Source organism: Alteromonas sp. CH_MED4-4, assembly GCF_037029575.1.
GTDB classification, from domain to species: domain Bacteria; phylum Pseudomonadota; class Gammaproteobacteria; order Enterobacterales; family Alteromonadaceae; genus Alteromonas; species Alteromonas macleodii.
This window is the reverse complement of sequence record NZ_JAYMEU010000031.1, coordinates 1-57,671: the sequence shown is the minus strand read 5'-3', so window position 1 is coordinate 57,671 and position 57,671 is coordinate 1. Positions and strand designations below refer to the sequence as shown.

Genomic DNA, 57,671 nt, shown 5'->3' with positions numbered 1-57,671 from the left:
AGATTTACTTAGGCTGTTAAGCATGTTGAGTCGCCGACCAAAGGGCTCACCCGTCATAGGCATGTCAAAGGCCATAAATCTAACTTTGGCCCAGCGTTTTGCAGATAGAGAATTGGCTGCGGCAATAGTGTCTGCTGAAGACACTTTGCTAGATGAAGCGTTAGCGACAGAATGCGGCTCGATGTTTGTCAGCGTTGAAAGCACAATAGAAGCTGTACGTTCAAACTCCCCTCTTCCTATCCAAAGTTCGCCGTCAATAGTGGTTTCTGGCCAGTTAGCGGTGAACCATGTTGGCGCGAATATCTTGTTCCCATTGCGGGTAAGTAATTCAGTACCGTTCCATCTTGCGCGAATACCGTCTAGCTTCTCACTAACCCAATAGTCAGCTACGTTGATATCAGTGCGACTTTGATCGTATTGCTTAGCAAGCTGCAGCCCTTCGACAGTATCGAGCATGTGATTAGCATTAACGTTAGCTATGGCGGTGATTGAAAGTACATATACAGCAGTCAAAAAATTTCGCATCGGCTCTTCCTATAACGTGTTAACCTTTGCTTGCTTTTATGCTTTTAATAGAGAAGCAAAAACAAAGAAGGCAGAGTAAATTACTCTGCCTTCTTTGCTTTTATAACTGTACGTAGGAAGGTTTTTTCGCTTAATCGAAGCTGATCTAGTCGGTAATAATATCAATAACTGAGATCAGCACGTCTTCAGCAAACGCTTCACCTGCCGTTCTTTCTTTATCACGTCGCAGTTTGTAAGTTTCCAAGCAAGCATTTAGCTGCTCGTCGGCGGTGTAAACCCCATGAACATCTGCGTTATTAGCTTGCTCAATACAGCGATCGGTTTGGCCTGTCGTGACGGTACTGCACCCGCTCGTTCCCAAGGTGATTCCAACCATAAAAACCGCAGTGGCGATCCAAGTTACGTGTTTAAATGTGCTTTTATGGTTCAAGATAACTTAATCCTTCAATAAAGACTGCAAGCGTTTTTGTCTATTAACATAAACCTGATGGCCATCGTGCTCAGACGTGGAAAGTGCTAAAGCTTGGTTCACGCTTTCCAGCGCTTTTTTGTACTCGCCCATCTACTCATAGCCATAAGCTAAGCCATTATATGCGTCTGGCGTTTGAGGATACTCAGCAATATCGTATTTAAACAAGGCGATAGCTTTGTCGTAGTTTTGCTTACCCACATAGTGATAACCTAACTCGCGAATAACCCATTCCGGCGCGTCGAGTTTCTCGCCTCGCTGCTTTGAAACACGGGCGTAATAGTCTTTAATACTTTTAATATCTCCACTGAACTGCTGCGGCCTTAAATAAGCTGATAAGAACAAATGATGGTAAGCGCTGAAAGTTGACGCAGCTGAGACCAGATTGTGCGTAACCCCCTCATAGGCTTCGTTCTCCCATCTTAATCCGGCAGGATGGTTTGCCCGCATTCCAGAAATCATATCGTTATAATACGGGCGCATGGGCGCGCCTTCATTGCCGATAGACGTGTAAATGAAGTGGTCTAAATGATTGGCAGATTTTAAGAATGCAACCGTACTTTTTGCAGATGCGCCATAGTTCCACCACACCGCAGCACTGTAAGTCAGCGCGGCGTTAAAAAGCTCAGGCTTCTGGGTAAGTGCGTACAACGCGAATACACCTCCGGCTGATGCACCCTCTATCACTCGAAAGTCATGCACGCGATATTTCTTCTCTACCAACGGCATAAGCTCAGTGGTTATAAAGGAAAGAAAGTTCGCACCGCCACCGCCATAGCCTACAGGCCCATTTGGATCTTCATTTGCTGTGGGATATAGATCGCGAAGTCGGTCGGTATTTTCAATGGCGACTATAATGACTTCCGGTGCAGCATTCTGAGATTGCAGCGATTCTAGCACTGCATTCATCATAGTAAGATTTCCCGCACCATCTAGACGATAAATAACGGGGTATTTCTTGTCGGGGTTTTCGGCGTAGCCTTTTGGAAGCTGAACAACCACTTCTCGTTGCTCGTTTAGCACTTTAGATTGGAGTTTCTCTACCTTCAATTCGTAACGCTGGCTGTCGCTGCCTGTTTCGCTGTTAGCCGGAAGGCTCGTGAAAGCAAGAAATAGCAGGGTAATTATAATATGTATTTGTGACTTCAAACTTAAATCCTTTTATAAGACGCTTTGCTTTTCGCAGTAATACTATTTACTTGATTGGGCCAAGCGAACTTTTATTATTATCTATTGTATAACAGGGGTTTACTCGGATTAATGACAATTTCATAGCCACATTACTCTGTATATTCACCTTTAGCAATACAGGAACTTTCTGTAGACATTTCTCCGCCCAAATATTTAGTTAGCACAGCGTGTAGTTCCGTTTTATTGACTGGTTTTGTGAGATATCCATTCATCCCGGATGCTAACGCGTTATCTATTTCTTCGGCAACCACCGCAGCAGTGAACGCGATAATAGGAATAGTAATGTTAGCTTTTCGCAACGCTAAAACGGCTTCAGAGCCGTTCATTTCAGGCATGTGTAAATCCATCAATATAAGGTCGAAATGCTGCTTTAGTGTAATCTCTACTGCTTCTTTACCGTCATTAGCAAGCGCAACTTTTAATCCTGTGTCTTCTAACAAGGATTTTGCTACGACCTGGTTAATGTCGTTATCTTCTGCCACCAAAACAGTAAGGTTTGAGAACGACGGTGTGCTTTCCTGTTCTTTAGCGCCAATTACACTATCTGCAATTTCAAACGGTAGCTCGAAATAAAACTCACTCCCCTGACCTACCGCGCTTTTCAGATAAACCGTGCCGCCCATAGCTTCAACCAAGCTTTTTACTATCTGTAAACCAAGTCCCGTTCCCCCGTGCATTCGATTAATGCTGCTGTTGGCTTGGGTAAATGCATCGAATACGCGCTCTTGTTCAGAAGCATCAATCCCGTCCCCCGTATCCTTAACTGAAAATCTAACAAATTGATGGGTCTTTGACGCTTCACCTTTCGATAGCCCTAAAGTGACACTGCCCTGATGCGTAAACTTTATCGCGTTGCTCACTAGGTTGTTTAACACTTGAGAAAGGCGCGTTGCGTCCCCTACAACACAAGTATTTAATGTTTTATCTACTTCTATTCTCAGTGAAATACCTTTGTTCTGCGCCAATTGTGCATAAAACGCCACACAATCTTTGGCAGTACTTTTTAGGTCAAAGGGAATAATCTCCAGCGCAAGTTTTCCCGCATTCAGTTTGGAGAGATCTAATATGTCGTTCAAAATGCGGTTTAGCGAGAGTCCTGAACGCTGAATCTTCTCTAGGTTAGGCCGTGCACTTTCCGAAATATCATGAGAAAGCACTACATCGGTCAATCCCAAAATACCGTTTAATGGCGTGCGAATCTCGTGTGACATAGTGGCGAGGAATCGTGATTGTGCAGCCGACGCTTGCTTTTCGCTTGCAAGTGCCCTGTTTAGCTCAAGAGTTTTGTTTTTACTCTCTACAAGGGCTTTCTCTAATTGGCTCGCTAGAGCATAGATAAGAAGGGACACAACAAGGTTGGTCACACAAAGCCTTAGCCAAAGGCCCTTGTCATAATCCCCTTCGTAAAGCGGCACAAGAAAAGTACAGCATGCGAGTACTACCATTGCACTTATTCGCCAACCATTAGAAAGCAATAAAATGGGAAAAATAGTAGCAATTGGAACTAAGGTCGCGGGCATGAGCCCATTACTTATTACAAGGTAAGGCGCGACGGGAATGGTGAGTATTGCCCACAATTTCGCCAAAGGATCTTTATAGTTAGAAAAGGTAATTCCCGCTACCGAAATTGCACACCAAGACAGGCCGAAAAATACTGCCACATACACATTTTGGGGTTGGGCTATGACAATTACCGCTAAGATGAGTAAAGAAAAAACCAGCAGAATTTTGAAACCAGCTTTTTGCAAGGCCGATGTGACTTCGCCAAATGATTCAGGCTTTGTAGAGTACTGCTTTGGCATTAGAGTTCTAAGTATTATTAAATGACTAATAACTCAGTATAAGTACCAAACAACAACTCTGCATAAAAATAATGGGGTCAGAGTACTTTTCTAGCTGTTTACCGCTAGCTCTATAACCGTACTAATGTACTCTGACCCCATTATTTCGGGTACAAAAAAACCCCAACCGAGGTTGGGGCTTTTAAATGCGTTTGAAAGCGTTAAGTGCTTATACGCGCTTAACGGCTACATCTGCTTCGAACTTAGGCTTAACTGCCAAGTCTTCAGAAGGTGGAGCAAACTTAGTTAGGTCAATGCCTGCAACTGCTTGCTTGTACTCTTCTGTCGTTGGGAAACGACCAAGAACCGTTGAAAGTACTACTAGCGGCGTAGAGCCTAGTAGTGATTCACCTTTCTTCTCAGCAGAATCAGCTACAACACGACCTTGGAAAAGACGTGTAGATGTCGCGATAACTGTGTCGCCTGGCTCAGCCTTTTCTTGGTTACCCATACATAGGTTACATCCAGGACGCTCTAGGTAAAGAATGTTGTCGTACTTAGTACGCGCCGCTTCTTTAGGTTTAGCATCATCGAACTGGAAGCCTGCATATTTCGCTAGAACGTCCCAATCGCCTTCCGCTTTTAGCTCGTCAACGATGTTATATGTAGGTGGAGCTACAACTAGTGGTGCTTTGAATTCAACAGAACCGTTAAGCTTTTCTAGGTTACGCAGCATTTGTGCGATGATTTGCATGTCGCCTTTGTGCACCATACAAGAACCAACGAAACCTAGGTCTACTGGCTTACCATCGTAGTAAGAAACTGGACGGATAACGTCGTGGGTATAACGCTTAGATACGTCTTCGTTGTTTACGTCTGGGTCAGCAATCATTGGCTCGTCGATTTGATCAAGATCGATAACCACTTCTGCGTAGTACTTAGCGTTGTCATCTGGCGCAAGCGCTGGCTCTTCACCAGACTTGATTTCAGCAATACGCTTATCAGCTAGGTCAATTAGGCCTTGAAGCATGTTCGCTTCGTTGTCCATGCCCTTGTCGATCATGATTTGGATACGGCTCTTAGCAAGTTCAAGCGACGCAATCATTGTCTCGTCATTTGAGATACAGATTGATGCTTTCGCCTTCATTTCTGCAGACCAGTCAGTGAATGTGAATGCTTGGTCAGCCAATAGAGTACCGATTTGAACTTCAATTACACGACCTTGGAACACGTTCTCGCCAGAGAATTGCTTAAGCATTTGCGCTTGAGTCGCGTGAACCACGTCACGGAAGTCCATGTGCTCTTTCATGCTACCTTTAAAAGTAACTTTCACAGACTCAGGGATTGGCATTGCCGCTTCACCCGTTGCAAGTGCTAGTGCTACCGTACCTGAGTCGGCACCGAATGCTACACCTTTAGACATACGCGTGTGCGAGTCACCACCGATGATAATGGCACGATCGTCTACTGTAATGTCGTTAAGCACTTTGTGAATAACGTCAGTCATTGCATGGTAAACGCCTTTAGGATCACGTGCAGTGATTACACCAAAGTTGTTCATGAACGACATAAGCTTAGGAATGTTAGCTTGTGCTTTTTTGTCCCATACTGATGCCGTGTGACAACCAGACTGGTAAGCACCATCTACAACAGGAGAAATCGTTGAAGCGGCCATTGACTCAAGCTCTTGGCACGTCATTGGGCCAGTCGTATCCTGAGAACCTACAATGTTTACTTTAACGCGTACGTCAGAACCAGCGTGAAGCGGAGCATCTGAATTTACGCCAACTGCATTACGGTTAAAGATTTTTTCAACCGCTGTTAGGCCTTGGCCTTCGTGAGACACTTCTTTCGACGCTGCATATACGGCTGGCGCTTTTGTACCTAGAGTACGTGCTGCGAAAGACTGTAGCTGCTTACCGAATACAACTGCGTAAGAACCACCGGCTTTCATGAACTCCATTTTTTGAGGAGTAAATGATGCAGATACGTCAGCAAGTTCTTCTGAACCGTTGTAAAGCTTCTTCGCCTTAGTATCGATAGTTAGTACAGTACCTGTTGCTACTGAGTACGCTTCTTCAAGTACTGGGTCACCGTTTGCATCGCGAACAATTTCACCGTTTTCATCAGTTTTCTTAACCCAGTTCTTAAGGTCAAGACCAATACCACCGGTTACGTCAACGGTAGTAAGGAAGATTGGCGCAATACCGTTAGTACCAGCAACAATTGGCGCTTTGTTTACAAATGGAATGTAAGGACTTGTTGGCTCACCTGCCCATAGTGCAACGTTGTTAACGCCAGACATACGAGATGAACCTACACCCATTGTGCCTTTTTCAGCGATAAGCATCACTTTAGCATTCGGGTGCTTCTTACCAAGTTCAACAATTTCTTGCTGCGCTTCAGGAGAGATCATGCACTGGCCGTGAAGTTCACGGTCGGCACGTGAGTGCGCTTGGTTACCTGGAGAAAGAAGGTCAGTTGAAATATCACCTTCAGCGGCGATGTAAGTCACAACTTCAATTTTCTCTGGAACCTCAGGAAGCTTGGTAAAGAATTCAGCTTTTGCGTAGCTTTCTAGTACGTCTTTAGCAATAGCATTGCCAGCTTTGAATGCATTTTCAAGACGCTCAGTGTCAGCTTCGTATAGATAAACTTGAGTCTTCAATACTTCTGCCGCAGGCTTAGCAACCGCTTCGTCATCAGAAAGTGCTAGGTCTAGTAGTACTTCTACAGACGGACCACCTTTCATGTGTGAAAGTAGTTCAAGCGCAAACTCAGGGGTAATTTCTTCTACTTTTTCTTCGCCAAGTACAATTTCTTTTAGGAATTGTGCTTTAACACCCGCCGCAGGTGTAGTACCTGGAAGCGTGTTATAGATAAAGAATTTTAGAGAGTCTTCGCGATGCTCGTTTGTTGTATCTTTAATTTGAGCAATAATTTCAGACAGCAGATCTGCACTGTCGATTGGCTTAGGGTTAAGACCTAGTTCCGTTTTACGGGTTTCGATCTCTGCCAGATATTCTGAATACAAACTCATATAGTTCTCTCGGTCTTAGTTTTACTTGGGCGTAGTGTTAAGTCGGTCTTAGCTATACGCATATAAAAATGAGGGATATTTTAACCGATTTTTAGCGGTTACGTAATGACTGAAAGTAAACAGTTAGGTATTCACCCGCCTAAACTGTCGTTGTGTTAAAGCACTTACATTTTTACTAGAAAAACGAATTTTAATTAAAAGCAAAATTAAGCCAATAATTTCATGTGGTTAGAAGCAAACCATTTGAAATCAATGACGATATTTAGCTTGAATGGTTTGACCAATAAAGATAAATAATAGTGTTGCACTTATGACAGACATTCATTTTATTTATGGTGCTACCAGTACAAATTACCATCAATTTTGAAACAAAATTTCATTTATTAATGTTTTCTGTGCCTAATTTCCTCTTGGCGATACCTCGATCACTCTTCCATTTTCACCATCGGTCAAAAGAAGCAGGTTACCTTGATGATCAAGCGCAATATCCCGCAGCCGTTCCCCAGGTCCCTCAAAAATTTTTGTAGAGATATATTCGTTCGATACGGCTCTAACTGCATACAAAGCTTTGGCTTTCAAACTGGTAACAAGTAACGTATTAGCTAGCATCGGGAAACGCCCATGGGAATAGTAGATCATGGAGGATGGCGCTATAGAAGGTGTCCAGTCTACAATGGGGCCAGTCATACCCGGATAGGTCGAAAAAGGCGAAATTCTAGCGCCGGAATAGTCTTTGCCTAGTGTAACAACTGGCCAACCATAATTTGCGCCTTGTTGTAAAAGGTTTACTTCATCACCGCCATCTGGGCCGTGCTCATGCAAAAATAGGTTGCCGTCACTCCCCTCTACAAGTCCTTGGGGATTGCGGTGTCCAATACTAAAAATAAAGGGGTTATCAGGAAAAGGAGGGTTGGCCAACGGCTTGCCGTCTATTGTGAACCCTAGCACTTTTCCTAGTTGTGAACTGATAACTTGCGCTTGCTCGCGATAATCAAAGCCATCTCCTGTCGTAACCAAAAAGCCCTGTTTTGTGTGTAAAGCACTGCCCTCTAGTTGAAGCAGTTTCCCACCGTAGTGCACAGGCGTGTCTTTGGCTTGTGCCAGTGCTAACACTGGCTGAATGTTAGTAATGCCAGAAGTAAGGGAAAGCTGTCCTTTTACTATAGCAAGACGGTTTGCACTATCGCTCCCCTTGGAATAACTCAGCAACACGGTTCTGTCTTCAGGGAATTGCGAGGGTATAAGAAGATCGAGTACGCCTCCTTGCCCTTTGGTGTACAAGTCATCGAGCATTAAAGAAAACCGCGCACTTTCCCCCTTATTGTCAATAATTACCAGCTCACCATCTCGCGTTACTATTAATATATGGGTGCTTGCCTGAGCCTTATCGATAACCGTCGTTAAGGCCTTGGGAAACGCCAGTGAGGTAGCGATATCTTCTGTCATGACATGCTGGTCGAAATTTTCATAGGCCGTTAGATTTGAGCTACCTGCTTCACGTTGCTCAGTATTAGATGCGTGCTTTTGAGTGAGTTCAGAGGCAGTAGTTACGGCAAAAGCAGGAGCCAAAGCAGCTCCCAATAAAGAAAAAGCCAGTAAACTGATCATCGTACGCCATGACTTCATTGTGATTGTCCTCTTTTACTTAACATACTATGGTATACCCTATTGCCACGCTCAAACCATTGGAGGCCTGTTGAGTTTTGTTCTAATGCACTGTGCGACAAATCTTGGACTACAAAAATGAACAACCTAATACGACGCAATATTTTCCATTTTTTACCATCTTGGGCCGTCGGCTTTCTACTAGCAAGTACGTTTCACTCGTGTGCCGTTTTAATCGGACTCATTCAAATTGATGTCGATATGAATCCAAGCGATTGGTTTTTCATGATATGGCAAGATGCACTAGGCCTTTTGCCTACTTACGGCGTGATTATCGCCGTTACCTTATTGTTGGCGTTCTTGGCGACACATTTCATTGTTAGACGTCTGAATCAAAATGCCAGTGGCTCTTCCAACCGTACCCGATTTATTCTTTTCACAATAGCGGGAGGCCTGTCGTTCTTATTAATGCTCATTGCCATGCAGCCCATATTGAATGTGACCCTAATTGCAGGCGCTCGCACTACCTTAGGACTTACCGCACAATGCATGGCAGGCATCTGTGCTGGTGGGCTATATAGTTACTTAAGTAATAGTTCTACAAACAATTGATAACTAAAAATTATAATACTAAATAACCCAACCCTGATGTAAATGAAAAGTTAAGTTTGCTACTGTAAGGCATAAACACCCTACTTACTTTGCCCTACTAGGAACAAGCAACATGATAACTTATCCTGATAACGTGACCTGCTTAGCCGATTATATTGAAAGCGTTTTGCAAAAATTTGCCGACAGGCCAGCGTATACGGCGCTTGGACAAACACTTACATTTGCCGAGATAGACCGTAAGTCATCAGCATTAGCCCGCTACTTTGTTCACGAAGCTAAATTGTCTCCTGGTACCAAAGTCGCCATACAACTTCCTAATTTAATTCAAAACCCTATTGTTGTTTATGCTGCCTTACGCGCAGGCCTTGTTGTAGTAAATACAAACCCGCTTTATACCGAACGCGAGATGAAGCACCAGTTCACTGATAGTGGCGCGAAAGCTCTGGTTATTCTGGGTGATTTGCTCCCCAAATTTACTAGCATAAAAGATGATACTAGTATCGAAACCGTTATCACCACATCGGCAACAGAGCTTTTAGACCCTAACACTGCACCAAATCTCGATGGTACGGTTTCATTCACACAAGCAGTGGAGCTAGGCAATACACTGCCTGCATTTGAACGTCCTTCTATTGCTCTAGATGAACTTGCCATGTTGCAATACACCGGTGGTACTACTGGGGTATCGAAGGGCGCAGCCTTAAGTAATAAAAACGTTTTAGCTAACTGCATCCAAATGCTCGACCGTATTGGTGAGGGCTTCAAAGATGGTGAAGAAGTATTGGTATGCCCATTACCGCTTTATCATATTTATGCATTTACGGTTGGAATGATGGCGCTCTTTGCCAAAGGTACTCAGATAATTCTTATACCCAATCCACGGGATATCGACGGTTTCATTCAAACACTCAAGCCCCATAAAATTTCAGCATTCATGGGGATCAACACCTTGTTTGTTGGTCTTGGGAGACACCCTGAATTTGCAAAGTTAGACTTTTCTAAATTACACCTCACAATGTCTGGCGGCACCGCACTTACTCAAGCCGCAGTATCTATTTGGCGAGACGTAACCGGGAACACCATCACCGAGGGCTATGGGCTATCAGAAACTGCGCCAGTTGTATCTTTTAACATTCCAGGTAAAGAAGAGATTGGCACGGTGGGGCATGAACTAGAAGGCACTGAAGTTGCGTTACTGGATAGCCATGATAAGCCGGTGGCCGATGGTGAGTCGGGGCAAATTGCAGTTCGCGGACCTCAGGTTATGCTGGGTTATTGGAACCGAGACGACGAAACTGCCAAAGTCATGACCCAAGATGGCTTCTTTAAAACCGGGGACATTGGCATTCGCACCGAATCTGGGGCAATTAAAATTGTAGATCGTTTAAAAGATATGATTATTGTCTCTGGCTTTAATGTCTACCCAAACGAGATTGAAGATGTACTTACAACTCACCCTAGCGTGATGGAAGCCGCTGTTGTGGGTAAACCCGATGAAAAGACCGGTGAACGAGTATGTGCATTTATTACTGTTTCAAGCGATGTATCGACACAAGACGTCATTGATTTTTGTAAACAGCACCTCACAAATTACAAGATCCCTAAGTCGATCACGATACTTGACGAGCTACCAAAATCTACCGTCGGAAAAATTCTACGTAGAGAGCTTCGTTCGGCTTAATGACTCCCCCACTTGCGCCGCACATTCAGCGCGGCGCTTAATACCTAGTTTTACGCGTTTTCCATTGAAAAATCAGGTTATTGCTACCAAAGGATAATCTGATTTCATTGGAAATAAGCGCGGTACAGACTATAACTTATCTATACCCCATTCACTTTTGTTGCACATATGCAATTTATGACATTGTCTGTCAAAACTAGCCGTCGTTCTGTCCTGCAATTCAACATTGTTGTAGGAGAGTTCACATGAGCGCGCAGCTTTTACAGCGGCAGGCCATGGATAAACACGGCATTGTTGCGACAATGGACGTAAACGGTAAAATTCTAAGCGCTAATGACAAGTGCAGCCAACTATCTGGTTTTTCAATTGACGAGATAATTGGGGAAAATATCTCCGCATTCGATATTACCAATATGTCCGAGCAGGAAAAATCAGATATTTTTGTTTCGCTATCTCAAGGCCAAACCTGGCAAGGCGAAGTACATAGTCTGACTAAGTTGGGCGAACCTTGGTACGTATTTGCCACTCTGGTTCCCGTCATTAAGTCACCGCCGCGGGTAGACCACCTAATTGCTATTGCCACCGATATATCAGAACAAAAGCGATTAGAGACGAGACTTTCCGAAGGGCGCGCGTTCTATCGAAGTATCACTGATAGCATCGGCGAGGGTGTGTATGCCGTAAACGGTGAAGGTACAACACAGTTTCTCAATCCCGCTGCCTCGCGATTATTAGGGTGGTCGCTTGACGAATTACAAGGCCGACGTTTCCACGACACGGTCCATTATCAAAAAGGGGATGGAACTCTCCTTCCTAGAGAGCAATGTCCAGTTAACCTCACTATCCGAAGCGGTCAGTCTTACACGTCTTATGAAGACTTCTTCACCGATAAACGGGGCCGCCTTTTTCCCATATCTATTGTTGCGGTTCCTCTGCTCGATAAAGAAGGAAAGCCCGATGGACACGTGGGCGTATTTAACGACATAAGCGGTCAAAAAGCCATTGAACAAAAACTCCAAAAGGCTTATGACGAAGCCCAAAGTGCTAACAAGGCAAAAAGCGACTTCCTTGCCACAATGAGCCATGAAATAAGAACACCGATGAACGCCATTATCGGCCTCACTCACCTTGCCCTAGAATCCACCGACAATGAGCAACGTCAGCAATATTTAGAAAAAGTGCAGCGTAGCTCTACAGCATTGTTAGACCTGATGAATAGCATTCTCGATTTTTCTAAAGTGGAAGCAGATAAAATAGAGATAGTTGATGAGCCCTTCACCTTAACAAAAACCATCGATAAACTCGCTCAAGTCTTTCAAGTAAAGGCGCAACAAAAACAGCTTCAGTTGCTTTTTGATATTCGGTGCCATACTAATTTGCAATGCCGTGGCGACAGCGAAAAGATATACCAAGTACTGCTCAACCTTTTAAGTAATGCTATAAAATTTACCGCCAGCGGCCACGTAATACTGACGGTTGAAAAGCGCGAAAATCAATTAGCATTCAGTGTTTCCGATACCGGTATGGGTATCAGTGAGCAAGTAAAATCAAAACTTTTCAAAGCCTTTGTTCAGGCTGATGCGTCTATTTCCAGAGAGTATGGGGGAACCGGCCTTGGCCTTGCGATATGTAAACGTCTGGTTGAACTGATGGGTGGTGACTTAACCTTGGAAAGCGAGGTAGACAAGGGAAGCTGTTTCTCCTTTGCATTGCCTGTCTGTTCTGATGAAGGCCCTGATACAGGCCCTCAACTTCCCGTATCGGTTCCAGACAATGTACTGTGTATTCAAACGCACCAAAGTGTGAGCCAAGGATGCGAAATACTTGCTGCAACATTGAACAGACATAACATTCGCTGCCAAATAATCGACCAAGTTGAAGGGCTATTGCCGAGTAAAGCCTCTCAAACTATCGCTTTTTTACCGGATGACGAGCAAAGCTGGAATAGCTTCATTAAACACATGCAGTTTGGTGAATATCAGTCGTTAAACCTTACTACATTAATCAGTCCCCTCAACAAGCAAGACGTGCAAAAACGAATGGGAAGTGCCCTTGTTCAAAATATAAATATCATTGAGCTTCCGTTTACCGACACAGAACTTATTTCAACACTATCTCCAGCTCAACTATCACTTAGTAAGCGGACACTAGAAGGCCTTGAAAGTCGAAAATGGCGAACCAGACGCCTTTTAAACAAACATGTGCTTGTGGTAGATGACGACGCAATTAGTGTAGAGATTAGTCAGCAAATACTTTCTGATCTAGGTATTAATGTTGCTGTTGCTTCATCAGGTGAGCAGGCACTTGCGTTGTGCGAAATGAGCAAATTTGACGCTATACTCTTGGATTGCTACTTACCCGGCATATCGGGCTATGAAGTTGCAGAACAACTTACCCAGAAAACAGACTGGTATACGCCAATTATTGCGCTTAGTGCCGATGAGTCTCGGGAGGCTTCTGAAAGCGCGCTTACCGCCGGTATGTGTCAACACTTAGTCAAACCCGCAACCGCGGATGAAATCGTTCATACCATCGATATTCACATACATTCAGGTTACATTGAAATAAACCCTCCGGACGAAATGAGCCAGTTTATCTCGTCGCTGCTAACGTTTTATAAAACCTACAGTCAGCGTGGTGTTATGTCTGACTTGCTCGATATTTTTCATACACAGACGAACACGTCGAATCTGTTAACCTCTCTGCTTGAAGATGCTCAGCTTATTGGCGCAACAACGCTTGAGCAAACCCTACTTCCTCTTATAGAAGCACAAGAGAGAAATGAAGCTGTTAATGCAAGACACGTAACAAACTTATCGTTTCAGCTAGATGCAACGCTACGCCTAATTGCTCACACTATCGATAAAAACGACACCGACAATATCCATCAAAGCGGTACTAACCTAGATAAATCCTCCATGCTATCGACCCTACGCAACGTTGAGCAGGCGCTTCAATCTTATGACGCGAAAGCGGTTGAATACATCAATGTATTGGCTGCCAATTACAGCGAGTCGGTCTATGCACATAAAATTAACCGGTTGAAACAGCTTGCTACCATTTACGATTTCGAAAGTGCTCAAGCGGTTATTACGCAACTGATAGGCGATATTACCGATGAATAATCAACGTAATGAAGCACATAGATTTAGCATATTAGTGGTTGATGATGAGCCCGCAAATATCGATATTCTATTAGGCATTTTAGGCCCTTACTACGATGTAAAGGTTGCGCCTTCGGGAACAATAGCACTTAAGATTACCCAGCAGTTTACTCCCGACCTTATATTGTTAGATATAATGATGCCCGGTATGGACGGTTTTGAGGTATGTAAAAAGCTCAAAGCTAACGAGGCGCTTAGCCATATACCCGTTATTTTTGTTACAGCCTTAACTCAAGGAGAGGACGAAGAAAAAGGTTTCAAACTAGGTGCAGTAGACTACATAACCAAACCCGTATCACCGAGTATCACCCTCGCTCGCGTTAAAACCCACATTAGTTTAGCCCATCAAATGCGGACGGCTGAAAACCTTGTAGCGGCGCGTACTAAGGAACTAAGTAAAAGCCAACAAAGCGCAATCAGCATGCTAGCTGCCGCTGGTCATTACAATGATACCGATACCGGTCATCATATTTGGCGGATGGCAGCTTACAGCCAATGTCTTGCTCTGGCTCACGGTTGGCCTTTCGAAAAAGCGTGCCTGCTCGCGCAAGCTGCTCCAATGCATGACACAGGCAAAATAGGTATTGCAGACGCAATATTAAAAGCACCTCGGCGATTGTCATTGAGCGAAATGGAGGTTATGCGCTCTCATGCTGAAATAGGGCACAGAATACTGTCTCAATGTGATACCCCGCTCTTTAACCTCGCAGCCGAGATTGCTTTATGTCATCACGAAAAGTGGGATGGCACAGGCTATCCAAGAGGATTAAGGGAAGAGGCGATACCTGAAAGTGCACGTATCGTAGCTATCGCCGATGTTTTCGACGCCCTTACAATGAAAAGGCCTTATAAAAAAGCGTGGGCTGACGATGATGCTTTTGATCATCTTAAACGAGGTTCAGGCCAGCACTTTGATCCCGTATTGGTCGACTGCTTTCTTTCAATAAAGGAAGAGGTTTTAGAAACCAAACGCTATTGGAACCAGTTAGAGGTAGAAGGAAAGATGGCCTCGGTGTCTGACTTATTGCCTCAAGTACTTTTCCCTAGCGCATAAAAAAGGGTCGAATATTATTCGACCCTTTTAAATGATGTATTAACGAAAGTACGATACTTAACTTGTACCTAGCTCAGCTGCAATAGCGTCTGCCTGACGCTTTTCGCCCTGCACAAACTGCTTCCATTGCTGTGCCATGGCACGACTTTTCTGATGCTTTTCTGCTTCAGCTAGCTGATTAAGCGCAAGGGCATATTGCTTCTTGTTGTAAAGTGCCATGCCTTTAATCAGGTAAACCAAACCAGGGTTTCTCAAATCGCCCTTTTCAACCGCTCGGTCTGCCGCAGCAATTGCATCGTCGAAACGCTCTTCATTAAGAAGAATTTGCGCTAACTGTGCATCTAACTCACCGTCTTCAGACAGTTCAGCCGCTTGCATCATAACGGGAATGGCTTTGTCTTGCTCTTTAGCAAGTGACCAGCTTTGGCCTAAGAACTTAAGGTTGCGCAAGTTTTTCTCTAGCACGCCGTCGTTCATCGCCTGCTCCATCAACTTAGCACCTTTGTAAGGTACGCGATGATAGTAATAAAGCTGCGCCATGTTAAACACATCAGCGGATGTATTAACGAACCCGCGCTGATAAGCGGTTTCCATAATAGCCAACTGCTTGCGCTCTTCGCCTAGCTCACCGTACATACCAGCTAGCTGGATCCAATACTTAGACTCGTCAAATAGCTTCACCATTTTAACCAGAACGTCTTTAACCTTTTGAGGCTGCTTGAGTTCATAGAAAATAGCACGCTGAAGAATTAACCACCCTTCATCGGGGATCATGCCTTCTGCTTCGTGGTCGGCAACGGCTTCAGAAATCCACGTTGCGGCTTGCTCGTACTGCTTATTCTGATAGTACGCTTGGGCCTTGATGACTTTGTTTTTCACCGGCACAGGGCCCGCATTAAGACTTTCCCAACGCTCTAAGTAAGTGATGGTATCGTCGTAATTACCTTGCATAAGGTTAAGCTGAGCCAAACTGAAAAGCGTGGTCATTTCGAACTTTTCAGGAATAGGCTGCTGCTCTACGACTTTCGCGAACGATTCTAACGCCTTTGTATAGTCTTCGTTGTTGTAATAAATGAAGCCGAAAAAGTTGTACATCATCGCTTTTTCGTAGGCGTTCATAGAATGAGACTTATCTTCCACTTCTTTCAAAATGGAAATAGCTTCTTCTACATTGCCCGCTTCATCAGCTGCCGTTTGTGCACGCGCTAGCTGCTCGTAGACTTTACCGCGAAGCGTAGGCACGCGACGGGTTTGCTTATCGCTAGCTTTTATCTCTTGTCCATCTTGCTGCTCAGCCTCTTGCGCAACAGCGTCATTCGCAACCAACATACCAGGTACAGATACAGTGGCCGATGCAAATGCAAACGCCAGTGCACTAAGCAATGTATTCGTCTGTTTTCTCATCATGTTCTGTTACCCGTCAATTTGGAACGTAATACGGTTTTGTACACCAGACACTTCCGTTGCTTCGCCATTTACTACCCGAGGCTTATATTTGAACTTCATGGCTGCATCTATAGCCGCTTGTTCAAAAATACCTGAAGGGTTAGCTTCAACAACAATTGGGTCGCGTACTGCGCCTTGCTTAGTTACTGTAAATTCAACAATAACAAAACCTTCAATACCTCGCTGAAGTGCACGTCGTGGATAAACTGGCGCAACCTTAACGATAGGAAGATATTCACCGTCACCGGATTCGAGGGCCAACCCGCCTTCTAGGGAGATGTCGTCTCCAACTTCAGCACCAAAATCCATCGACGTACCTTCAGCATCTGGAGAAGGTGAGTCCATTTGAGGCTGCTCCATTTGCGGTGGCGGCTCTTCAGGCTTAGGTGGCTTCTTCGGCTTACGATCTTTTTTCTCAACCTGTTCATCCTGCTTAACCCTTACGAAGTCAAGCACGCTTCCCTTAGGCGGCTCAGTTAGTGCGCTGCCACCCATCTTGATAAGCGATTGCATCAAGAAGAACAGGCCTAACGTGATCGCAAGGGAAATAACAAATGCGATTAAATATCGTGGCATGATTTATTGCTCTTGGGCTGCAATCGAAACATCGTAAACGCCAGCGGCTCGCGACGCGTCCATAACCTTAATCAGTGTTTCTGTTGTGGCCTTTTTATCGGCCTGAATTACAACAGAACCCTGTGGGTTTTCTGCGCGAAGACGCTCAATGTTCGCTTGCACTGCGCGAACGTCGATACGGCGCTTGTTAATCCAAATTTCGCCTTTATCTGAAATAGCGATAAGAATATTAGCGCGATCCTTTTTCACAGCAGTTGCTGCTTCTGGACGGTTAACATCGATACCCGCTTCTTTCACAAATGACGCAGTCACAATGAAGAAGATCAACATGATAAATACAACGTCCAGCATGGGCGTCATGTCGATGGCTGCTTCTTCTTCATCGACTAAGTTTTGAAAGTGCTGCTTCATAATAAATACCTTACCTTAACGCTTAGCTAGCATTAACGTTGAATAATCAATGCATCCTCAAGATGCGTGCGTTCTGATTTCACCATACGAGTTAACCAGGTAGCGGCGAATACGCCTGAAAGTGCGCCAACCATGCCCGCCATTGTGGGGATAGTGGCTTTCGATACACCTGACGCCATTGAACGAGCGTTACCTGAGCCCGCAATCGCCATTACATCGAACACTTCAATCATACCGGTAACCGTTCCCATCAAGCCTAGCAGCGGACAAAGCGCAACCAGTGACTGGATAATTGGGATGCTGCCGTTTAGGCGCATGGTTAACTGTGAAATTGTTTTCTGACGAACCTGCTCTGCGAACCAAGAAGAGCGATCGGCACGTGCTGTCCACATTGCTATCGCTTCTTTCTTGGCTTGCTTGTGCCAAACCATCAGATACATCGCACGCTCGAGGATCAAAAGCCACATAACGAATATCAGCAGACCGATGACCAGGAGAACCTGGCCACCTGTTTCTGTGAAATCGCGAATTGCTTCTAGAAACTCGATCATGATTAGCCTCGCTCAGCGCGCTCTGCAATTACGCCAGACGCCTGTTCTTGTAGGATGTACACAATGTTCTTAGAACGTGTGTTAAGCATTGCATAAAGCAGTGTCATTGGAATCGCTACAACTAGACCTAGTACTGTTGTTACAAGTGCTGTTGAAATACCACCTGCCATCAGTTTCGGGTCACCCGTACCAAACAAGGTGATAGCCTGGAAGGTGTTGATCATACCGGTTACCGTACCTAGTAGACCCATAAGCGGTGCTACAACAGAGATAATCTTAATGATAGTTAGGTTGCGACCTAACTTAGGCACTTCGCCCAAAATCGCTTCTGTAAGGTGAAGTTCAAGCGCTTCAACGTCGGCGTCTGGGTGCTCGTCACGTACTTTAAGTACACGGCCAAGCGGGTTGTTTGTGTTTACTTCTTTGCTCTTAAGCTGTTTGTTCACTTTCATGCGAATAAGCGTCAGCGTTACAAGACGCTCAAGGGCAAGTAGAAGACCGAACGCACCAACGATAAGAATGATGTAACCTACTACGCCGCCCTGCTCTACACGCTCTTGAAGGTTAGGCGCTTGAACAAGAAGACCTAGGATTGAACCACCCGTTGGGTCGATACCGAACTGCACTAATTCACCGCTTGATGCTTGTAGTTCAGCAGCAGAATCCATGTAACGGTCAGCAGGCTGACGTACAAGTTCAGATACTGTACCTGTTACACCGTTGTACTCTAGGTATTTACCATCAGCAACAAGTGCAAAAGGACCTACGCGAACAACAGACTTATTCACTTTTTCACCGCCTGCTTCAACAACATCGGTTGTGAAGGTGGTGACTTTGCCGGCTTCCGTCATTTCACGCTGCATTTCAAACCAAACGCGCTCAATTTCTTCAATTGATGCAAGTTTAGAGCTTGAACCCATGTCTTGTGCCATTTTATCAAGGAAGTCAGCACGGCCAGGGATTTGTGCAGAAACCACTGAGTTATAGAATTTATTTTTGGTGTCGCCAGCGATTTGCTGAAGCACACCGAATAGCTCTTTAAGTGAACCAAGACGTGTGTCTAGTGCACCGTTTAAGTCAGCCAGTTTGAATTCGTTTTCTTCGAACTGAGTTTCAAGCTGCTCTGATTGTGCAAGCATTTGGTCGCGCTTTTCACGAGTTTCGCGAAGAATGCGATCTTGCTCTGCACGTTGCGCTTGGAAATCACGCTCGCGCTGTTTGTTTTGCTGAGACTGTGCGAACTGACCTTCTTCTAGTTGCTTAAGAAGTGCGTCTAAGTCCATGGCACGGTCGCTTTGTGCGAAAGCACCAACGCTGATGCTAAGGGCTGCTAGACCAACAGCGATACGTTTTACTGTGTTAAACATTCTCATCAACCTCTTAGTCTGTAATTGCCACTGGCAGCATTAGCAAGTCTGGTGCAAGTTGCTTCTTCGCCATGCGCAGACCTTTTGTAATTTGTGTACGGTAGCTGCTATCAAGCTCTTCCCACTGACGAGTTTGCTTGTTCCAAACACCCTGCATGCTTGCATCACGTGTTTGATAAATTAGCGCTGTGCGACCAAGGCGTAGGAATTCAACGTCACGCTCTTGACCGTTAATTGAATGAATACCGCTGTACGCTTCCATAGTGCGGCCGTAGTCCATTTCTACTTGATACGCTTCCATTACGCGGCGGAATTTCTCAGACGCAGCAACGTCGGCACGGTCCATCATAGCGCGAAGGTCAGCAACGCGATTTGCGCGCTCTTCTGGAAGGAATGGTACGTCTAGCGCAACAAACTGCTCTAGGCCGTCAATCATGCGCATCATTAGTGGCGTGATTTGACGCTCAACAACAGACACTTCATCGATAGCAGCATTTAGATCTGCCATTTCTTGTTCTTGGTTATTGATTTGCTTACGAAGCTGAGTGTTATAAACCTCAAGGCCTTCGATTTCTTTCATCAAAGTTTTGAACTGTTGAAGTTTGCTGTCGATTTGATCGGTAATACCGTTAATCTTTTCTTGCGATTTCGCCGCTGACTCGTTTATTTTCGCTGCCTCATCGACAACGGGTTTTAAGACTTCATCGTCTTGTGCAAGCACGGGTGTCGCTGCTAGCGCACCTGCCACAAGCAAGGCATTGATAAGCTTCATACATTCAAACCTTTAAAGTTAAAAGAAATCGGTTGTATCCGACTATAAATTTCTGCGCGTAGGATAGGAGTTTTCTGTGACAGTTTTATTACGAAACTGTCATAAATAGACCAAAAGTGTCATCTATTGCACATAAAAAAGGCCGCTGGTTAGCGGCCTCTGTAATAAGTTAAGGTTTAGAAGTCATATTTATATGACAACCTAATACCTGTACCCCTTGTCTCCGACCTAAGCAACGTATCATTGAATTCAATTTCACGATCTTCACCTAGGATATTTTGAACGCGTAATGTGACAGTGCTATTAAAGTCTGGGTAATACTTGTACACCATATCAAGTGAATGGAATGGTTGTTCGAAGTTATCGTCGAAACCGTCGATACCGGGAATTAGAATACGCTCACCAAATACGTTGTAGACGAGTGAGGCAGAGTGTTCACCGTTATCTGAGTCATAACCCAACTGCATGTTAAGTACATACTGAGAGTGACCCGTCATACGACGCTCAACATTAGTAATCGCCGCAGAAACACCGGTTTGCTCAACAATATTCTGACGATCTAACACGATTTCAGAATCACTGACAGTGATGTTACCTGTAGTAAACAAGTTGTCCCAGATACCGTCGCCAATAAAGGCCAAGTCTTGAAGGAATTCAACTTCGACACCATAGACCTCACCAGATTCTGCATTAGCGATACGAATTAGCGGTGGACCATCCTGAGCTGGAGATTGTACCGATTCAATTGGCGCTTCCATATCTTTGTAGAATAAGCCTACCGATACGTTGTTGCCTGCTTCACGGTACCATTCCCAACGTAAATCATAGTTAATGATATCTGTTGTGCTTACACCAGGTGTACCCGCAATCGGGAAGTTAGTTAATGGGTCTAGGTAAGTTGCTGATGACACTTCACGAAGATCCGGACGCACAACTGTTTGACCTATGCTCGCTCTTAACTGCATATCGTCTTCTAAGAAGTAAGTTACAGCAAGCGCTGGATAGAACCCGTCTTCTTGAAACGCTAACTGTGAACGATCCGCTTCGTCACTCAAGTCAAATTGGTTTGTACGCGGATCTAATGGCGCCACTACCTGACGGAAGTCTTCATAACGAGCACCACCAGTGAAGCGCCATTTGTTGTCATAGAAGAAATCAGCTTCTAGATAGTACGCATCAATTTTCTGACCCGCTACATAGTCATCACCAGCAATAGTCGTATCACGAATGATAGGTCGGCTAGACAAAGACAAGGTGTCTAAAACGCTGTCGCTGAAGATTTCGCTAAAGTCGTTACCATCTAATATTGAACGGTCTTCAACACCTAACGTATTGATATCGAAACGGCGGTTTTCTGCAGTACGAGTTTTGGTTACAAAGCTTGCACCCACTTTGTACTCAGTTTCCCACTTACCCATTGTCATTGGGTAAGTCACGTTATAGCCAAAGTTCTCCAAGCGGTCGTGAAGATTTTGGAAAGTATAACGAGCAGCAGTTTGTGCATCAGATAAGAAGATTTCGTTTTCATCGTCAAAAATACCATCTTCATTCACATCTTCCATAACGAAGCGTGCATTGAAGTTACCTGGCGCATAGCGTACCGAGCGGCCTAATGAGTATGTCCAGTCAATACCCATGAAGTTTAGCTCTGGGATGGTATGCTGGCCTTTAAGCTGATTGGTATATAGCGAGCGTTCTTCGTACTGAACATCAATATCTCTAATACGCAAGCCTTCTGCTTGGTTTAGGTTTTCAGTATTACCGAACATCTCGCGGATTTCGTCGCGCGTATCGTTTAGCACGATAAGGCTGTAATCAATACGATGTTGACGGTTATAGTCTACACCTAGTGTTAATAGTGAAGACCAAGTCACCGTTTGCTCTGTACCTTGGATATCGTCAAAGAAGCGTACATTGATAATGTCATCGCCGACTAAGTCAGGGTCTTGTAGCTCGTATTCTTCAGAAGAGCGGGTTTGGGCTGAATAACGTGAAGTTACCAAAAAGCCAAAGCGCCAGTCTTCATCGTAATCATAGCTGTCACCATAAGTGACATTCACGCGCATGTCAGGATCGGCAGACTCTCTTTCTAGCCCGTATTCTCTATTAACACCTTTGAACAGTTCCAATGCTTCTTCTGGCTCAAGATCGTCTAAGAAATTTTTTGAATCCCAACGTTCTTGAATAGCCGCTGAAACGCCACGAGTACCGTCGTCTTCACCTGTCCAATCGCGACCACCACCAGCATAATCTAACACATCACCAGAGTTTTCCGTATCGATACCAACCGCAGCTGATACGTTGAAAACACGCTGTGTAGGTATAGATTTCAATCGGATATTTACGTTACCACCACCGAATGCCGCGGGCATAGATGGTGAATACGATTTCTGAACCGCAAGGCTTTCGATAATGCTCGACGGGAACAAGTCGAGAGGTATTACGTTACGCGTTGGATCTGGGCTTGGCACGATTGCGCCGTTTAATTGTGTTGATGAGTAACGCTCACCAAGACCACGAACGTAGATGAAACGACCATCTACCAGTGTTAGACCAGTTACACGGCGAAGTGCACCCGCAGCATCACTGTCACCAGTACGAGCGATCTGCTCAGCACCCATGATGTCAGCTACGAAAGCTTGATTTTTTCGTTCTTCCATTACTGCCGTTGCCGTGCCCTTAAGGCGCGTACCGGTAGCGACAACTTCCTCAATCACTTCTTCTTCATTTGATTGAGCGAAAGCCATAGACGTTGGAAGCACAATGCTCGCTGCAACGGCTAGGCTGATGGGTTTTAGAAGAAACCTGTTAGCAGGTCTGTTCATGATGAACCTCTTTAGAAAGGAATACATTCACGAAAATAATTCGTGTCTTACAAACTTAAAAGCAAGTGCGCCACTGTTGCAACGCACTTGCTTGTTTTTAGCTATGCGAACTGTGTCTTATTCAAGACCAACAGTCCATCCCGCAGTCCAGTCATTATCAGCGTCTTTAACTGCGCCGATAAAGTCTACTGAAGAGAAGAAGCTGTCTAGCGTAGATACGTCAGTCGCTACTGTTGCATCTACTGTGTAAATACCGTTAAGTACTGTTGCAGTGTTATCAAGTAGGCTGTTACCTGCCTGCGCAGTGAACCAATCTTCTTGACTAAAGTCGCCAGAGTCTTTGATGTTTTCAGCACACGCTAGTACAGATGTTTCAAAAGTAAGCTGAGGCGTGTTGGTACCATCCATGTTAGCAAGTAGCGTAGTATCGCCATCGCTTAAGTCGGCTTCAAAACACTCACCCATACCCGCTGGACCAGTTACAACAAAGTTGTAAAGTTGTGCATTAGTTTGGTCGCGAAGTAGAACACCTTCAGAGTCTGCATCAGCAGTGTCGAACTCGTTACCAATGATAGTCATGTTAGCAACCATTGGGTTAGAGAACGCTGTGCCGTCGCCGCCGTCACCGTCGCCTTCAATTGCGCGGTTAGCATCAGAGTTATCTTCAGCGTGCTTAACAAGTACAAACTGAAGCTTACCTACGTAGCCGTTATCCCAGTCTACTGAGTCATCTTGAATGCCTGTTAGCGTAAGATACTTAACGTTTACTGCACCACCGAAGAACTCAACACCGTCATCTGCGTTTTTGTGAACTTGTACATACTCAACAGTAGTACCAGAACCCACACCGCCAAACGTAATACCGTTTAGTTCGTTATCTGGTGCAATTTCAAAACCGCCGTGCATTACGCGAACGTAGCGAAGAGTACCAGAGCTATCTGTGTTGTCAGTTCCGCCGAATACTGCACCTTCTTGTGCACCTTCAACTTGAAGTGAACAATCGGTACCGTCTTGAGGACACTTAGTAGATTCGCCGTTACCTAGAACGATCATGCCGCCCCATTGTCCCGCTTCACCCGCCTCAAGACCGCCAACAACGTGGTCACGTGATGTGAAAGTAATTGGGTTTTCAGCAGTACCGTTTGCATTGATTTCTGAATCACGGCTAATTACTAGGTAGTCATTACCCGATGCACCGTAAACGGTAACGCCTGGCTCAACAGTAAGGGTTGCGCTGTTTTCTTTGTCGCCACCTACGAATACTGCACCTGAAAGCGCGTAGAAGTTACCTTCTGTAAGCGTAAGGTCAGACGTGATAGTGCCAGACACTTCGCACGTAGTGGTTGAACCGTCTACTGGCGTGATAGAAGTCGTACCTGATGGACAGCCAGAAGCAGATTGTACTAGTTCGATGTTACCGCCACCGAAACCAAATGCCCAACCTTGACGCCAGTCGTCTTCACCAATCGCACCAATGAATGTGTTTGCTTCAAAGAATGTATCAAGCAATGTTGACGCATCGCCACCAGCTGTTAGAAGTTCACTTTGCGCTGTAAGCGTGCCGTCGGGGTTAAGACCAAGATTTGCACGGTCTTCAAATGCGATTAACTGGTTGCCTTCTTGACCAGTAAACCATGCTTCAAGGTCAACTGCACCTTCTGGCGTGTTGAACGGCTCAGAACAAGCAATTGCTGAGTAAGTCATGGTTAGGTCACCGTCAGAAAGGTTAGCTTGAACCGTTTCGTCAGTGTCCATTTCTAAACACTCGCCCATTGCTTCTGGACCAGTGATAAGAAAGTTCATTAGGTTTGCGCCAGTTTGGTCGCGAAGTAGTAAACCTTCAGAGTCAGCGTCAGCTGTATCGAAAGTGTTACCAATAACTGTCATGTTTGCGATCATTGGCTTAGAGAATTCTAGGCCGTCACCACCGTCGCCGTCACCTTCAATACCGCGGTTTGCGTCAGAGTTGTCAGCAGCGTGCTGAACGTAAACATACTGAAGCTTACCTTTGTAACCGTTGTCCCAGTCTACTGAGTCATCTTGGTTAGCTGTTAAAACTAAGTGTTTCGCGTTTACCGCGCCCCCGAAGAATTCTACACCATCATCAGCGTTGCTGTGTACTTGTACATAGTCAACTTCTGTACCTGAACCAACACCACCAAATGTAATACCGTTAAGTTCGTTGTCTGGCGCAATTTCAAAACCAGCGTATTTCACTACTACGTATTTAAGGATGCCAGAGCTGTCTGTATCGTCTGTACCACCAAATACTGCACCCTCTTCTGCACCTTCAACCTGAAGCGCACAGTCAGAGCCGTCTTGCGGGCATTTAGTTGAAGTACCGTTACCAAGGATAACCACACCACCCCATTGGCCTGCTCCAACTTCGTCACCTACAACATCGTTGAAAGATGTCATGATGATTGGAGAAGATGCTGTACCTTCTGCTTCAATTTGAGAGTCACGGCTAACTACAAGGTAATCTGCACCAGTGCGACCAAAGATGATTGTACCTTCTTCGATTGCTAGCGTTACGCTGTCTGCTTTGTCGTTACCAATAAATACTGGTCCTTCAAGTGCCCACACTGTGTCATTAGTTAGCGTGATAACGCCTTGAGCGTCAGCATCATCAGCTGTTAAACGACCAGAAAGAACACGTACTTCAACCGACTGGCCGAACGCATCAGAAACTTCACCACTTAGGAAAGAGCTTACTTCACCTGGAGCTGTATCATCTGAACCAGTATCGCCACCAGTATCGCCACCAGTGCTTCCACCATTATTATTAGTTACGCTGTTATCAATATCACCTTCACTGATATTAATATCGCCGCCACAGCCTGCTAGAACAAGTGCAGTAGCAATAGCTGAAGCCTTGAAAAGTTGCTTAAGTTCCATGTGTTTCTCCAGGTACGGTATAGTTATGGATTTTGAAAACGCGGAAACTTTAACTGAGGTAGATGACACATTTGTTACATTAAGTCGCTGTAACAAAAGTTTCATAGAAAAAGTTCAATTTTGGGCTAGAAACACGTTTAGAAGACTTACTTTGGCTACTGAGAATTTGTTTTTTGTATATTTTTCTAAAACTTAATTGGTAAAAATCTGAAATTTTTGACCGAACGTAGACTTTATTTATTATCAACCGCCCCTTTTTTTAATCGCAATTAGTCAGATTTTCGTCAATATACCTTCTTGATTTGTGACGTAATTATGACATTGCAGCTAGGGTGAAGTAGACTTTAAAGAGGCTTCCACCTAAAAAACTTGTTGATTTGTTCAGCGGCATTAGAGTGGTTAGCGTTGTTCTGAATGGCACTTATTATTCGTCAAGCAGTCGGCGTTGGCGTACCAGTACGTCTTCACGAATGGGGAAATATCCGTCTCTTAACACCTGCTGCTGCCCTTCCTGTGACAAGATATAGCGCAAAAACTCCCTTTCCAGAGTAGGTAAAGGCTCACCAGGCTTTTTATTTATCACTAAATAAAGAAAACGGGCAAACGGATACGTTTCGTTGCGCACCGTATCAATAGAAAGAGGGATTAAGCTATCTAGCGACTCACCTAAAGGCAGAGCGCGAACTCCTGCGGTTTTATAGCCGTAAGCGGCATAGCCAATCGCGCCTGTACCGCTGGCCACGGACAATACTACAGATGCAGAGCCAGGTTGTTCGTTTACCGTATTCTTAAAGTCACCATCGCACAGCGCCATCACTTTAAACAAGCCGTAAGTACCCGATACTGAATTTCGACCGTACAGCCTGATAGGAGAACGATAGCCTATATCGTCAACGCCGAGCTGAGACCAATTGGTAATGGCTGTATTGCTGCCACAAAACTGGGTTTCAGAAAACACCGCGTCAACTTGCTCAAGGGTCATACCCGGCAGCGGATTGCGTCTATCCACAAAAATGGCGATGGCATCCATTGCCACTTTTAATACCGTAGGCGGGTAACCGTGGGTTCGCGTAAAATCCCGTATTTCACTGGGCTTTAATTCTCGGCTCATAGGGCCTATGGTGGCAGTACCTTCAATAAGTGCCGGCGGAGCGGTAGATGAACCGGACGCCTGTATTTGAAAGCCGACCTGAGGATAAAGGGTTTTAAATTCCTGTGACCAAAAGGTCATTAAGTTTGCCAGCGTGTCTGAGCCAACAGAGGATATTTTTCCTGCCACCCCAGGCTTACGTTCATAGGCAGGTACTTGATAGCTACCAGAAGCAGATGACGAGCTTTGAGTATTTTGAGAATCAGCCAGGGTTCCAAATGGTAACAATAAGCCTATTACTAAAAGTAACGTTGAAAGGCGATAGCGTTGCTCTTTCATCTTGTCATGCTTTTTGCTCACCAACACTTCTCGCCTCTTAGGGTTACAGTTGCTCTGCAATCAACTCGTTATCCAGCACAAACGAGAAATTGCTACCCTCACCCAATGAACTGGTTATATCTAAACGGGAATTATGATGACTTAGTACATGTTTTACAATGGAAAGACCTAAGCCAGAGCCACCGGTTTTGCGAGAGCGCGCTTTATCCACGCGATAAAAGCGCTCGGTAAGACGGTTTAGATGATTTGGCTCAATACCATCACCGTTATCTACCACAGAAAATTGCGCGCCATTTGGTTTACGTCGCCAGTACACATTAATTTTGCCACCAGCAGGTGTGTAGTGCACCGCATTAAACACTAGGTTTGAGCAAGCACTTCGAAGCTCGGTCTCTACACCGAAAACATAGAGTTCTTTGTCGATGTGGAAGTTTATTGTGTGGTTTTTCTCTTTATTAAGCGCCTGCGCTTCTCTTTCCACTTGCGCAAGGACCACAGGAATATTCACAACATTTTCGTAGATGCGTTCCGAACTTGCTTCAATGCGCGACAACACCAGCAAGTCTTCTATCAAGTTTTGCATACGGTGGGTTTGCGATGTCATTTCTTTCATCGCTTTTTGCATGAATGGATCGGAGTCTTCATCAATAGGAAGAATTTCAAGGTATCCGTTAATGACCGTTAGCGGTGTACGCAATTCATGAGACACATTTGCCACAAAGTCCTTACGCATTTCTTCAAGCTGGGACACCCGCGTTATGTCACGGGCAATCAGCAACAAATGCTCATCGCCATAAGGCATAATCCGGTATTCAAAGGTTTTGTTGGGGTTGGTAGGCGACGGTACTTCAATGGGGTATTTATAATTCCCTGCATGAAAGTACTGAATAAACTCCGGATGGCGCAACAAGTTGTCGATTCGACGCCCAGAGTCTTGCGGCCATTTAAGCCCTAAATCCAAGCGAGCAAGGCGGTTACACCAAATAATGCAGGCCTTAGCATCAACCACTACCGCCGCATCAGGCAAGGCTTCAGAACCCTCTCTAAAGCGCTTTACCAATTCACCAAGCTCTTTGCGCTTATTGCGGTTACGACGCTGAAGGTAATAAATACCTTCATAAATATGTTCCCACACGCCACGCACGGTAGGTGGAGACATTTTACGACTATGCCATAACCAGCGATTTAGCTTGTATAGATGCCAGTAGTTAAATAGCAGTAGCAGGGTTGCGCCAATGGCAACGGCGAATAACATATCATCTAAATACCACCCGACTAGCGCAAAAACCACAAGGAATAGCACTAAGCGCAATGTACTTCTCAACCAAGAGAACGGGTAATACATGAAATAGCTCGCGTTGTTTAAGGTGGAATTGGGCGCATGCCCAGATGGCGCAGCGACATCAAGGGAATAACACCATGTTACTCCCTAAACACTACATCTATTACAGCTTAGTAGAAAAACGGTAACCCGCGCCGCGTACTGTTTGGATCATAGCATCATGTCCGTGGCGAGAGATAGCTTTGCGTAGACGTCGAATATGTACATCTACCGTTCTGTCTTCTACATAAACATTGGTTCCCCAAACATTATCTAGCAGTAGCTCTCGGCTATAGACACGTTCTGGGTGCGTCATAAAGAAGTGCAACAACTTAAATTCAGTCGGCCCCATGTCTAACGGTTCTTCATTCGCCATTACGCGATGTGATACCGGTTCAAGTTTAAGACCATTAAATTCAATGGGCTCCTCGCTTGATGTAGGCGTAACTCTTCGCATCACTGCTTTGATTCTTGCCACAAGTTCCTTCGGCGAGAATGGTTTAGTAACGTAGTCATCAGCACCTGCATCCAGGCCGCGAATTTTGTCTTCTTCCTCGCCACGGGCTGTAAGCATGATGACGGGAATGTCACGAGTAAACTCGTGCTGCTTTAAACTTTTAGCTAGCTGTACACCGCTTCCTCCCGGCAACATCCAATCTAGTAAGATTAAATCTGGGTAAGGTTCGCAAATTTTTTCTTGCGCGATGTCGAAATCTTCGGCTTCAATAATGTTAAAACCAGATTGCTCAAGCACAAACTTAAGCATTTCACGGATAGGCGCTTCGTCCTCAACCACCAACACTGTACGAGACATCGTAATATTCCTGCTCATTTTTAAACGCCGTTATTATTAATGTGGTCTGTGACAGTTTTATTAAAACGATTACATTTATGTGTCAAGTTTAATACAAGCTTGTTCCAAAGTTTAAATACATAATCTTGTTTATTCATACGATTACGCATATTCTTGAAATTACATAAAACCGACTGTTATTGTTGCAAAGGTGAGCAACTACCAAGCGTTGTCGGTGATTTAAAAGGTCTGATGTAACAGGGGTGTGTTTATCGATGGCTGCGGTCAAGACAGGGTTATCAAGGAAACTCTTAGCCAGAGTGTTGTCAGTGTACTTTTCTCTCACGCTGCTAGTGACGGTAGGACAGATCTTTACAGAATACCTCAGCACGAAAAATCACGTTGAAGGCGAGCTTCAAACGCTAAAAAACACCTTTTCTTCTAGCCTGACCCGCGCTTTGTGGGAACTTAACCACGACCAAGTGCGTGCCATCGCCGAAGGCCTTATGTCATTGCCTATTGTTGAAGGGCTTCAAGTTCGTGGTGAAAACGGTAACTACATTGCCGAGTACGGCATCCGTGCTCAGCGCTCTCCTGCTCCGGTTGACCGTGAAATAATTGAAGATCATCCCGGCGGCGTATTTAGCTACAGCTTCCCACTAGTATTTAAATTCTCAGGTCGCGAATCTACGGTTGGCGACGTTACCTTGTATTCTAGCTTTGATACTATTTTTAGCCGTATTGAAGTAGGCGTATTTTTTCTTATCGGTAATGCGTTAGTAAAAACCACCTTTCTGGTCTTCTTGTTCATGACCGCATTTCGCACCATGCTTTCTGAACCGCTGCAAACCATTACCGAGCAAATGGGTAATTTCGATCCTCAACACCCAGAAGAGAGCAAACTCAGCATAAAGCTCGATGATGACAACGAGCTATTACAGCTTAAGGAATCTTACAACCACGTTATTGACGACCTGATTATTTCAAACAATAAGCTGAAAGACGCGCAGAATGAACTCACTCTTGCCAACAAGAAGCTAGACGACCAAAACCTGATTTTAGAACAAGAAGTGGCAAAGAAAACAGCGTCGTTGTCTCAGATCATGCTCGACTTAGAGCAGCAAAAAGACGAGCTTATTGCCCACCAACGAGAGCTTCGCCAAGAAAACGAAAATCGTCAGTATATAGAAGCCGAACTGCGCAAACGTAACCAAGAGCTAGCCAGTTCGATGGATACACTTCATCAAGCGCAAGAGCAATTAGTCGAGTCGGAGCGCATGGCGTCGCTGGGCGGTCTTGTGGCCGGTATCGCGCATGACGTAAACACGCCATTAGGCGTGAGTGTGACCGCTGCCAGCTTTCTACAAGAGCGACTTAACAATTTAAAAACCGACTTCGAAGATAAAAGCCTGACCAGTAAGAACATGGCAAGCTTCATCGATGAAGCAGAACAAACTGCGCTACTACTTTTAAGTAACCTAGAACGCGCATCTGATCTTATCGCCAGCTTTAAACAGGTGGCCGTTGACCAGACCAGTGAAACCGAGCGCGAATTTGTGTTGGGCGACTATATTAACGAAATTATTCAGTCACTTAAGCCAAGTTTTAAGCATACTGAACATCAAATTAACGTATCCTGCCCCGATAATTTAGTTGTGACCTGTGCACCTGGCGCCATCGCTCAAATCGTTACCAATATGGTGGTTAACTCAATTACGCACGGCTTTGAAGGCAAAGCGGCCGGCTCTGTAACACTAGATGTAAAAGAAGATGGTAATAATGTTGTGATCCACTACCAAGATGACGGAAAAGGTTTAAGCGAAGAAGAGCTCAGTAAGTTGTTTGATGCCTTCTTTACTACCAAACGCGGAGAAGGTGGTAGCGGTCTAGGCACGCATATTATGTACAACCTAGTTACGCAGTCACTGCATGGACATATAGAGGCCGACAGTACGCTTGGCAACGGCTTACAGTACACCATTCGTTTTCCGAAAAAGAGTGCTTAACCTTTCTTGCCACTATCAATCTAAGGTGCCCGCTTTCTAGGGCCTTTTATTCAATTGCACCGCGAGTCTTACGTTGGTAGGCTTGCGCCCTATTTTTATCAAGAGAATGCTTACACTATGTGGTTTAAAAATGTAAAAGCCTATCAAATTACTCAGCCGTTATCGCTAGACGAGGGCGATTTAGAACGTGCCCTTAACGAACACGCTTTTCGCCCGTGCGGTAGCCAAGACTTAGCAACCATGGGGTTCGCCTCTCCGTTTTCTCAGGCGGGTAAGCAAGGCACCATGTTCCATGTTGTTCAACAGCGTTTTTGGATAACCCTAAAGAAACAAGAAAAGATCTTGCCCGGCGCAGTGGTAAATGCCGAGCTTGACGAAATGGTGGCCAAAATTGAAATGGAAACCGGTTCGCCGGTAGGTAAAAAAGCCAAGGCAGATCTTAAACAAGAAATTCAAACCCGCTTGCTGCCCCAGGCATTTACGAAAAACACCTACACTCACGGCTTTATTTCGCTTGCTGACAACTTAGTCGTAGTAGACGCATCATCTGATGGCAAAGCCGAAGCCTTTTTGGCCATGGTAAGAAAAGCCATAGGCTCACTTCCAGTAGTGCCATTTACGCGTAGAAGCCTTCAAAGCGAGCTTACGCACTGGGTTACTGAGTCAACACCAGAAGGTGTAGGTCTACTTGAAGAAGCTGAACTTAAATCTACCGATGACACTGGCAGCGTTATTCGTTGTAAAAACCAGCCGTTAGACAGCGAAGAAATTAGTATTCATTTGGATGCCGGTAAGCTGGTTCAAAAGGTTGCATTCGAATATGCAGAGACGTTGACGGCTATTATGTGTGAGGATGGCGCCATTAAACGTGTTAAGTTCACCGATCGCATTAAAGAAGAAACTGACGATGTGCCAAAAGATCAGGTTGAAGCGCGCCTTGATGCAGAGTTCGCGCTTATGTCAGCCGAAATTTGTACACTGCTTAACTTCCTTCGTGGTGCGCTTAATCTTAACGACGATAGTTTATAAACTTATGGCAAATAAATATTAAGCCGATGAAAAAGATAGCCTAGCGCTATCGAAAAGCCTAATTACCTAGGGGTAGTTAGGCTTTTTATTAGGCTCTGTTAATTAACTTGCTTGTTTGAACTGTGGCAACCGTCATGTAGCGCAAATACTTCTTCGCTTTTTTCCTAGCCTTTCTCCTAGCTTTTGCAAGAAAGTTGCCCAACCGCTTTAAGTTGGATAGTGAATAACCACAATAAAGCGCGTTTCTCCTACTTCATCTCGATAACCGTGGGGCTGGTCTGCGCGTAATATACACTGCTCTTGCGCTTGATAAGTTTGCCATTGACCATCTTGCAAAACCCCTAACTTTCCTTGTAGTACGTGAATATGTTCGGTGACGCCTATTTGATGCGCCGAAGAGTGCTGCTCATGAAAGTCCGTTAAGCATAGTTCAAACATTTCAAACTGGGTGGCTGAGTTAAACGGAAATAGCGTTTTTATGGTTACGTTTGGGTCGTTAGCGAACTTGTTGTCGGCATGTTGGGACGTAGGTGCGGTTTCATCACCTGACAAGAAAGAAGAAAAAGAACACGCAAGACCGGTTGCTATCTTCCACAAGGTAGCGATTGTGGGGCTAGACTCGCCTCGTTCTATTTGCCCCAACATGGCTTTAGACACTCCCGTCAACTGCGCGGTTTTATCAAGGGAAAGCCCCCGAGCTTTACGAACAGACTGCAGGTGGTGTGCAATACTTCTTGAAATAGCAGAAGGCTGCGCATTTGCTTTTGTCATGTAATGAAGGCCTTTTATTTTGACGCTGAGTTTAATAAACCAGTTGTGCGCTATAACGCACAGATGTTAAGTTAACTATTGTACGTTATAGCGCACAAAAAGGTAGAGTAGCACATTCGATAGACACTAAAAGCGTGTTTCATCGCTCGGTCGATTCCAAATCGAAATTCCATCACGAGGGTTTTCATGAGCAAGTGGAAGTTAAGTCATATCAGCGCAGGGCTAACCGCGGTTACAGTAGGTTACAGTAGTTCTGTTGTCATTATCATTGATGTAGCGCGTAAAGCCGGCGCCAGCGACGACATGGTAGTGAGTTGGTTGTTGGCGCTTGGGCTCGGTATGGGCATTACCTGCATTCTGTTCTCGTGGCTATCCAAACTGCCCGTTGTTACCGCTTGGTCTACCCCTGGCGCGGCTTTTTTGTTAACCAGTATCGGTGACTACCGTTTAAGTGAAGCCATTGGTGCATTTATACTATGTGCCTTGCTTTCTCTTGTAACTGCGCAAAGCCGTAGCCTGCTCAAACAAATAAGTCGGATTCCCCCTGCAATCTCATCGGCGCTTTTGGCCGGCATTCTCTTACCTATATGCCTTGCGATATTCAGTGATGTTAATGACGCACCGTACTTAGTTGCGTTATTTATCGCGGCTTATTTAGTAGGAAGTCGACTATTTCCCCGCTACCTTATGCTGTTGTTGCTGATCATGTCGGTGACCATTAGCTTGTTTATGAGTAGTGCAGATGGTGTGGTTGCTCTATCAAGCGACTCACCAGGGCTGCCATCAATATTCACCCTGCCCGAGCCTATTTGGGTAACGCCCACTTTCTCACTGAGTGCTGCCATTGGATTAGCATTTCCCCTTTTTCTTATCACCACGCTTTCTCAAAACTTGCCAGGCATAGCTATTCATCACGCCCATGGATATACGCCCGACCACAAACCCATTTTGTCAGGCATTGCCATTGTTCAAGCCTTATTAGCACCTTTCGGTGGTTTTACCTTTAACTTAGCGGCGATAACAGCAGCGCTATGCATGGGCGAGCAAGCGGATGATGAAAAGTCGCAGCGCTATAAAGCCGCTATAGCAGCGGGGGTGGCGTATTTGTTCATGGGGTTATTAGCGTCTGTGGTCGTTGCGCTATTTGTGAGTATGCCCAGTATCATTATTCATCTGCTTGCTGGACTAGCCCTATTAGCTACGCTGCAAGGAGCGGTGGTTCGCGCTATGGAAGTAGAGCACCACAGGGCTCCTGCGTTGCTTACCATGCTGTGTACGGCGTCAGGATTTAGTTTATATTCCATGACCTCAGCGGTGTGGGGATTGGGGTTAGGTTTATTGCTGCTTTACGTTCAAAAGAAGCCTGTTAGCGCGTAGCAGCATTTATTTGCTTTGTGCTGTTTCATTGTCAGCTTTCCATAACGAAAAGGCCGGTACTGAAGTTATGCTTCAGTACCGGCCTTTGCAGTATTTTGTCGCTTAAAACACTTACAAGAAGATCTGCTTCGCTGCGCTTGCAAGCTCTTCAAACTCATCAGAATGAAGCTCGCCCATATCTTCAACCACACCGCGCTGAATAGCTAAGTTTAAGATCGCATCTTTTTGACTGTCTACCGCACCTGAGACTGCAGCGCCAACACGAACGAAATCAATGTAGGTTAACTCTTCTGGCATGTAGCTTAGGTCTTTCCAATTTTTTGAAACGTTAACGAAGGTTTCTCCGAAGCCCCACTCTGTCATAATGCTTGCACCAATACGGCCAGCTAATTTATCGATTGCCACTTCAAGGAATGAAGGGTTCGCAAAGACTTCAGGGTGACGCTCAGCCTCGGTCAAAATAGGCAGAACACCAATGTTGTGAACCAGTGCCGCTAGTGTCATGGTATCCATGCTCATTTCACGCTTTTTGGTACGCGCTATGTAAAGCTGAAGCACCGCCATAGAGTTAGCCACGATATTAACTGTATTTGCCCACTCTTGCTGCAAATAGCGTGCGACAACGTCGTTCTTAGAAACGAATAGCTGCTCCATGGCCAATGCTGTAGAAATATTCTTAATTTGGCGCAGACCAATTCGAGTCACCGCTTGGCTGATAGAGGTCACTTTTACGCTGCGGCCCATGTAAGCGCTGTTCGCAATTTTAATCATTCTTGCGCTAAGCGATGGATCTTGACCAATCACATCTCCCATCGCGTTTAAATTAATGTCGGGATCGTCTGCCGCTTTGCGGACTTTCAATGCAATAGCAGGAAGCGTGGGAAGGACGAGTGTGTCATTGTTAATTTTTTCAACCAAAATGGTTGAAAGCGCGTTCTGTGTAGACATATTTCTACCCTTAGAAAGTTCCAAATAGCCTCGTGAAGGCGATAGGTTGCTTTACCAGTTAATCATCTCGACCACCAGCAAAACTGATGACTAAAATAGATTCGATGTTTGTGCGTTGCATTCCGTGCGTTAACTAACATAGGCCTCTATGCTTCACGCTAAAATACAAACCGTTTATTGTTTTATTATGGTATTTCTATCACCATACTATAGTAGCTCTTTAGTTTCGACCAACTAAAAAAATACAGTGTCGATGCGAATCATTAGCAACGGCAGAACCACCAGAGCTTTTTTAAAGTATAGTCAACTGGTAGCAAACCACTATTGATATTAAGCAAATATTTTTCATACTTTTGTATTAAATCAAAAGCATAGCTATAGTGAGCTATCTATTCACCGCCCCGCATACTTTAAATCAATGCGGTTAAACCACACGGTAAGAGTCATTATGAAAAAAACAATTACAACTTACTCTCCTATTGCAGCTGCAGTAGCGGGTTTATTTATGCTGACCGCGTGCAGCAAAAGCGCCGATACAACACCAACTCAAACAGCAAAGCCTGAAACCGCTTCCGAGCAAACCTTACTTGTTGATGAGTCTCGCTTATCTATTTATCACGGCGTAGATCTTACCAGCGATTTGTCACACCTTAGTGACAATCAACACAAAATGCTTTCACTGTTAATTGATGCATCGAAAATCATGGACGACTTGTTCTGGAAACAAGCGTTCTTTGAAGATAAAGATGCATTTCTTTCGTCAATTAGTGACGAAAAAGTTCGCCACTTTGCAGCGATAAACTATGGACCTTGGGATCGTTTAAATGGCGATACACCTTTTTTAAGTGGCTATGAAGACAAAGCGCTGGGCGCTGAGTTCTATCCCCATGATATGGAAAAAAAGGAATTTGCCACGGCAGATTTTGGCGACAAACAAGGCCTTTATTCCATGGTGAAGCGCGATGAAGCGGGCAACCTTTATTCGGTGCCTTATTCTGAAGCTTTTAAAAGCGAATTAATGAAGGCATCTGACTTACTTAAAAAAGCGTCAGAGCTTGCTGAAGATGAAAGCTTTAAACAATATTTGCAGCTGCGTTCTGAAGCCCTACTATCAAACGACTACCTGGCTTCTGACATGGCGTGGATGGATATGAAAACCAACCCTATTGAGCTGGTTATCGGTCCTATTGAAAGCTACGAAGATCAACTCTTTGGCTATCGCGCAGCGTTTGAAGCCTATGTACTCATTAAAGATTTAGCATGGAGTGAAAAGCTAGCTAAATACGCGGCCTTCTTACCTGAATTACAGCAAGGCCTTCCGGTTGCTGAGGCATATAAAGCGGAAATGCCAGGTTCTGATGCAGACCTTAACGCTTATGATGTTATTTATTATGCCGGCCACTCTAATGCAGGCAGTAAGACCATTGCAATTAACTTGCCCAATGATGAGCGAGTACAGCTAGAAAAAGGTACCCGCCGTCTGCAGCTTAAAAACGCAATGCGTGCAAAGTTCGATACTATTTTGGTGCCTATTGCGGATACGTTAATTGTACCAGAGCAACGTGAACACATTACGTTTGACGCCTTTTTCGCGAACACCATGTTTCATGAAGTGGCACACGGTTTAGGGATTAAGAACACCCTAGATGGTACAGGGACTGTGCGCGGAGCACTTAAAGAGCATGCGTCGGCTCTTGAAGAAGGCAAGGCGGATATTCTAGGTTTGTACATGGTGCAAAGTCTTCTTGAAAAAGGTGAAATCACTGAAGGAACACTAGAAGATTATTACGTTACCTTTATGGCTGGCATTTTCCGTTCTGTGCGTTTCGGCGCAAGTTCTGCACATGGAAAAGCGAACATGATCCGCTTTAACTTTTTTGCCCAGCAAGGCGCCTTCGAGAAAACAGAAGACGGCATGTATCGCGTAAATATGGAGAAGATGGGCGCCGCAGTAGAAGCACTATCTGAACTAATCCTTACGTTACAAGGTGATGGCGATTACGATGGCGTAGCGAAGCTAGTAGAAACTATGGGTGTGATTAAACCCGATCTTGCTTCAGATTTAGCGCGCCTAGAGGCAGCGAGCATTCCGGTTGATATTCACTTCAACCAAGGTAAGAAAGTACTGGGGCTTGCTAACTAAGTAAGTACTGTACTCATAAAATAAAAATGCCGCCCTGAGATAACTATCAAGGGCGGCATTTTTGTATTCCTATCTTTCCACGCTACTCTACGTGTTGCTTCATATTTTCAGTGTAAGGAGGCCAGCCTAGCGGTTTGCCTGCCAACACGTGAAGGTGAATGTGATATACCGTTTGACCACCGTATTCATTACAGTTCATTACCGTACGAAAGCCTTGGTCAGCAAACCCTTGCTCCTTTGCAATTTTTGCTGCAACAAATGACAAGTGCCCCACCACTTCGCGATCTTCTTCGGCTATATCATTTACCGTTGCAATTTGCTTTTTCGGAATAACCAGAAAGTGAGTCGGTGCCTGAGGGTTTATATCTTTAAACGCCAGCGCCAATTCATCTTCGTACAATATGTCCGCTGGAATTTCCTTGCTGATGATTTTGTCAAATATTGTTTCTGCCATATCTCACTTCCCTTACCTATTAGGTGATTACCAATTATGTTAGCGGTGTTAAAACATTTGCCTGCGAACATAATTAAAAATTAAGTGCTATTGTGCGGCGCTGGGGCACATTCTCATGCGAATAACCCCCTCATACGAAGCCCCTCTTATACGAAGCCCCCCTCATACGAAGAATATCGCCCTTTTTCTTTACTTAAGCGAAAACAAACCACAGTAGTATTACGCCCAACGCCAAGCGATAGATAACAAAAGGCAGCATGCCGATACGCGATATCCAGCTTAGGAACAAATAGATACAAAGGTAGGCGCTTACGAATGAAAACGCCGCGCCATAAAGCAACGCATACCAGTCTACCGCTTCGTTGGCATTAAGCAGGTCGAGAGTGGCCAAAAGCCCCGCGCCTAAAATAACTGGAATAGACAGCAAAAAGGAAAAGCGTGCACACGCTTCGCGCTTAAGGCCTAACATCAAACCTGCGGTCATCGTAATACCTGAGCGAGATGTACCAGGAATGAGTGCCAATACTTGGGCTAACCCGATATAGATGGCTTGCTTAAGTGTCAGTCCTTCAAGCTCTTGTTCGCGTTTTGCAGTGGCATCGGCGTACCATAGCAGCAAACCAAAAATAATAGTGGTACCCGCTATTACCAGCGCCGTACGTGCGTTTTCTTCTATCCAGCCTTTCATTAAAAAGCCAATAATAACCGCTGGAATAGTTGCCACAATAACGTACCAAGCAAGCTTACTGTCGGTAGATTGTTGTTTGCTAAACCCTTGTGTTACCCAAGCTACGGTCATCTGAGCGATTTCTTGACGAAAATAGATCATAACCGCAAGCAGGCTTCCCACATGAACGGCGACATCAAACGCTAAGCCCTGACTTACCCAACCAAAAAGTTCAGCGGGCAACAACAAGTGTCCAGAGCTACTGATAGGAAGAAATTCAGTAACGCCCTGAATAATTGCTAAAATAATAATTTCAAAAAGTGTCATTCCTTTGCTTAACTCCAAGTAAAGTCAATCGGCCATAATTGCTGTTTCTGTTTATCAAAGTTTTGCCACATTTTGGCATAGGTTTCTTGCGTTTCAGGGTGAATGTCGTTGGGAACAAGTTCAGCTAACGGCCAAAGCACAAACGCGTTGTAGCAAATCTCTTCGCGAGGTAAAACCACAGGGGTTGTGGTCACCTTACTATCATAGGTAAGCAAGTCGAGATCAAGGGTTCTGGCACAGAATTTTTTGTCTGTATGCACCCTGCCATTGTCTTTTTCAATGGCTTTAAGAATTGCGCACACCTCTTCTATACTTTTTGATGTCGTCGCCCGAGCAGCGGCGTTATAAAAAGGGCTTCCATTGAAGCCCACCGCTTCGCTCTCGTAGACAGAAGACACTGCAACATCTGAGAAGTGCTGTTTCAGGGCAACTAAAGATTGCTTGGTGTAATGCTCACGTTCAATATTAGAGCCAATGCTGATTAAGATGGTGTGTAGTGACATTAATTGCGCTCTTTACGCATTTCAACAGCAACCGTTTGCGCATTGGGAAGGATATTAGGCTTAACAATTTTAAGCGTTATTGACGCAACGGTGAAATTATCAAGAACGGCGTCCATCACTTTATTACCTAGAGCTTCAAGTAGCTCAAATGTGCTTTCTTTACCTACTTCTACAATACACTCTGCCACTTTTGCATAGTCTACAGTGTCTGCAACATCGTCGCTTTGCATCGCAGCGCTTAAATCAACATCAAGTGTTACATCAAGAAGTAGCTGGGTGGTTCTTACTCGCTCCCAATCATAAACACCAATCAGGGTGTCTACTTCAAGCCCTGTTATATAAATTTTTCCCATGGAATTTTTCATCTTGTACTGTTATCAAACCAGTTTATCGCCGTTTTTATTAGCCCTACTACTGGTCTTACTACTGCGCTTTCACCCACATATTGCTGGTAAACGGTGGTATATCGCGTTTGGATGGAGTAGCTTTACGCTTGTGTGGCACAACTATACCGCTGTATGACAACTGGGAGCAACCAAGGTTTCACAATTTAATGCGACTAAAGCCCATTGAACTTGCACACACCAAATTTAACGTAATAAAAGGCAATATTTTTAATAATTAGAATGACAAAATGATTTCGCTAACTCTTTTGATGATCGCTGTTGCCTATCTTTTCGGTTCACTTTCAAGTGCTGTGGTTATAAGCCAGCTGTTTGGTTTACCAGACCCACGAACCGCCGGCTCTAAAAACCCAGGTGCAACCAATGTGTATCGACTGGGCGGTCGTGTTCCAGCACTCTTCGTGCTTGTCATGGATATACTAAAAGGCACTATTCCCGTTTACGGCAGTTACTTTCTGGGCATAGAGCCAATCATGTTAGGCGTCATTGCTATTTTCGCGTGCTTGGGACATATCTTTCCGCTCTATTTTGGTTTCAAAGGTGGAAAAGCCGTCGCCACTGCGTTTGGCGCTATGCTCCCAATAGGCCTCGATTTAGCAGGTTTGCTTATTTTGAGTTGGGTAGTAGTGGTGTTTCTTACAGGCTATTCTTCAATGGGCGCGCTTATCGCAGTATCTCTTGCGCCGTTATTTACATTTTTGATTAAGCCTTTATATACCGTGCCCGTGGCAATGCTTTCGCTGCTTATCATTCTACGCCACAAAGACAACATTGCCCGTCTTTTAGCGGGCAATGAAAGTAAAGTATGGGATAAGGGAAAAGTTAAAGAGTAAGCGCCTTTTCCAGCACATCTAACTTACCATCTATCGGCGTAACCGGCGCAATGCCAAGTATTTTGGCCAACGCAGGATAAACCTCCAGGTTGCTAAACACAGGTAGGGTGGTATTCGTTTTAAACGCAGGTCCCACTGCAACAAACGTCGCCCCCATATCAGGCAGCGTGTTCATGTAGCCATGCCCACCTTTACTAATATGCATGCTGTTGGCGTTTTTAAAGCGTGCTGGCGGGGCTATCTCAATAATAATATCGCCGGTTCTATTTCCCACTTCCATATGTCGCTCAGCGCGCTGGGTATCATTGAGCACAATATAACGGTTTTCGGCTATATGGGTAAGACGCTCTATTTCTTCGGTGATTTGTTTATCGTTCACGCCCACTTTGGCGTAAAGATGAACTTGCGCTCCCTCATTTTCAATAATGAAGCTATCAGGTATAGATAAAGACTCAACTTCTATAAGCTGACTTTCATCAATGGGGGTCATGCCGTGGTCCGACACCACCACCAAGTTTACCGGCAAATCTAATGCGTTAATGCGTTCATAAAGTTGACCAATAAGCGCATCCACTTCCTGCACCGCATCATTGGTTTTGTCGGCAAAAGGTCCTTCGTCGTGTCCAACCGAATCGGTAAGCGAGAAATAACCCGCAATAAAGCGAGGGCGCGACACCTCAGGCAGTTTCAACCAAGTTATAATTTGATCTACCCGCTGCTGGTAATCGGCGTATTTAGAGTAGTGATAGAAGTAGCTAGGCAAGGTACCTGATATGCGTGAATCAGACTCTGGCCAGAAGAAGGTAGCTGCCTTCATGCCATGATATTCCACTAAGTTCCATAACGGCGTTGCCGTAATCCACGTGCTGTCCATGCCGCCGTAACCCAGCTTGTACTGCGCGTAGCCTTCTTTCGTTGGGCGAGACTTATCAAAAAATCGATTGTTCACGATGCCGTGGTGTTTCGGTAATAACCCAGTGATCAGTGAAATATGGTTGGGAAAAGTATTTGAAGGATAAACAGGGGTCATAGACGACGCTCTTACCCCTTTCTTTGCAATAGCACCAAGGTGTTGCGCGTTGTGTAATTCGATATAGTCGTGGCGAAATCCATCAAGAGAAATGAGCACGACATACTGATCTTGCTGCTCTTGCTTCAGGCCTTTTACAAAGTCATTCAAGGGTGCTTTGCTTGATGCAAATGCATTGGACGCAGTGAGCGCTGCAAAGGTAAGCGAAATAAATAACGACAATGCTAAATAGAATAGCGGTGCATTTTGTTTTGTTCCGTCTGTTGCTAAGCGCATGGTGTTTAACGTCCTTACTCAATGTTCATTTTAGTAAAACAAAAGGCAATGAAATGCGCTCCCATTGCCTTTTATTTATGCTTTTTTATTTTACCTGCTTGCTATGCTCAATATTTTCCCAGTGAACGTAGGGAAGACATAGTAGCGTTTACAACGAGGTGTGGCGCCTAATTACCGGTTTTTTATGAATACCTAAATCGCCGATAAAGTATCAAGGGGCCAGCGCGGCTTGGCTTGTGAAGACAAGGCCAAGGTTTCCCCAGCTTTCAAACGCTGCATGCCCGCATAGGCAATCATGGCACCATTGTCTGTACAATACGCTAAGCTAGGATAAAACACCTCACCTTTTAGCTCTTGCATCAGGGCTTTCATCTCACTGCGCAACATTGTATTTGCACTTACGCCGCCAGCAATAACCAAACGCTTCATACCAGTCTGCTTTAATGCTCGCTTACATTTTATAATAAGCGTATCAACGACGGCTTCTTGAAACGCGTAGGCAATATTGGCTTTAATTTGCTCAGCATCACCACCGGTTAGGTCAGCATCGCGAATGGTGTTTGCCGCAAAGGTTTTAAGACCGCTAAAGCTGAAATCTAGTCCTGGTCTGTCGGTCATCGGGCGAGGAAACTTATAGTGTCCCGCTTCTCCCTTTTCAGCCAATTTTGCTAAAAGAGGGCCGCCTGGGTAATCAAGGCCAAGTAGCTTGGCGGTTTTATCAAAGGCTTCACCAGCGGCATCATCAATAGACTCACCAAGTACTTCATATTGACCAATGCCTTCGACTTTAACTAGCATTGAGTGGCCACCTGAAACCAATAACGCAACAAAAGGAAATTCAGGTGCGTCGTCTTCAAGCATAGGCGCTAATAAATGCCCTTCCATATGATGAACGCCCACTGCTGGCACATTCCACGCGTAGGCCAATGAACGCCCGACAGACGAACCCACTAACAATGCCCCTACTAAACCTGGGCCTTGGGTAAAGGCAACACCGTCAATGTCCGACGGTTGTGTGTCGGCGTCTTCCATAGCCTTTTCAATTAAAGGAATGATCTTTCTCACGTGGTCCCGTGAGGCAAGTTCAGGTACTACGCCACCATAGTCGGCGTGCAGCTTAACTTGGCTGTATAGCTCGTGCGACAGCAACCCTTTTTCATCGTCGTAAACGGCGATGCCAGTTTCGTCACAAGATGTTTCTATTCCTAAAATACGCATGGGGAGTAACCCTTTTACTACTAACTTCAATGCCTAGTTTTTGGATCTGCTACCGTCTGCTTAATACAAAAGGTCTTCGTACCGTTGTTGCAAACCACATTGTTAACGCGAATACCAAAAACTGACTAAATAATTCTGGCGATCTGGCGGGATCATCTTTATGATCCCGCCGCAATCATAATACTACCCTAGTCAGGATTACCCAATTTCACACTTTTGATCACAATCGTCTTTCAAAAGGAAATTGAACAAGAAAACATTCTGAAAAGGGCGCTTACTACGAGCCGAGTTAAACAACCCGGTGCTTAACGAGCGCAGAGTTTACCTTTAATCCTGCATTCATGGAATGCCAGTGAACAGGTAAATGAACGGTAAATGCACAATATTGGCTATTTTTTGGCAATTCATCCTTTACTTTCTCTGTAGATATGATTAGAATTTCGCACCATTTTTAACCCGGGTGGCCTTTTTAGCGCACAATTTTACCCGGATTTACACAGTAAAAGTTTTGAGGTGAGTGTTTAATGCCTATCGTTAAAGTTAGAGAAAACGAGCCGTTTGATGTGGCGCTGCGTCGTTTTAAGCGTTCTTGTGAAAAAGCAGGTGTTCTTTCTGAAGTTCGTCGTCGTGAATTCTTCGAAAAGCCAACTTGGGAACGCAAGCGCAAGAAAGCTGCCGCTAAGAAGCGTCATCTTAAGAAGCTAGCTCGTGAAAACGCACGTCGCGTAAAACTCTACTAATATAGGGTTAAGTAACGAGTCTGAAAGGTGTTGCAATTGCAGCACCTTTCGCGTTTCTGGGCCTCTATTTTTTGGCCTTATTCTTAACGACTCCATTTTTTCCTTTTCCAAATGGTTGCATTTGATTTTCAACCTGGGGCTTAATAATACTATTCCTCATAGATCATTACTTTCTCAGTGGGCAATGATCTATGCGGATTGGTATAACTAATAAAAATCAGGAAACATCATGGCACTAATTGACGATTTAAAAGCAGCGCAAAAAGATGCGATGCGTGCAAAAGAAAAAGTACGTCTTGGTACTATTCGCATGGCAATGGCTGCCATTAAGCAAAAAGAAATCGATGAACAAATTACGCTAGACGATAGCGCAATCTTAGCGGTACTAACCAAAATGGTTAAGCAGCGCCAAGACGCGGCTGCACAATATGACGCAGCAAACCGCGACGACCTAGCTAGCAAAGAACGTGAAGAAATCACTTACATTGAAGATTTCTTACCTCAGCCTTTGACTGACGATGAGCTAAATGCACTTATCGACGAAACCATGGCTGCGACTGGAGCATCGGGTATGCAGGATATGGGTAAAGTCATGGGCGCCTTGAAACCTAAGGTTCAAGGCCGCACCGACATGGGTGCTTTGAGTGCAAAAATTAAGGCGCGTTTGAACGCTTAAACTCTGCCCTTTCGTAAAAGTGAAGCGTGTAGAAGGTGTGCATTGTCACACCTTCATTGTTCTCATTTTTATACTTCCCTGTTACAGTAGATTACTGTTTTCGTAATGTTGTTGCCTGTCGCTTGAAGCGCAGTTACGACTTGTGCTTTTCTCATTCTTTTTTAACTAACCCTTTTTGAAAGTACCCTCATGGCTGGAAAGATACCTCGCGATTTTATAGACGACTTGCTGTCACGTACCGATGTGGTAGAAGTGGTAGATAGCCGAGTTAAACTTAAAAAAGCAGGTAAAAACTACCAAGCGTGCTGCCCTTTTCATAACGAAAAGTCGCCATCTTTCACTGTTAGTCAAGACAAACAGTTTTACCACTGTTTCGGCTGTGGCGCTCACGGTAACGCTATCTCGTTTATTATGGAATTCGACCGCTTAGAATTTGTCGAGGCCATTGAAGAGCTAGCGCGCTATCACGGGCTTGAAGTCCCCCGTGAAAAAGGCAGTCGCCCTGCCATGAGCGAAGAGAAAAAGCAGCAACAGCAAGACGATTATGCAGTCATGGAGCAAGTTGCGCGCTTCTTCCAGCATCAGTTACGCCAAAATGGTAATAGCAAAAAAGCCATCGACTATTTGAAAAACCGTGGGTTAAGCGGCGATATCGTTAAGCTATGGGAAATTGGCTACGCGCCAGACAGTTGGGACGCACTGCTAAATACCTTTGGCAAAGATCCACAGCGCGTCAAACAGCTGGTCGATTTAAAGCTAGTCAATAAGAATGACCAAGGACGTACCTACGACTTCTTCCGCGACCGCATTATGTTTCCTATCAGGGACAAACGGGGTCGTGTGGTGGGTTTTGGTGGCCGAGTATTAGATGACGGCGGCCCTAAATACTTAAACTCGCCAGAAACCCGCATTTTCCACAAAGGCAGTGAGCTCTTTGGCTTTTATTCTGCCAGACAAAAAAATCGTAGCCTGGATACCGTCGTTATTGTAGAAGGCTACATGGACGTAGTGGCACTCAGTCAGTTCGATATTAATATTGCTACTGCTGCGCTAGGTACAGCTACCACGCCTGAACATATTCAAATGCTGGTTCGCGCTACGTCTCACATTGTGTGTTGTTACGACGGTGACCGCGCTGGTCGTGAGGCCGCATGGCGCGCGTTAGAAAACGCCCTACCCGCACTAAAAGACGGCGTACGTATTTCGTTTTTATTCTTACCCGATGGCGAAGACCCTGACACTATGGTGCGTCAGGTGGGGAAAGATGCGTTTATGGAGATGCTAAATGACGCCATGCCTTTATCCCGCTTTTTCTTTGAAAACTTATTAAAGACGCACAATGTGGGCACGCCGGAAGGTAAAATTGCCCTTAAGAAAGCGGCAATGCCGCTTATCGAGAGCACATTAGGTGATGATCAAAAGCAAATGCTGCTGGAAGAATTAGCCAAGCACACTGGCGAGTTCGATCGGTTTAAACTTCAGCAAGATATCACCAAAGCCAATCAAGGTTCGAAGCAAGCTTATTCTCCGAATCGCAATCAAGTAAACAAGCCTAAACTGTCACCGCTTCGTATGCTGATACGCTTGCTGCTTGATAAACCTGAATTAGCCACACTATGTGAAGACGTTCAAATTGATATTTTTGCGGGCAGCAACGCTGCTGGCATGGATTTATTACGCGATGTGCATCGCTATTGCGTGAGTCACCCTCAAGCAAAAACCGCGCAGCTTGTTGAAAATTTCCGCGACCATCCCCATTCTTCTACTATCGCGAAATTATTGTTACAAGAACACTTGGTTAAAGACGAGGATGCTGAACGGGTTTATAACGACAGCTTCGCTCGCTTACTGGACGGGCATTTCGATAGCCGCATTGAAACCTTAATTTCACGCTCGCGGGTTCAGCCGCTGACACAGGCGGAAAAACAGGAATTGAACCTGCTTATGAGGGAAAGACAGAAGAGTTAACCTTGGGCAAACTGACCTAGAGGTTAGCCTGTTCTTCTGTAGGCTTTTGCATAAGGCTTTTTTAAACGCTTGTGTTAGTGAGATTGAGTTAACGAGATTAATTTAGCAAGAATACGCGCTGTAAGTATGTGCTGTTTCATAGCTTAAAAACACTGGCTAAAAAATCGGCCATCAATCTGGTAAAACCACCGCTTATTCTGCTATACTGGCTAATTCGCTGTGGACACAGATAAACGTGTCTCATTCACTATAAAGTGAACAAAAATACAGCAGCACGAGTAGCAAAGATATAGCCGAACATAACGGGCAGATCCGAACCCGAGCAGATGTGCATCGCAACATAATGGTTTAGACCAGCGTGGCATCGAGCATTAACGGCCTTGATACAAAAGCAGTACTACAGCAGAACGGGGAACATACCTAGACGTATGTTGTCTTTTCTATTGCAAACTAATTGAATGTGAGAAGTGTAGGTTATATGGCGCAAAGCAAGCAGTCTCAGATTAAACTCCTGATTGCAAAAGGTAAAGAGCAAGGTTACTTAACCTTTGCAGAAGTAAACGACCACCTGCCGCAAGATATTGTCGATTCTGATCAAATCGAAGACATAATCCGCATGATTAACGACATGGGAATTCAAGTTTCTGAATCAGCTCCTGATGCAGACGAACTTCTCATGCAAGAAGCGAATGCTGATGAAGATGCTGCAGAAGCGGCAGCTCAGGCACTAGCTACTGTAGAAAGTGAAATTGGCCGTACGACCGACCCAGTTCGCATGTACATGCGTGAAATGGGTACGGTTGAACTTCTTACTCGCGAAGGCGAAATTGAAATCGCTAAACGAATTGAAGATGGTATCAACCAGGTACAATGTTCAGTTGCTGAATACCCAGAAGCTATCACTTATCTATTAGACCAGTGGGATCTTTACGAAGCAGAAGAAATTCGCTTGAGCGACATCATCTCTGGCTTTGTTGATCCTAACGATGAGCAAGACCTTGCTCCAACGGCTACTCACGTTGGTTCTGAATTATCTGAAGAAGAGTTAGATGATGAAGACGACGATGAAGATGATGACGATAGTGACGAAGACGATAGCGGTGTTGACCCAGAGTTAGCCCGTGAGCGTTTCACTGAGCTTCGTGAGCAATACCTTAAAACTCGTGAAGTTATCGAGAAGAAAGGCCGTGCTCATGCTGACTCTCGCACGCAAATCAATGCATTAAGCGATGTTTTCAAAGAATTCCGCCTAGTTCCAAAACAGTTCGATCGCATGGTTAAGAACATGCGTGAGATGATGGACAAAGTGCGTATTCAAGAGCGCCTAGTAATGAAGTTCTGCGTGGTTAACGCAAAAATGCCGAAGAAAGACTTCATCAAAGCATTTGCGGGCAACGAAACGTCTAATGCATGGTTACATGAAGCAGTTAAATCAGGTGCACCATACGCCGCTGACCTTGCTGTAAATCAGGAAGAAATTGAGCGCTGTATTAGCAAGATGAACCAAGTTGAACAGGAAACTGGCTTGGTGATCGCAGATATCAAAGACATCAACCGTCGCATGTCAATCGGTGAAGCGAAAGCACGCCGCGCGAAGAAAGAAATGGTTGAAGCTAACTTACGTCTTGTTATCTCAATTGCTAAGAAGTACACCAACCGTGGTCTTCAATTCCTAGACCTTATTCAAGAAGGTAACATTGGTCTAATGAAGGCGGTGGATAAGTTCGAATACCGTCGTGGTTATAAGTTCTCAACTTATGCAACGTGGTGGATTCGTCAGGCGATTACTCGCTCTATTGCTGACCAGGCGCGTACTATCCGTATCCCTGTTCACATGATTGAGACGATCAACAAGCTTAACCGTATCTCTCGTCAAATGCTTCAGGAAATGGGTCGTGAGCCTACCCCTGAAGAGTTGTCAGAGCGCATGTTAATGCCTGAAGACAAAATTCGTAAGGTACTTAAAATTGCTAAAGAGCCAATCTCGATGGAAACCCCTATCGGTGATGATGAAGATTCACATCTTGGCGACTTTATCGAGGACAGCACGATTATTCAGCCCCTCGACTCAGCAACTGGCGGTAGCTTGAAAGATGCAACGCAGGAAGTATTAGCAGGCCTAACAGCCCGTGAAGCAAAAGTACTTCGTATGCGCTTCGGTATCGACATGAATACTGACCACACCCTTGAAGAAGTAGGCAAGCAGTTTGACGTAACCCGTGAGCGTATTCGTCAAATTGAAGCGAAAGCACTTCGCAAACTTCGCCACCCTAGCCGTTCTGAGCAGCTACGCAGCTTCTTAGACGAATAGAAAAAGCATTGCTTTGACTAAAAATCCCCAGCCTTGGCTGGGGATTTTTTTATGCCTTCGTTTTATCCTAATTCCGCTTAACGCTAGTAACAATGACTTTTGAAATGTAATTGGCGCCTACAAAAAAGCCTCCTTGCGGAGGCCCTAAATAGCATTTGATAAGGTGTTATACTCTAAATTGCTTCGCAATTGACTCAAGGTGCTGCGCCAGGTCAGCAAGCTCATTACACATGCTGCCTAATTCACCTGAACGGCTCGCTGTTTGCTCGGTACGCTCATGAATTTCATCAACGTGACGAACTATGTCAACCGCTACAGTGCGCTGGTCTTCGGTATTGTGCGCAATTTGCTCGTTCATTTGGTTGATGCGCCCAATAGTACTGGTAATGGTTTCTAGACTGCTTCCCGCTTTATTAGCCGTCTCTACACTGCTAGTTGCTTGTTCGGTACCACGAGACATTACCTCTACCGCTGAGTGAGCAGCATTTTGAAGCTGTTCAATAGTACTTTGAATTTCTTCCGTAGACTGCTGTGTGCGCGATGCTAGCGTTCTCACTTCATCTGCGACTACCGCAAAGCCTCTACCCTGCTCACCCGCTCTTGCGGCTTCAATGGCGGCATTTAGTGCTAACAGGTTGGTTTGCTCTGCAATACCTTTTATCACATCCAGCACCGAGCCAACTTTATTAGAATCAGACTCTAAACGGGCTATAACGTCAGCGGTTTCGCGTACGTTCTCAGCAAGCTGCTGAATACTGGTAACGGTTTGCTGTACGATTTGACGTCCTTCACTGGCCGCTGTTGTCGCTTTGTTAGCGTCGCTTGCCGCCTGCGCTGCGCTATGTGCAACACCGTCAACAGAGCCACTCATCGTATCTACCGCACGCTTAGCATTGGTTGCGGACTTTTGCTGTACATCAATAGTGCGCTGAGTTTCTTCCGTTACACCGCGTAAGTTCTGCGCTAGGTTTGATAGCGGTAAACTCGCTTCTACCACATCACGCACTACGCCTTGCAGTTTGTCCATGAATTGGTTGAACCAATACACCAATTCGCCAATTTCATCTTCGCTTTTGGTTTCTATACGAACCGTTAGGTCACCGTTTTCTTGAGCAATATCTTTCAGGGAACGAACCACGTCATCAATACTTTGCTTAATGCCGCGAACAATAGGTACCGCGGTTCCAAACAGCAATACAGTCACAACCACGGCTAAAATGACGCCTGTGCTAATTAACGAGGTATTGGCACTGTCTGTGTTTTTAAATGCTTCTTCAAATGCCGCCTGTTGAGCATCACGAAATTGAGACATCGCAGCGATGGCACCATCGTATGACAGATTCATTTGGGCTGAGAGTTCGCCTAAACGACTGAAGTCGGCAGTGCCGTTGACCATAGACTGTGATACGTCGTAGGCAACATCGAAATAATTATCAAAGCCTGAGGAGATGCGGGAAATTTCACTACGAAACTCAGGGCTAATAGAAGCAATTTGGTTTAAGCCGCTTTTTGCTTCTTCGGCGAGCTCTTGCGCCATAGTAAGGGTGTCTTGATCACCAGTGGTCACTGCGCTCGCAAGGGTATCGCGAACCTTTTGCATATCAACTAAGGTCGATGCTGATAGTTGAAGGGCAGGAAATTGAACTTTCTGAACTTTTTCTAGCGTTGCACCATTATTGAGTGCGGTATAGACAGTGATAAGCAAGTAAATAATAAAACTTAGCGCTGCGATCCCCGGAATGAGGAAAATCTTTGTCGCAATTGGCATTTTTTTTAAAAAGTTCATCAGCTATCCCACTGTTTTTTATAATTGCTTAACTACGTTTCAGTTTTACCTGAAAAAACATCATATCTAATTTATCTACCCAATAGCTAAAATCTTTAATGAAATTATGGCCTCGCACCAAAATGCAAGGCCATAACGAGTAGTTAGAACGTATAGTTTACGCCTACTTTAAGCAGTGTTGCATCATTTAGATCGTTTAGATCATCTGAATACCAAGTTACGTCAGTTTTAAGTGCAAAGCCTGGCTCAACGTCGTAACGAAGACCAACAGTAACTGCAGATACATCTAGCTCCTGTTGAGCAGCAATACCTGCCGCAGTTTGGTAAATACCCGGCGAGCCATTTGCGCCGTTCCACGTAGCATCAACCACGGCATCACCTGTCGCAATCGTAGCAGGCAATGCAGCAATTAAACCTAGCTGAGTACCATTATCCGCTTCTTCAACTTCGTAAGTAATATGTGGTGTAAACTTGCCAAAGCGCATACCCGCCGTAACGTACCATGCTTTATTATCGGCAATAACAGAGCCATCAACTTCTGTTTGAGTGAATTCTGCACCCACAAACCAATCGTACTTATCGATATCAACAGCAACTTCAAAGAAGGTACCTGTATCTTCGTTAACACTCAGGCCTTCAGCGGCTAAAGACGCCGCAGGAATAAAGGCACCATATTGATTTAAACCACCAACAAATGTGTCAAAGTCAGCATTCGCAGCACTTGTTTTACCACGTGCTAGCAAAGTACGCGCACTGAACCAATCACGTGTTGCTTCAAATGAAACAGCGACCACGTTTTCCAATTCTAACGCAGCAGGCGTTCCTGAAATGGTGGTATCAGCCTCAACACGACCAACGGTAAACTGTGCGCCATATTCCCAGTCACCTGAGTAGTTCATGTAGTCAACACGAACACCGTCAATGTTGTTGAAGTCAATGCCGTATACAGCATCTGGTGGTGTTAGCCAGTGATACGAGTAACCGATATCTAATGACGCAGAGTACTTAAATAAAGGCATGCGAAGACGGCCTGCACTGATGTTGAAGTTGTTGTTCAACATATAGGTCATGTACGCCCATTCAAAATCGGCGTCGTAATCTTCACTACCACGGCCAACCAGCTGGGCGGTCGCAGAGAGCTTATCGCTAACATCACCACGAACCTGAAGGCCAAATACACTTGCAGGGTCGAAGTTAAAGTCGCTGTCGTAATCGTACACTGACTCGTCATCGTCTAGTGTCATACCACCAATAAGGTTTGCAAAGCCGTTGATTTGAATATCAGCCAGTGCCGGAGTAGCTAACAGGCCAGCCATAGATAAGATAGCAAGTTTGGTTTTCATGCGTGTTCCTTAAATTCTTTGTATAAACGGTCAGTTAAAAGGTAGCGACTACTCGTACGCTGTCGTTAACAGCGCTAGCGTCGACGTAACCAATTGCGCCAGGGTTTCCTGCTACTGCAGATACAACTTCTGCATCGCTACCCAGAGCTTTTGGTGGTTGACCTTTACCGGTAAATACTAGTTTTGACCAAAACGCAGTTAATTGTGCTGCGGTTTTGTTTAATACCTTGCCGTTAAATTCATCGGTGGCAGATTGGCCTTCAGCTAACGCAACTGGCTCGGCTTGCGTACCGCTTGGAAACGCCTTTGCTTTATTTAGAAATAAACGGCTAATACTATCTTTATCGAGGGTGTCAGCGTTACTTGGATGAACAATAACTGCTACATCGGCAAAAGCTACGTTACAGCACAAACCTGCTGCAAGTATCCATTTCTTCATGATATGTCCTCTAGAGTCTGTTGAATGCTTGCTCTTCGCTTTTAACTTTCTTGCTAACCCGTTTGCACGGAAAGTGGAGCTTTTAAACGGCTTGAGACAAACATGTGCGTGTGTGCTCATACTCATACAACGGGGTAAGTATTGGTCACAATTGCCATATTCGCCAATTTGAGCGTGAAAATTTTAGCGTTTAAAAATTAATGACTTATACAAGCGTTTGATTTTGGCGCGAAGTGTAGATGAAGTTGTAAGTTAAGCAACTATACAAATGTCTAATACATACCTTTATGTATTATGGCCACAAATAAGAATTTATGATGAGAGCAATAAAAAGCAAATTATTTTTTCTTATTCAGTAGGTTAAGGGAGTTCATCACAAAACGCTTAGTGATAAGCGCTGATATTTACGTATATAAAAACATACGCGAAAGATAACCCTTACAGCCCCTACTGTATGTTTTTTAACCAGATCTTGTTGAGCGTGTATTGAAGAAAATAAAGGATAAGCGGGGCTTGTACCCCGCTATTGGTTAGGATTCGCCTTTTTTATAAGGGATTGACTGCTCCAGCTTCTCTATCTCCATTGTTCGTTGAAGTGGAGAACCGGTGTTTCTGGCCAGCCAACTGTAAGCGGTGGGAACAACATAAAGTGTCATGAAGGCAGAAACGAGAACACCAGAGAAAATGACCATGCCTATAACCATTCTGCTTTCTGCTCCTGGTCCAGACGCCAGTACAAGTGGTAAGGAGCTAAATATCGTAGTGAAGCCCGTCATTACGATAGGACGTAGGCGCTGCGCGGCTGCGCGTTTAAGCGCATATTCAAACTCCATACCGGCATCGCGTAGTTGGTTTGCAAACTCGACAATAAGAATACCGTTTTTTGCAGCAAGTCCAATTAGCATAACCAAACCAATTTGACTGTATATATTGATCGTCATATCGCTAAAGAATAGCCCGATATAGGCTCCAACAAGCGCCAGCGGCACGGTCAGCATGATGACTAACGGGTGTACCCAGCTTTCAAATTGCGCAGCCAATATTAAGTAAGTGACAGCGAGTGCCAGCATAAATACATATACAAATGAATTACCCGCTTCCTGATACAACTGTGACTCGCCTTTGTAATCTATTGATACATTGTCAGGCAGTTCTGTACTTACAATGTTTTCTAAATATTCAAGTGCCTGCCCTAGCGTATAACCGTCCGCCAAGTTGGCAGAAATAGTGACTGCACGCATTCTGTTGTAGCGATTTAACTGTGCTGACGTGGCTTGCTCTTCAAACGTGAGTAAATTGTCCATCGGAATGAGTTCGCCAGTGCGGGATGAGCGCACGTACAAATTTTCTATGCTGTTAGGGCTTCGGAAATCTTCCTCTATACCTTCCATGATGACATCGTATTCTTCGCCCCTATCAAGGAATGTTGACACCCTACGCTGACCCAGCATCACTTCCAGTGTGCCACCAATATCGCTAATTGATACTCCCAGATCAGCGGCCCTGTCGCGGTTAATATTCACCAATAGCTGTGGTGAGGTTTCTTTATAATCGGAGTCTAGGCGAATGAGACTTGGGTTCTGCGCTGCCTTTTGTAGAACAATGTCTCGCCATTCAACCAGATTTTCGTAGGTATCGCCTTGTAAGACGAACTGAACAGGACGACCGAGGCCTCCTCCGGAAATCCCGCTGCGCATGATGGCAAAAGCACGAACGTCAGGCACGCTGTTAAGTTTGGCGCTGATTTCATCCATGAGCGAAAATGTACTGAAATCTCGCTCATCCCAGTCTGCTGACCCCACAATTGCGATACCCGCATTACCGCCAAAACCAGGTGTTCTAACCAAAAGGCGATTAATTTTCCCACTCTCGCGGTAAGGCATTAAGATACTTTCAATCTTTTCGAGATTCTTTGCGTTACTTTCGAAACTAGCCCCTTCCTGCGCGTTCATCAAAATGAAGAAATTGCCTCTGTCTTCTTTGGGAACGAACTCACTAGGCACTTTTTCAGAAAGCTGTACCAATGCAACGATAGCAATAGCAAGCATAAGCAGCATCAGAATGGGCTGATGCAACGTTTTACCTAGCGTATTGAAGTAGCCGTTCTCAAGTTTAGAGAACTGCTTGTCCATCCAACTTCCAAAGCCAGACGATCGGGTTCTTTTTTTAAGGATTTTCGACGCCATCATGGGCGACAACGTAAGTGCGGTAAAGCTTGAAAACGCTACCGCAGTAGCTATGGCCAATGCGAACTCCGTAAATAGCCTTCCAATGTTGCCCTCAAGGAAAACCAACGGTACAAACACAGAGATAAGCACCAGCGTTGTTGCAATAACCGCAAACCCAACTTCTTTAGCGCCGCGGTAGGCGGCCAAAATAGGTGGTTCGCCCATTTCTATGCGTCGGTAGATGTTCTCAAGCACAACTATGGCGTCATCCACCACCAAACCGATGGCTAGCACCATAGCAAGCAGGGTAAGAAGGTTGATCGAAAACCCCAGTGCATACATCACGATAAAAGCGGCAATAATAGAGACGGGTACGGTCACTGCCGGAATCAACGTGGCGCGAATATTACCTAGGAAAAGGTAAATAACGATCACCACCATTAGCATCGCTATACCTAAAGTCTCATATACTTCATCAATCGAGGCCTCAATAAATACCGACGAATCATAGCTGGGTACAATAAAAATATTATCAGGAAGGGTGGCTTCTATTCTTTCAATTTGCGCTTTCGCTGCACGGGCAACGTCTAAGGTGTTGGCTTTGGACTGCTTAATAATACCGAGTCCAATCATATTGACGCCATCACCACGAAACTCGGTTTCGTCATCTTCTGCGGTTAATTCAACATGGGCTATTTCGCCAAGCCGCACAAGATAGCCGTTGTCGCCCATCGCAACCGTCAGCGCGGCAAAGTCGTCAGGTGTAAGAAAGGTTCGCGCAACCCGTACTTCAAAGTTACGGTCAGTACTTTCCACTTCCCCCGCTGGCAATTCCACATTCTCGGCGCGAATGACTTGCTCTACATCGTTTACCGTAATACCTCTTGCCGCCATTGCATTGCGGTCTAAGAACACTTTCATGGCATAGCGCCTGCCTCCCCCAATTTGAACTCGGGCGACACCATCGACAATTGAAAGCCTATCCACTAATACGCGCTCGGCGTAGTCAGTTAGCTCCATGGTATTTAGGTTTGTGCTTCGCAGGTTGTACCATACCACGGCGCTTTCATCGGAATTTGCTTTAGACACCTCTGGAGGATCAGCTTGGTCAGGCAAGTTATTGAGTGCGCGACTTACTCGCTCGCGCACGTCATTCGCCGCAGCATCAATGTCACGAGAGAGCTTAAATTCAATGGTAATGTCTGAACGACCATTACGAGAGGTCGAGGTAACGTTTTTTATCCCCTCTATACCCGATATTCTATCTTCCAATAGCTGGGTGATCCGAGTCTCAACAATATTAGCCGATGCCCCTGTATAGGTCGTACTCACCGAGACAATCGGTGGGTCGATATCAGGGTATTCACGCAAACTCAACATGGTAAAAGCGACGATACCGAAAATGATCAGCAGTAAATTAATAACCGTTGCGAAAACAGGGCGCTTTACAGAAACGTCTGACAATAACATGACGATATGCTCCCTTAGCGGTTTAACACATTAACCGGAGATTGGTCGCGTACCCGAAGCGTGCCTTCGCTAATGACCTCATCGCCTTCGTTTAACCCACTAACAATTTGCACCAGCCCGGGACGACGCTCACCAATTACCACTTCGGTTTGATGTGCAACGTTATCTTTGACGACATACACATACTGCTTGTCTTGAACGGGAACCAGCGCCTTTTCCGGCAATACCAAAGTATTCAGCACACGCTTTTCAACAATTACGGTAAGCAGCATACCTGGGCGTAGACGATTATCTTGGTTGTCTATCGTCGCACGTACCCGAATAGAGCGGCTAATCGGGTCGAGTCGCGTGTCAATGTTAGAGATTTTCCCTGTAAACTCTTCTCCTGGGTAAGCCACCGAGGATGCACTTAATGCCTGCCCTTTAGCCACGCTTGCAAGATGGTTTTCAGCGATACTGAAATCGACCTTAATTAGACTGATGTCATCTAAAGTCGTGATAGTGTCACCAGGTTGCACCAAAGAGCCGATACTGATTTCGCGATTACCTAATAGTCCGCTAAATGGCGCGCGTATCTGCAAGTCATTCAGCTGAGCTAGCGCAATATCTAGCTGAGCTTGTAAGGCTTTAACCCGTGCTTGCTGCTCGTCAAGAAGTTGTTCAGAGGTAGCGTTTGACTGACGCAAGTCAGAAATTCGCGTGAACTGGCGTTTGGCCTCATCAATATTCGCCTTAAGTTCCTCTACCCTGGCGCGTTCTTCCGTATTATTTAGCTGAACGAGTAACTCGCCTTCGGTGGCTTTATCGCCGTCTTCAAAATTAATCGTTTTTACGGTATCGGTGACTTGTGCGGTAATATTCACCGACTCGTTGGCGGTAGCAGTACCTAATGACTCAATCGTAATGGGGAATGCCTGTGATGATACCAAGGCTGTTTTTACCGGCGTCGCCCGCACGCTACTATTACTCGCGCTCTCTTCTTCGGGCATATTCAAATACACTACAACACCTGCAAGTAGTACTACGCCAAGCAACAAAGGCGATAAAGATAATCGTGAAGACATAACCTTTCCTATAGGTAAAAAGTATCCCATCACGTATTTTTCAAAACGTTTAGGATACTCAAGTACACAAAATCCGCTTACGATTCTTCGCAAGCGCCGCTATACGTTAAGATTGTGTACTGCGTTATTATTTTTATACCATATATGGACCCTCTCCGATTGCAAGACACCGTGTTGATTTAATAACGTGATTCATTGCTGCCATATAT

At 45.0% G+C, this 57,671-nt stretch carries 43 protein-coding genes (1 of these 43 running past the window's edge); 13 read left to right on the top strand and 30 right to left on the bottom strand.

What is annotated here, in order from left to right; translation table 11 throughout:
- From WA381_RS17625 to WA381_RS17600, 6 genes are all read right to left on the bottom strand, one after another.
- Positions 1-525, bottom strand: the 5' portion of a protein-coding gene (locus tag WA381_RS17625) for a DNA ligase (protein WP_156085944.1). Its footprint begins 429 nt before the window's first position; 525 of the gene's 954 nt are visible here — the first part of the coding sequence; the start codon lies at positions 523-525; its stop codon lies beyond the left edge, outside the window.
- A 145-nt stretch (positions 526-670) separates the two neighbouring features.
- Positions 671-955 (bottom strand): DNA ligase, encoded by a 285-nt coding sequence (locus WA381_RS17620; protein ID WP_075175989.1) that lies wholly within the window; start codon positions 953-955, stop codon positions 671-673.
- 132 nt (positions 956-1,087) lie between these two features.
- Positions 1,088-2,143 (bottom strand): alpha/beta hydrolase, encoded by a 1,056-nt coding sequence (locus tag WA381_RS17615; protein ID WP_336182969.1) that lies wholly within the window; start codon positions 2,141-2,143, stop codon positions 1,088-1,090.
- A gap of 131 nt (positions 2,144-2,274) precedes the next feature.
- A complete protein-coding gene (locus WA381_RS17610; RefSeq protein WP_156085942.1) occupies positions 2,275-3,987 on the bottom strand; it encodes an ATP-binding protein in 1,713 nt (570 codons plus the stop codon).
- 208 nt (positions 3,988-4,195) lie between these two features.
- Positions 4,196-7,006 (bottom strand): bifunctional aconitate hydratase 2/2-methylisocitrate dehydratase, encoded by a 2,811-nt coding sequence (locus WA381_RS17605; protein WP_014978342.1) that lies wholly within the window; start codon positions 7,004-7,006, stop codon positions 4,196-4,198.
- A 399-nt stretch (positions 7,007-7,405) separates the two neighbouring features.
- On the bottom strand, positions 7,406-8,632 hold the full coding sequence (locus tag WA381_RS17600; protein WP_156085941.1) for a PQQ-dependent sugar dehydrogenase: 1,227 nt from the start codon (positions 8,630-8,632) through the stop codon (positions 7,406-7,408).
- A 117-nt stretch (positions 8,633-8,749) separates the two neighbouring features.
- Here WA381_RS17600 and WA381_RS17595 point away from each other — a divergent pair, with 117 nt between their 5' ends.
- The 4 genes from WA381_RS17595 to WA381_RS17580 all read left to right on the top strand — a co-directional run bounded on the left by WA381_RS17595 (position 8,750) and on the right by WA381_RS17580 (position 15,122).
- Complete coding sequence (locus tag WA381_RS17595; RefSeq protein ID WP_231506403.1) at positions 8,750-9,223, top strand: hypothetical protein; 474 nt, start codon at positions 8,750-8,752, stop codon at positions 9,221-9,223.
- A 112-nt stretch (positions 9,224-9,335) separates the two neighbouring features.
- Complete coding sequence (locus tag WA381_RS17590; RefSeq protein WP_014948293.1) at positions 9,336-10,904, top strand: AMP-binding protein; 1,569 nt, start codon at positions 9,336-9,338, stop codon at positions 10,902-10,904.
- 245 nt (positions 10,905-11,149) lie between these two features.
- Entirely contained in the window at positions 11,150-14,029 is a 2,880-nt protein-coding gene (locus WA381_RS17585; RefSeq protein ID WP_156085940.1) for an ATP-binding protein, read from the top strand.
- Positions 14,022-15,122: a response regulator gene (locus tag WA381_RS17580; protein WP_156085939.1), complete on the top strand. Its 1,101-nt coding sequence runs from the start codon at positions 14,022-14,024 to the stop codon at positions 15,120-15,122. Before WA381_RS17585 ends, WA381_RS17580 begins: the two co-directional genes overlap by 8 nt.
- A 57-nt stretch (positions 15,123-15,179) precedes the next feature.
- Here WA381_RS17580 and WA381_RS17575 read toward each other — a convergent pair whose 3' ends face one another.
- The 11 genes from WA381_RS17575 to phoB form a co-directional block, all read right to left on the bottom strand.
- Positions 15,180-16,529 carry a tetratricopeptide repeat protein gene (locus WA381_RS17575; RefSeq protein WP_061094226.1) on the bottom strand — a complete coding sequence of 450 codons (1,350 nt, stop codon included), beginning with the start codon at positions 16,527-16,529 and terminating at the stop codon, positions 15,180-15,182.
- Between the two features lie 6 nt (positions 16,530-16,535).
- On the bottom strand, positions 16,536-17,144 hold the full coding sequence (locus WA381_RS17570; RefSeq protein WP_014948290.1) for an energy transducer TonB: 609 nt from the start codon (positions 17,142-17,144) through the stop codon (positions 16,536-16,538).
- Positions 17,145-17,147: 3 nt separating this feature from the next.
- Positions 17,148-17,555, bottom strand: a complete 408-nt coding sequence (locus tag WA381_RS17565) for an ExbD/TolR family protein (RefSeq protein WP_014948289.1) — start codon at positions 17,553-17,555, stop codon at positions 17,148-17,150.
- A gap of 32 nt (positions 17,556-17,587) precedes the next feature.
- Positions 17,588-18,106: a MotA/TolQ/ExbB proton channel family protein gene (locus WA381_RS17560; protein ID WP_012517279.1), complete on the bottom strand. Its 519-nt coding sequence runs from the start codon at positions 18,104-18,106 to the stop codon at positions 17,588-17,590.
- Positions 18,107-18,108: 2 nt separating this feature from the next.
- The gene (locus WA381_RS17555) at positions 18,109-19,473 is read right to left on the bottom strand and encodes a MotA/TolQ/ExbB proton channel family protein (RefSeq protein ID WP_061094225.1); all 1,365 of its coding nucleotides are present in this window, start codon (positions 19,471-19,473) and stop codon (positions 18,109-18,111) included.
- Between the two features lie 13 nt (positions 19,474-19,486).
- Positions 19,487-20,245, bottom strand: coding sequence for a DUF3450 domain-containing protein (locus WA381_RS17550; RefSeq protein WP_014948287.1), 759 nt, complete (start codon positions 20,243-20,245; stop codon positions 19,487-19,489).
- Positions 20,246-20,421: 176 nt separating this feature from the next.
- Positions 20,422-23,070: a TonB-dependent receptor domain-containing protein gene (locus tag WA381_RS17545; RefSeq protein WP_012517276.1), complete on the bottom strand. Its 2,649-nt coding sequence runs from the start codon at positions 23,068-23,070 to the stop codon at positions 20,422-20,424.
- 117 nt (positions 23,071-23,187) lie between these two features.
- Complete coding sequence (locus WA381_RS17540) at positions 23,188-25,968, bottom strand: hypothetical protein (RefSeq protein ID WP_061439559.1); 2,781 nt, start codon at positions 25,966-25,968, stop codon at positions 23,188-23,190.
- Positions 25,969-26,392: 424 nt separating this feature from the next.
- Positions 26,393-27,424: a PstS family phosphate ABC transporter substrate-binding protein gene (locus WA381_RS17535; protein ID WP_156085938.1), complete on the bottom strand. Its 1,032-nt coding sequence runs from the start codon at positions 27,422-27,424 to the stop codon at positions 26,393-26,395.
- 16 nt (positions 27,425-27,440) lie between these two features.
- Positions 27,441-28,742, bottom strand: coding sequence for a phosphate regulon sensor histidine kinase PhoR (gene phoR / locus WA381_RS17530; protein WP_156085937.1), 1,302 nt, complete (start codon positions 28,740-28,742; stop codon positions 27,441-27,443).
- 100 nt (positions 28,743-28,842) lie between these two features.
- Complete coding sequence (phoB, locus tag WA381_RS17525; protein ID WP_014948281.1) at positions 28,843-29,532, bottom strand: phosphate regulon transcriptional regulator PhoB; 690 nt, start codon at positions 29,530-29,532, stop codon at positions 28,843-28,845.
- 254 nt (positions 29,533-29,786) lie between these two features.
- Between phoB and WA381_RS17520 the strand changes: the two genes are divergently transcribed.
- Together WA381_RS17520 and rdgC are read left to right on the top strand one after the other, a co-directional pair.
- Positions 29,787-31,517 carry a sensor histidine kinase gene (locus tag WA381_RS17520; protein ID WP_041449809.1) on the top strand — a complete coding sequence of 577 codons (1,731 nt, stop codon included), beginning with the start codon at positions 29,787-29,789 and terminating at the stop codon, positions 31,515-31,517.
- A gap of 117 nt (positions 31,518-31,634) precedes the next feature.
- Complete coding sequence (gene rdgC, locus WA381_RS17515) at positions 31,635-32,546, top strand: recombination-associated protein RdgC (RefSeq protein WP_014948279.1); 912 nt, start codon at positions 31,635-31,637, stop codon at positions 32,544-32,546.
- A gap of 207 nt (positions 32,547-32,753) precedes the next feature.
- Here rdgC and WA381_RS17510 read toward each other — a convergent pair whose 3' ends face one another.
- The gene (locus tag WA381_RS17510; protein ID WP_014948278.1) at positions 32,754-33,317 is read right to left on the bottom strand and encodes a helix-turn-helix domain-containing protein; all 564 of its coding nucleotides are present in this window, start codon (positions 33,315-33,317) and stop codon (positions 32,754-32,756) included.
- Between the two features lie 186 nt (positions 33,318-33,503).
- Between WA381_RS17510 and WA381_RS17505 the strand changes: the two genes are divergently transcribed.
- Positions 33,504-34,694, top strand: a complete 1,191-nt coding sequence (locus WA381_RS17505) for a benzoate/H(+) symporter BenE family transporter (RefSeq protein WP_014975686.1) — start codon at positions 33,504-33,506, stop codon at positions 34,692-34,694.
- 111 nt (positions 34,695-34,805) lie between these two features.
- On the opposite strand, the gene WA381_RS17500 is transcribed toward WA381_RS17505, so the two are convergent.
- On the bottom strand, positions 34,806-35,642 hold the full coding sequence (locus tag WA381_RS17500) for an HDOD domain-containing protein (protein ID WP_014948276.1): 837 nt from the start codon (positions 35,640-35,642) through the stop codon (positions 34,806-34,808).
- 448 nt (positions 35,643-36,090) lie between these two features.
- Between WA381_RS17500 and WA381_RS17495 the strand changes: the two genes are divergently transcribed.
- Complete coding sequence (locus WA381_RS17495; protein ID WP_061439557.1) at positions 36,091-37,785, top strand: dipeptidyl-peptidase 3 family protein; 1,695 nt, start codon at positions 36,091-36,093, stop codon at positions 37,783-37,785.
- Between the two features lie 82 nt (positions 37,786-37,867).
- Here WA381_RS17495 and WA381_RS17490 read toward each other — a convergent pair whose 3' ends face one another.
- The 4 genes from WA381_RS17490 to folB form a co-directional block, all read right to left on the bottom strand.
- Positions 37,868-38,239, bottom strand: a complete 372-nt coding sequence (locus tag WA381_RS17490) for a histidine triad nucleotide-binding protein (RefSeq protein ID WP_014948274.1) — start codon at positions 38,237-38,239, stop codon at positions 37,868-37,870.
- Between the two features lie 193 nt (positions 38,240-38,432).
- Positions 38,433-39,233 (bottom strand): undecaprenyl-diphosphate phosphatase, encoded by an 801-nt coding sequence (locus WA381_RS17485; RefSeq protein ID WP_014948273.1) that lies wholly within the window; start codon positions 39,231-39,233, stop codon positions 38,433-38,435.
- Between the two features lie 8 nt (positions 39,234-39,241).
- A complete protein-coding gene (gene folK, locus WA381_RS17480; RefSeq protein WP_156085936.1) occupies positions 39,242-39,736 on the bottom strand; it encodes a 2-amino-4-hydroxy-6-hydroxymethyldihydropteridine diphosphokinase in 495 nt (164 codons plus the stop codon).
- Positions 39,736-40,089: a dihydroneopterin aldolase gene (folB, locus tag WA381_RS17475; RefSeq protein ID WP_014948271.1), complete on the bottom strand. Its 354-nt coding sequence runs from the start codon at positions 40,087-40,089 to the stop codon at positions 39,736-39,738. The genes folK and folB overlap by 1 nt, the downstream gene beginning before the upstream one ends.
- Positions 40,090-40,370: 281 nt before the next feature.
- Between folB and plsY the strand changes: the two genes are divergently transcribed.
- Complete coding sequence (plsY, locus tag WA381_RS17470; protein WP_156085935.1) at positions 40,371-40,973, top strand: glycerol-3-phosphate 1-O-acyltransferase PlsY; 603 nt, start codon at positions 40,371-40,373, stop codon at positions 40,971-40,973.
- On the opposite strand, the gene WA381_RS17465 is transcribed toward plsY, so the two are convergent.
- On the bottom strand, positions 40,963-42,279 hold the full coding sequence (locus WA381_RS17465) for an alkaline phosphatase family protein (RefSeq protein WP_156085934.1): 1,317 nt from the start codon (positions 42,277-42,279) through the stop codon (positions 40,963-40,965). The genes plsY and WA381_RS17465 overlap by 11 nt on opposite strands.
- A gap of 192 nt (positions 42,280-42,471) precedes the next feature.
- The gene (gene tsaD / locus WA381_RS17460; protein ID WP_039219843.1) at positions 42,472-43,497 is read right to left on the bottom strand and encodes a tRNA (adenosine(37)-N6)-threonylcarbamoyltransferase complex transferase subunit TsaD; all 1,026 of its coding nucleotides are present in this window, start codon (positions 43,495-43,497) and stop codon (positions 42,472-42,474) included.
- A gap of 524 nt (positions 43,498-44,021) precedes the next feature.
- Here tsaD and rpsU point away from each other — a divergent pair.
- From rpsU to rpoD, 4 genes are all read left to right on the top strand, one after another.
- Positions 44,022-44,237 carry a 30S ribosomal protein S21 gene (gene rpsU / locus WA381_RS17455; protein ID WP_012517258.1) on the top strand — a complete coding sequence of 72 codons (216 nt, stop codon included), beginning with the start codon at positions 44,022-44,024 and terminating at the stop codon, positions 44,235-44,237.
- Positions 44,238-44,466: 229 nt separating this feature from the next.
- Complete coding sequence (locus WA381_RS17450; protein ID WP_012517256.1) at positions 44,467-44,913, top strand: GatB/YqeY domain-containing protein; 447 nt, start codon at positions 44,467-44,469, stop codon at positions 44,911-44,913.
- 189 nt (positions 44,914-45,102) lie between these two features.
- Positions 45,103-46,881: a DNA primase gene (gene dnaG / locus WA381_RS17445; RefSeq protein WP_039219851.1), complete on the top strand. Its 1,779-nt coding sequence runs from the start codon at positions 45,103-45,105 to the stop codon at positions 46,879-46,881.
- A 478-nt stretch (positions 46,882-47,359) separates the two neighbouring features.
- The gene (gene rpoD, locus WA381_RS17440) at positions 47,360-49,192 is read left to right on the top strand and encodes an RNA polymerase sigma factor RpoD (RefSeq protein WP_014948265.1); all 1,833 of its coding nucleotides are present in this window, start codon (positions 47,360-47,362) and stop codon (positions 49,190-49,192) included.
- 166 nt (positions 49,193-49,358) lie between these two features.
- Here the strand turns inward: rpoD and WA381_RS17435 are convergent, their stop codons facing one another.
- From WA381_RS17435 to WA381_RS17415, 5 genes are all read right to left on the bottom strand, one after another.
- The gene (locus tag WA381_RS17435; RefSeq protein ID WP_156085933.1) at positions 49,359-50,978 is read right to left on the bottom strand and encodes a methyl-accepting chemotaxis protein; all 1,620 of its coding nucleotides are present in this window, start codon (positions 50,976-50,978) and stop codon (positions 49,359-49,361) included.
- A gap of 143 nt (positions 50,979-51,121) precedes the next feature.
- Positions 51,122-52,321 carry a hypothetical protein gene (locus WA381_RS17430; protein ID WP_014948263.1) on the bottom strand — a complete coding sequence of 400 codons (1,200 nt, stop codon included), beginning with the start codon at positions 52,319-52,321 and terminating at the stop codon, positions 51,122-51,124.
- A 34-nt stretch (positions 52,322-52,355) separates the two neighbouring features.
- Positions 52,356-52,760, bottom strand: a complete 405-nt coding sequence (locus WA381_RS17425; RefSeq protein WP_156085932.1) for a phosphate ABC transporter substrate-binding protein — start codon at positions 52,758-52,760, stop codon at positions 52,356-52,358.
- Between the two features lie 530 nt (positions 52,761-53,290).
- The gene (locus WA381_RS17420) at positions 53,291-56,398 is read right to left on the bottom strand and encodes an efflux RND transporter permease subunit (protein ID WP_061439554.1); all 3,108 of its coding nucleotides are present in this window, start codon (positions 56,396-56,398) and stop codon (positions 53,291-53,293) included.
- 14 nt (positions 56,399-56,412) lie between these two features.
- A complete protein-coding gene (locus tag WA381_RS17415; protein ID WP_061439553.1) occupies positions 56,413-57,462 on the bottom strand; it encodes an efflux RND transporter periplasmic adaptor subunit in 1,050 nt (349 codons plus the stop codon).
- Between the last annotated feature and the right edge of the window lie 209 nt (positions 57,463-57,671).

Excerpts from the sequence above, each read along its gene's own strand:
- WA381_RS17485 (WP_014948273.1), bottom strand. The coding sequence starts at position 39,233 with ATGACACTTTTTGAAATTATTATTTTAGCAATTATTCAGGGCGTTACT.
- WA381_RS17465 (WP_156085934.1), bottom strand. The coding sequence starts at position 42,279 with ATGCGCTTAGCAACAGACGGAACAAAACAAAATGCACCGCTATTCTAT.
- WA381_RS17450 (WP_012517256.1), top strand. The coding sequence starts at position 44,467 with ATGGCACTAATTGACGATTTAAAAGCAGCGCAAAAAGATGCGATGCGT.
- WA381_RS17550 (WP_014948287.1), bottom strand. The coding sequence starts at position 20,245 with ATGAAGCTTATCAATGCCTTGCTTGTGGCAGGTGCGCTAGCAGCGACA.
- WA381_RS17565 (WP_014948289.1), bottom strand. The coding sequence starts at position 17,555 with ATGAAGCAGCACTTTCAAAACTTAGTCGATGAAGAAGAAGCAGCCATC.
- rpsU (WP_012517258.1), top strand. The coding sequence starts at position 44,022 with ATGCCTATCGTTAAAGTTAGAGAAAACGAGCCGTTTGATGTGGCGCTG.
- dnaG (WP_039219851.1), top strand. The coding sequence starts at position 45,103 with ATGGCTGGAAAGATACCTCGCGATTTTATAGACGACTTGCTGTCACGT.
- WA381_RS17585 (WP_156085940.1), top strand. The coding sequence starts at position 11,150 with ATGAGCGCGCAGCTTTTACAGCGGCAGGCCATGGATAAACACGGCATT.
- WA381_RS17605 (WP_014978342.1), bottom strand. The coding sequence starts at position 7,006 with ATGAGTTTGTATTCAGAATATCTGGCAGAGATCGAAACCCGTAAAACG.
- WA381_RS17495 (WP_061439557.1), top strand. The coding sequence starts at position 36,091 with ATGAAAAAAACAATTACAACTTACTCTCCTATTGCAGCTGCAGTAGCG.
- WA381_RS17505 (WP_014975686.1), top strand. The coding sequence starts at position 33,504 with ATGAGCAAGTGGAAGTTAAGTCATATCAGCGCAGGGCTAACCGCGGTT.
- folB (WP_014948271.1), bottom strand. The coding sequence starts at position 40,089 with ATGGGAAAAATTTATATAACAGGGCTTGAAGTAGACACCCTGATTGGT.
- WA381_RS17590 (WP_014948293.1), top strand. The coding sequence starts at position 9,336 with ATGATAACTTATCCTGATAACGTGACCTGCTTAGCCGATTATATTGAA.
- WA381_RS17600 (WP_156085941.1), bottom strand. The coding sequence starts at position 8,632 with ATGAAGTCATGGCGTACGATGATCAGTTTACTGGCTTTTTCTTTATTG.
- WA381_RS17545 (WP_012517276.1), bottom strand. The coding sequence starts at position 23,070 with ATGAACAGACCTGCTAACAGGTTTCTTCTAAAACCCATCAGCCTAGCC.
- WA381_RS17510 (WP_014948278.1), bottom strand. The coding sequence starts at position 33,317 with ATGACAAAAGCAAATGCGCAGCCTTCTGCTATTTCAAGAAGTATTGCA.
- WA381_RS17580 (WP_156085939.1), top strand. The coding sequence starts at position 14,022 with ATGAATAATCAACGTAATGAAGCACATAGATTTAGCATATTAGTGGTT.
- plsY (WP_156085935.1), top strand. The coding sequence starts at position 40,371 with ATGATTTCGCTAACTCTTTTGATGATCGCTGTTGCCTATCTTTTCGGT.
- rdgC (WP_014948279.1), top strand. The coding sequence starts at position 31,635 with ATGTGGTTTAAAAATGTAAAAGCCTATCAAATTACTCAGCCGTTATCG.
- WA381_RS17425 (WP_156085932.1), bottom strand. The coding sequence starts at position 52,760 with ATGAAGAAATGGATACTTGCAGCAGGTTTGTGCTGTAACGTAGCTTTT.
- WA381_RS17435 (WP_156085933.1), bottom strand. The coding sequence starts at position 50,978 with ATGAACTTTTTAAAAAAAATGCCAATTGCGACAAAGATTTTCCTCATT.
- WA381_RS17420 (WP_061439554.1), bottom strand. The coding sequence starts at position 56,398 with ATGTTATTGTCAGACGTTTCTGTAAAGCGCCCTGTTTTCGCAACGGTT.
- WA381_RS17575 (WP_061094226.1), bottom strand. The coding sequence starts at position 16,529 with ATGATGAGAAAACAGACGAATACATTGCTTAGTGCACTGGCGTTTGCA.
- WA381_RS17430 (WP_014948263.1), bottom strand. The coding sequence starts at position 52,321 with ATGAAAACCAAACTTGCTATCTTATCTATGGCTGGCCTGTTAGCTACT.
- phoR (WP_156085937.1), bottom strand. The coding sequence starts at position 28,742 with ATGTATTACCCGTTCTCTTGGTTGAGAAGTACATTGCGCTTAGTGCTA.
- WA381_RS17595 (WP_231506403.1), top strand. The coding sequence starts at position 8,750 with ATGAACAACCTAATACGACGCAATATTTTCCATTTTTTACCATCTTGG.
- WA381_RS17500 (WP_014948276.1), bottom strand. The coding sequence starts at position 35,642 with ATGTCTACACAGAACGCGCTTTCAACCATTTTGGTTGAAAAAATTAAC.
- WA381_RS17540 (WP_061439559.1), bottom strand. The coding sequence starts at position 25,968 with ATGGAACTTAAGCAACTTTTCAAGGCTTCAGCTATTGCTACTGCACTT.
- tsaD (WP_039219843.1), bottom strand. The coding sequence starts at position 43,497 with ATGCGTATTTTAGGAATAGAAACATCTTGTGACGAAACTGGCATCGCC.
- WA381_RS17610 (WP_156085942.1), bottom strand. The coding sequence starts at position 3,987 with ATGCCAAAGCAGTACTCTACAAAGCCTGAATCATTTGGCGAAGTCACA.
- WA381_RS17560 (WP_012517279.1), bottom strand. The coding sequence starts at position 18,106 with ATGATCGAGTTTCTAGAAGCAATTCGCGATTTCACAGAAACAGGTGGC.
- WA381_RS17555 (WP_061094225.1), bottom strand. The coding sequence starts at position 19,473 with ATGTTTAACACAGTAAAACGTATCGCTGTTGGTCTAGCAGCCCTTAGC.
- WA381_RS17490 (WP_014948274.1), bottom strand. The coding sequence starts at position 38,239 with ATGGCAGAAACAATATTTGACAAAATCATCAGCAAGGAAATTCCAGCG.
- folK (WP_156085936.1), bottom strand. The coding sequence starts at position 39,736 with ATGTCACTACACACCATCTTAATCAGCATTGGCTCTAATATTGAACGT.
- rpoD (WP_014948265.1), top strand. The coding sequence starts at position 47,360 with ATGGCGCAAAGCAAGCAGTCTCAGATTAAACTCCTGATTGCAAAAGGT.
- WA381_RS17570 (WP_014948290.1), bottom strand. The coding sequence starts at position 17,144 with ATGCCACGATATTTAATCGCATTTGTTATTTCCCTTGCGATCACGTTA.
- WA381_RS17520 (WP_041449809.1), top strand. The coding sequence starts at position 29,787 with ATGGCTGCGGTCAAGACAGGGTTATCAAGGAAACTCTTAGCCAGAGTG.
- phoB (WP_014948281.1), bottom strand. The coding sequence starts at position 29,532 with ATGTCTCGTACAGTGTTGGTGGTTGAGGACGAAGCGCCTATCCGTGAA.
- WA381_RS17415 (WP_061439553.1), bottom strand. The coding sequence starts at position 57,462 with ATGTCTTCACGATTATCTTTATCGCCTTTGTTGCTTGGCGTAGTACTA.